The sequence below is a fragment of the Erwinia sp. PsM31 genome (assembly GCF_030433775.1).
GTDB classification, from domain to species: Bacteria; Pseudomonadota; Gammaproteobacteria; order Enterobacterales; family Enterobacteriaceae; genus Erwinia; species Erwinia aeris.
This window is the reverse complement of record NZ_JARUWZ010000017.1, coordinates 1-55,787: the sequence shown is the minus strand read 5'-3', so window position 1 is coordinate 55,787 and position 55,787 is coordinate 1. Positions and strand designations below refer to the sequence as shown.

The following is a 55,787-nucleotide window of genomic DNA, read 5'->3' as shown; positions in this document are numbered from 1 at the left end:
TTTGAAGATAACGGGCTTCTGTATGATCTGCTGGAAGAAAACGGACGCGGGCGCGTGCTGCTGGTAGACGGCGGCGGCTCTGTACGGCGCGCGCTGGTCGATGCGGCGCTGGCTCGCCTGGCGTTGCAAAACGAATGGGAAGGGTTGGTGATCTACGGCTCCGTGCGCCAGGTAGACGACCTGGAAGAGCTGGATATCGGCATTCAGGCGATTGCGGCTATCCCGGCTGGCGCCGCTGGCGAAGGCATTGGCGAAAGCGACGTGCGCGTCAATTTTGGCGGCGTGACCTTCTTTTCAGGCGACCATCTTTATGCCGACAATACCGGTATTATCCTTTCCGAAGATCCGCTGGATATCGAATAGCACACCTTATCCTTCCAGAAGATCCACCGGCTGGCATATAGCAAAAACGGGTGCTGACTGGCACCCGTTCTTTTACCGCCTGCCGTCAAACCTGACTCAGACTTCTTCCATTTTTCCCAACAGCGCACGCAGACGCTCCTGCCAGACATGCTGCTCCTCTTTCAGGTGCTGGTTTTCACGCACCAGGGATTCGCTGTTGCCCGCGGCCTGCTGAACCTGCTGATTCAGGTTGTTGTTCTGCTCTTTCAGCTCTTCAATTTCCATCTGCAGCAGCGTGATAGTATCAATCGCCTGCTGTACTTTTGCTTCCAGTTTCTCGAACACTTCAAATGACATCGTAAATGACCTCTCCTAATCGCAAGGCGTTGATGTTGCAGACGCGGCGCGATCGACACTGGCCGACCCGCTGCGGCTCACAACGATGTTCCGATTGTATGTAGAGCGGCCCGCCAAGTCCAGCAACGAACCTGCTACGGCGCAGAGAGCCGCGTTTTTCAGCGCAGACCTAGTGTTTGTAACATTTACCCGCGATCCCTGCGCGGGTATTGTTAACAAATTGCAACATGAAATGGAAAACGAAAGCCAAAAGCCGCAGGAAAATTCCGTTAAAAGACGCGAAAACGCTCATTTTTTTGAAGCAGCACACAACTTTTGATTTCGCTATTTCTCGTTTATGCTCGTTAACGATAAATTCACAACAACCCCACACAAGATTGGGGCGACTCAGGGAAAGAGAAAAAAAAGCCGTACACCATTTAACCTCGCCTTCAGGAACCAACATCATGAGCCAGACAACCACCACCCTTAAAGGGCAGTGCATCGCCGAGTTTCTCGGCGTCGGCACGATTATTTTCTTTGGTGCCGGCTGCGTCGCGGCGGCAAAGGTAGCAGGCGCGGTACTCGGCCTGTGGGAAATCAGCATCATCTGGGGGATCGCCGTTGCCATGGCGGTTTACCTGAGCGCGGCCATTTCCGGGGCGCATTTGAACCCGGCCGTGACCCTGGCGCTTTGCCTGTTTGGCAACTTCGAAGGCCGTAAAGTTATTCCTTATATTGTGGCGCAGGTGGCAGGCGCCTTCTGCTCCGCCGCGCTGGTTTATGCGCTCTACCATAACCTGTTTCTGGACTACGAGCAGACGCACCATATGGTGCGCGGCAGCGTCGAGAGCCTGGATTTGGCCGGTATTTTCTCTACCTACCCTAATCCGCATATCAGCGTTGGCCAGGCTTTCCTGGTTGAAGCCGTGATCACTGCCGTGATGATGGGGCTGATTATGGCGCTGACCGACGACGGCAACGGCCTGCCGCGCGGCCCGATGGCTCCGCTGCTGATCGGCCTGCTTATCGCGGTTATCGGCGGTGCAATGGGTCCGTTGACCGGCTTCGCCCTGAACCCGGCCCGTGATTTCGGACCCAAGATCTTTGCCTGGCTGGCCGGTTGGGGTAACGTTGCTTTCACCGGCGCCCGCGATATTCCTTATTTCCTCGTGCCAATTTTTGGCCCGATTGTTGGCGCCTGCGTGGGTGCATTCGGCTACCGCTCTCTGATCGCCCGTAACCTGCCTGGCGCAGCTGCGGTAAAGAAGCCAGAGACGATAGCGCGTGCTGAACAGCGTAAAGCGTAAGTGCTAACCCTTTACACATCAGGAAGGATTTATGACTACAGATAAAAAATATATCGTCGCGCTGGATCAGGGCACAACCAGCTCCCGCGCCGTGGTGCTGGATCACGACTCCAACATTGTTGCGGTTTCCCAGCGCGAATTTCAGCAAATTTATCCTAAGACCGGCTGGGTCGAACACGATCCGATGGACATCTGGGCGTCGCAAAGCTCCACGCTGGTGGAAGTGCTGGCCCACGCCGATATCCGTTCGGACGAGATAGCCGCCATTGGCATCACCAACCAGCGTGAAACCGCTATCGTCTGGGACAAAGAGACCGGCAAGCCGATCTATAACGCTATCGTCTGGCAGGATCCGCGCACCGCCGACTACTGCGCCCGACTGAAAAAAGAGGGGCTGGAAGAGTATATTCAGCACACTACCGGGCTGGTGATTAACCCTTACTTCTCCGGCACCAAGGTTAAATGGATCCTGGATCACGTTGAAGGCTCGCGCGAGCGGGCAAAGCGCGGCGAGCTGCTGTTCGGCACCGTCGATTCCTGGCTGGTATGGAAAATGACGCAGGGACGGGTGCACATCACCGATTACACCAACGCCTCGCGTACCATGATGTTCAACATCCACAAGCTGGAGTGGGATCAGCGCATGCTGGATATCCTGGATATCCCGCGTGAAATGCTGCCGGAAGTGAAGTCTTCTTCCGAAGTCTACGGCCAGACCAATATCGGCGGTAAAGGCGGCACGCGTATCCCTATCGCCGGTATCGCGGGCGACCAGCAGGCGGCGCTGTATGGCCAGCTTTGCGTTCAGCCGGGCATGGCGAAAAACACCTACGGTACCGGCTGCTTTATGCTGATGAACACGGGCACGGAAGCGGTCACCTCCACTAACGGCCTGCTGACCACTATCGCCTGCGGCCCGCGCGGCGAAGTCAACTATGCGCTGGAAGGCGCGGTATTTATCGGCGGCGCGTCTATCCAGTGGCTGCGTGACGAGATGAAGCTAATCGGTGACGCCACCGATTCCGAATACTTCGCCACCAAGGTGAAAGACAGCAACGGCGTGTATATGGTGCCGGCCTTTACCGGCCTGGGCGCGCCTTACTGGGACCCGTATGCGCGCGGCGCTATCTTCGGCCTGACGCGCGGCGCGAACGCGAACCATATTATTCGCGCCACGCTGGAATCTATCGCCTTCCAGACCCGCGACGTGCTGGAAGCCATGCAGAATGACTCCAACACCCGCCTGCAGTCTCTGCGTGTCGATGGCGGCGCGGTGGCCAACAACTTCCTGATGCAGTTCCAGTCCGATATCCTGGGCACCCGCGTCGAACGCCCGGAAGTATTGGAAGTAACCGCGCTGGGTTCCGCCTATCTGGCGGGGCTGGCGGTCGGCTTCTGGAAAGATTTGGATGAAGTCCGTGCCAAGGCCGTCATTGAACGCGAATTCCGTCCGAGCATCGAAACCACCGAGCGTAACTATCGTTATGCAGGCTGGAAGAAAGCCGTTTCCCGCGCTCAGGCATGGGAAGACCACGAAGAGTAACGTCTTCTCGCCCGCAGTCGCCACGGCTGCGGGCATCTGTTCCGCCCCTCCTCCCTGATGTTCAGAACCCGGCGATAAGAATGCTGGCGTTTTTCCTCCCCGCCATGCCAGACTTCCTGCTTCATTACTTTGCGTAAGGCCCATTATGAAACGAGAACTCGCTATTGAATTTTCACGCGTAACGGAAGCGGCAGCGCTGGCTGGCTATAAATGGCTGGGGCGCGGCGACAAGAACGCGGCCGACGGCGCTGCGGTGCACGCCATGCGTATCATGCTGAATAAAGTCGATATCGATGGGCAAATCGTCATCGGCGAAGGCGAGATCGACGAAGCACCGATGCTGTACATTGGCGAAAAAGTGGGTAGCGGCCAGGGCGATGCGGTGGATATCGCGGTCGATCCTATTGAAGGCACGCGCATGACCGCCATGGGCCAGGCCAACGCGCTGGCCGTGCTGGCCGTTGGCGATAAAGGCACCTTTCTGAACGCGCCCGATATGTATATGGAAAAGCTGGCGGTTGGCCCTGGCGCGAAAGGCGCTATCGATCTGGCGTTGCCGCTGGCGGAAAACCTGCGAAATATCGCGCGGGCGCTGCAAAAACCGCTGACGGAGCTGACCGTCACCGTTCTTGCCAAGCCGCGCCATGACGGCGTGATTGCCGAGATGCAGCAGCTGGGCGTGCGAATTTTTGCCTTTCCCGACGGCGACGTGGCCGCCTCTATCCTGACCTGTATGCCGGACAGCGAAGTGGACGTGCTGTACGGCATCGGCGGCGCGCCGGAAGGCGTGGTTTCGGCGGCGGTGATCCGCGCGCTGGATGGTGATATGCAGGGACGCCTGCTGCCGCGTCACGCGGTCAAAGGCGATACGCCGGAAAACCGCGCGCTGGGTGAACAGGAGCTGCAACGCTGTCGGGCAATGGGTATTGAAGCCGGAAAGGTGCTGGCGCTGGGCGACATGGCGCGCAACGATAACGTTATTTTCTCCGCAACCGGCATCACCAGCGGCGATCTGCTGAAAGGCATTACGCGCCAGGGCAACGTCGCCACCACCGAAACGCTGCTGGTGCGCGGCAAATCGCGCACTATCCGCCGCATCCAGTCCATTCACTATCTGGATCGTAAGGACGCGAGCCTGCATCAATATATTCTGTAGGATGTTTACGGGCCGTTTGGCCCGTTACTTCATACCGCGTGCATCTCCGGCCTTTTCGACAAGGGTAGCCAGCACAGCAGGATCAGCAGCGCCATGGCGAACATCAGCATTCCCAGGCTGAACTGGCCGTTCTGCGGCAGCAGCGCCGACAGCCAGGCCGCCAGGCCCGATCCCAGGTTTTGCAGGCCGCCCAACAGCGCGCCCGCCGTACCGGCCATATAGGGCCACGGCTCCATGGCGCCCGTGGTCGCCAGGGGAAACAGCATGCCCGCGCCGAAGAAAAACAGCGCGGCAGGCGCCACCAGCGTCCAGATGGTCATCACGCCGAACCAGGCCGGGATCCACATCAGCGCGCCAGCCAGCAGGCAGCTATTGACCGACCACCACATCAGCTGCTGAAAAGGCTTATTGTCGCGACCGGCAAACCACGCGCCGAAAAACGCCGCCGGGATCGGCAGAATAAACAGCAGGCTGACCGTGAGGCTGTTGAGTCCCAGCACGCCGCCCATCAGCACGCCGCAGCTGGCTTCAAACACGGCGATGCCGCCCAGCGCGCCCATCAGCATAATCAGATAGCGCACAAAGGTGCTGTCAGCCAGCAGCGGCTTATAGCGTGAAAAAAGCGCGCGTTTTTCCAACGGCGCGGGACGCGTTTCCGGCAGCCAACGCAGCATTGCCGTGCCCACACCCAGGCAGAGCAACAGCAGAAAAATAAAGCAGGCGTGCCAGCCAAACAGATGAGTCAGCAGCGCGCCAATCACCGGCGCAACCAGCGGACTGACCAGAATGCCCATATTCAGCAGGCTGTTGGCCTGCCGCAGCGCGCCGCCCGCATACAGATCGCGCGGCATGGTGCGAGCCATCACGCCCGCCACGCCCGTTCCCAGTCCCTGAATGGCGCTGCCCAGCACCAGCAGATCGAAGGTCGGCGCGCCGAGCGCGACCAGTGAACCGATCATAAAAATAGTTAATCCGCCCAGGATAACCGGACGCCGCCCGATATTATCCGACAGCGGGCCATACAGCAGCTGCGAGCCGCCGTAGGTCATCAGATACGCGGCCATCACGCGCTGCACCACGCCGTCGCGCACGCCAAAATCCTGCGCGATGGTCGCCATCGCCGGAACATAAATGGTTTGCGCCATCTGTCCGACGGCCACCAGCGCGATCAGCATCACCAGCAAATGCCCGTTTGCAATTTTCTTCATTTTATCAGCACAATTTATCGGCTAAATCGCCATTAAACAGGACGATTGGCCAGGAAGGGTTTTCGATAGCGAGGAAAATATCAGGAACGCATGACAAAGCGAGAGGGCAAGGAAAAATGGTCTTTAATTAAGTGTCAGCAAAAGCGTTCAGCGGCGTAAATGAAACTGTACGTCGGATGCCGGATTTGTCGATATGAGCTTTGCGCATCACGGAGGCTGGCAAAAAAGCCGTTCCGTAGCGAAGATAGGCTATTCAACCGTTTTGACTAAGGAGCGCACTATGGCCGAGTGGGTCAACGCCACAGTACAGCAGGTGCAGGACTGGACGGAGAGCCTGTTCAGCATTACCGTCACCGCGCCCATCGATCCCTTTATTGCCGGACAGTTCGCCAAGCTGGCGCTGGAAGTCGACGGCGAACGCGTGCAGCGCGCCTACTCTTTTGTGAACGCCCCCAGCAACGCCAACCTGGAGTTCTACCTGGTGACGGTGCCGGAAGGCAAATTAAGCCCGCGACTTCATGCATTGCAGCCGGGCCAGAAGCTGATGATCACCAAAGAATCCGCCGGTTTTTTTGTGATAGATGAAATCCCCGAGTGCAAAACGCTGTGGATGCTGGCGACCGGGACGGCTATCGGCCCCTATCTTTCTATCCTGCAGGAAGGCAAAGGGCTGGCGCGTTTTGAGCATATCGTTCTCGTCCATGCCGTCCGCTACGCGCAGGACCTGAGTTATCTGCCGCTGATGCAGGCGCTGGAGCAGCGCTCTCAGGGACAGCTACGTATTCAGACGGTGGTCAGCCGCGAAGCAGCTGAAGGCTCGCTGACCGGCCGCGTGCCCGCGCTGATAGAGCGTGGCGAGCTGGAAGCCGCCGTCGGGTTGCCCATGACGGCAGAAGAGAGCCATATCATGCTGTGCGGCAACCCGCAGATGGTCAGAGACACCCAGCAGCTGCTGAAAGAGACGCGCGACATGCGCAAGCACCTGAAACGTAAGCCTGGCCATATCACCAGCGAACACTACTGGTAATCGGGCGTCCGACGGCCAAAATAGTTCACCTGCAACGTCGTTTTGCCGAAGCGGTTGGCGCCTTTGCTGCCGCTGAAGACGCCCAGTTCCAGGCTCATGGTCACCAGGATCAGCGTGGGAATAAAGCGCCCCAGCGTCCACTGCCAGCTGGCGGGCAGCGCCGACCAGTTCCCTGCCAGCAGCATCCACGCCACGATCAGCAGCAAAGCCCAGGCGGCCGATTTGTTACGGTCGTGCAGACGTTTCACCACCACGGCGCTGGACGGCCACAGCAGGCTGACCACGCAGAAGGCGGCGGTCTGCGTGCTGATCCAGCCTCGCGCGGCCAGGGTAAACAGCACGGTCAGCAGCACCAGCCACAGCGTCAGCCAAATCCACAGATCGCGCCGCCCCAGCCTGCCACGCCAGGAAAAACACCACGCTTGTAAGGTCATTTTTTCTTCCTCAGAACAGCGTCAGGCTTTGACTTTGCCGGTCATTGTCCGTTTTAATCTTGCGTTAACTGCATTAGTTAGAGCGACAGATAATGAATAAAGCGTTGTTCACGGGTTTTACGTTACTGGTCTGGCTGAGTACCGCGCCCGTTCGGGCCGAAGCCGGTCCTCAGGAGCGTGCTGAACATATGCCTACAGCGCCCTATCTTCTGGCGGGTGCGCCGACCTTTGATATGACTATCGGCCAGTTTCGCGAAAAGTATAATGCTATCAATCCAAAGTTACAGATTGCTGAATACCGGGCGACGGACAGCCGCGGTGATAAAAGTAATTTGACCCGTGCCGCCAGCAAGATCAATGAAAATCTCTACTCTTCTACCGCGCTGGAACAGGGAACCGGAAAGATCAAAACGTTACAGATTACCTGGCTGCCGGTGCCCGGCCCGGAAGAGAAAGCCGCACGGGATAAAGCGCTGGCCTATATGATTGCGCTGACGCGGTTTTTTGAACCGACGCTGACTCAGGAACAGAGTCAGAAGCGGCTGGACGATCTGCTGAGTAAAGGGAAAGGCTCGCGCTACTATGCCCAGGCGGAAGGCGCGCTGCGCTACGTGGTGGCCGACAACGGCGAAAAAGGGCTGACCTTCGCCATCGAGCCGGTAAAACTCGCCCTGAACGGCAGCTAACCGGGTTTAAAAATGACGAAAAGCAAAGCTCTGAAGGGCTTTGATCTCTATACTGTCCGGCAGACAACGCTGCTGAGGCAGGGTAATTAAACCGTATCGCGCTAAGCGTGGAGGATAGAATGCGACATCCGTTAGTAATGGGTAACTGGAAACTGAACGGCAGCAAACACATGGTCAACGAGCTGATTGCCGGTCTGCGTAATGAGCTGAGCGCCGTCGATGGCTGCGGCGTAGCCATTGCCCCTCCAACGATTTATCTGGATCTGGCGAAGCACGCCAGCTCGGGTAGCCATATCGTGCTTGGCGCGCAGAACGTGGACGTTAACCTGTCTGGCGCGTTCACCGGCGAAGTATCCGCCGAGATGCTGAAAGACGTAGGCGCGAAATACATCATTATCGGCCACTCCGAGCGTCGCACTTATCATAAAGAGAGCGACGAGCTGATTGCCAAAAAATTCGCGGTGCTGAAAACGGCCGGTCTGATCCCGGTACTGTGCATTGGCGAAACCGAAGCGGAAAACGAAGCGGGTAAAACCGAAGAAGTTTGCGCACGCCAGATTGACGCCGTGCTGGAAACCCAGGGCGCTGACGCGTTCAACGGCGTGGTCATTGCCTATGAGCCAGTCTGGGCTATCGGCACCGGCAAATCCGCTACCCCTGCACAGGCCCAGGCCGTGCATAAATTTATCCGTGACCATATCGCCAAAAAAGATGCCGCTGTCGCAGAACAGGTCATTATCCAGTACGGCGGTTCCGTTAACGATAAGAATGCGGCCGAGCTGTTTGCCCAGCCGGATATCGATGGCGCGCTGGTTGGCGGCGCATCGCTGAAAGCGGATGCTTTCGCGGTGATCGTTAAGGCTGCCGCAGCGGCTAAAAAAGCCTGACGCTGCCGATAAAGCACAGTGCCTGTTCCGTCCGGCAGCATGCCGGACGTATCAATCTGTGACGCCTGTTCCGCCCGTGCGGAGCAGGCATTTTTTTGTCCGGCCTGCGCGGAGGTTTTTTTAATCGGCCTGTCCGCACGGAGATATCCACCCTCATTTTACCCGCCACGCGGCTGAATCGTCCGTCGGCCTTTCCCACTTAACAATCAATTAACATTTAATAACAACTAAATTCTCTGCGATCTCCCCTGCTCACGCCTGCTTTTCAGGCTTTACCTGCCTGCTTTTTGCACAACTCCATCCGAAGAAAACCAAATTATCCTTATGAAAATTAATAATAAATAACCGCTAACTCTCTTTGCCGTTTCGCTGAAGCAGCCTCTGGTATTACTTCCTCTAATTTTGTTTGATTATTCATTCTCATTTTTAATCTTTAAACAATTTTTTAATTGCTACGTAACAATGGTATATTTCCACAACGCTTAACGCGCGTTAATCATCCGTTTTTGTGATGGAAGCGCACTGTACTCAGCGAAGCGGCTACCACGGTCCGAAAGAGATCGCCGCCGTTTCACCTGCTCACCATGTTGATTTATCAACATACGGAGAAGTCGCCTCATGCCAAAATTAGCAGGACTTCTGGCCGCTATGGGCTCTGCGAAAGCCGCTACGGCAGATGAAGAAAAAGACGTATTACTGATCGGCGGAGGCGCGATGAGCGCTACGCTTGGCACCTGGTTGCAGGCTCTGGAACCCGAGTGGCGCATCAGTATGATCGAACGCCTGGACAGCGTGGCTGAAGAAAGCTCCAACGGCTGGAACAACGCCGGTACCGGGCATGCCGCGCTGGCCGAAATGAACTATACGCCGCAGAAAGAAGACGGCTCGGTCGATATCAAAAAAGCCGTCGAGATCAACGAAGCGTTTCAGATCTCGCGCCAGTTCTGGTCCCATCTGGTCCAGAAAGGCGTCCTGCGCAATCCACGCAGCTTTATCAACACCGTTCCCCATATGAGCTTTGTCTGGGGCGACGACAACGTGGCGTTCCTGAAGAAACGCTTTACGGCGCTGCAGAAAAGCTCGCTGTTTCGCGGTATGGAGTATTCAGAAGACCCGGAGCAAATCAGGGCGTGGGCACCGCTGCTGATGGAAGGACGTGACGACAAAGATCGCGTTGCCGCCACGCGCATCACCACCGGCACCGACGTGAACTTCGGCGAAATCACGCGCCAGATGGTGGCATCGCTACAGAAAAACCAGCATTTTTCGCTGGAAACTGGCCATGAGGTTCGCGGCTTTAAGCGCAACGGCGACGGCAGCTGGAACGTGACCGTGGCCGATTTGAAAAACAACGGCCGCCGGAAAACCATTCGCGCGAAATATATCTTTATCGGCGCGGGCGGCGCGGCGCTGACGCTGCTCCAGCAGACCGGTATTCCAGAAGCCAGAGAATATGCGGGCTTCCCGGTCGGCGGCGAGTTCCTGGTAAGCGAAAACCCGGAGATCGTGAAGCGCCATCTGGCCAAAGTGTACGGCAAAGCTTCCGTTGGCGCGCCGCCGATGTCCGTGCCGCATCTGGATACGCGGATGCTGGATGGCAAGCAGGTGCTGCTGTTCGGGCCGTTTGCCACCTTCTCGACGAAGTTCCTGAAGCAAGGCTCGCTGTGGGATATGTTCGGCTCCATGACCTCGTCGAACTTTAAGCCAATGGTGCACGTCGGGCTGGATAACTTTAACCTGGTGAAATACCTGATTGGCCAGGTCATGCTGACCGATGACGATCGCTGCCAGGCGCTGCGGGATTATTTCCCGGAGGCGAGAAAAGAGGACTGGCGTCGCGTTAAGGCGGGCCAGCGCGTACAGATTATCAAGAAAGACGCGCAGAAAGGCGGCGTGCTGAAGCTGGGCACAGAGGTCGTCACGTCGCAGGACGGCACCATCTCCGCGCTGCTGGGCGCCTCGCCGGGTGCTTCCACGGCCGCGCCTATCATGATCGATCTGATGAGCAAAGTGTTCGCTGAGCAGATGGCGACGTCGGCATGGCAGGCAAAGCTGAAAGCAATAGTGCCCTCTTACGGCCAGAAGCTGAACGGCAACGTGGCGGCAACCGAGCACCAGCTGGCGGAAACCAGCCGCGTTTTGCAGCTCGACTACACGCCGTTTACCGCGGCCAATGACGAAGCGGCGGTGGCCGCAGCCGTAATCGGTAAATAGTAAAGCCTGAAGGCGGGATCTCCCGCCTTTTTTACGCGCGCATTTTGCCGCTTCCTGCACAACTCCCCCAGGCGTCTATGCTTTTAGCTGACTCATTTAAAAGGAGCAGCTGATGGACACCTCTTCACCCCATTCCGCTACCGAGACTGAATTAGCGCTGCTTGACCGTTACTGGCGCGCCGCTAACTATCTTTCGGTCGGGCAGATTTACCTGATGGCTAATCCTCTGCTGCGCGAGCCGCTGCAGCCTGAACATATCAAGCCTCGTCTGCTGGGGCACTGGGGAACCACGCCGGGCCTGAACTTTATCTATGCGCACCTGAACCGCATTATTCGCCAGCGCGATCTCAACCTGCTTTATATCTGCGGCCCCGGCCACGGCGGGCCAGGCATGGTCGCCAATACCTGGCTGGAAGGCACCTACAGCGAAATCTACCCAAAAGTCAGCGCGGACGCGCAGGGCATGCAGCATCTTTTCCGCCAGTTTTCGTTTCCTGGCGGCATTCCCAGCCACGCGGCGCCGGAAACGCCCGGCTCCATCCATGAAGGCGGCGAGCTGGGCTATTCGCTGGTGCACGCCTTTGGCGCGGCTTTCGATCATCCGGATCTTATCGTGCCCTGCGTGATCGGCGATGGCGAAGCGGAAACCGGCCCGCTGGCGGCCAGCTGGCACGGCACTAAGTTTTTAAACGCCGCGCGGGACGGCGCCGTGCTGCCGATCCTGCATCTGAACGGCTACAAAATTGCCAATCCTACGCTGCTTGGCCGCAGCAGCGATGAAGATCTGCGGCAGCTGTTCGCTGGTTACGGCTATGAACCGCTGTTTGTCAGCGGCGACGACCCGCAAAAAATGCACCGTCTGATGGCCGACACGCTGGATCGTGCTTTCGATCGCATCCGTGACTTCCAGCAGCAGGCGCGTCAGGGCCACACCGGCGACAGCGTACCGGCATGGCCGATGATTATTCTGCGCAGCCCGAAAGGCTGGACCGGCCCAAAAACGGTGGACGGCAAAAAGGTGGAAGGATTCTGGCGCGCGCATCAGGTGCCGGTTTCCGAATGTCGGGAAAACGACGAGCATCGCCAGCTGTTACAAAACTGGCTGCAAAGCTACCGGCCTGACGATCTGTTTGATGAACAAGGCAGGCTTAAACCCGAATTGCAGGCGCTGGCGCCACAGGGCGAAAAGCGCATGGGCGCGACGCCTTACGCCAACGGCGGCCGGCTGCGCAAACCGTTAAAAACGCGGGATATTCGGGAATTTGCGGTAAAAATCGATAAGCCTGGCGACACGCAGGAGCAGTCTACCGCCGTGCTGGCGAGCTATCTGAGCGCTATCTTCCGCGATAACCCTGATAACTTCCGTCTGTTCGGCCCGGACGAAACCGCCTCTAACCGGCTGAGCAAGGTTTTTGACGTCACTAATCGCACCTGGATGGAGGCGATCCGCGATTACGACGAGCAGCTGGCGCCGGATGGGCGGGTAATGGAAATCCTCAGCGAGCATCAGTGTCAGGGCTGGCTGGAAGGCTATCTGTTAACCGGTCGCCACGGCCTGTTCAACTGCTACGAAGCCTTTATTCATATTATCGATTCGATGTTCAACCAGCACGCCAAGTGGCTGAAGGTGTCCCGCAAGCTGCCGTGGCGCGAGCCGATCGCCTCGCTTAACTATCTGCTTTCCTCGCACGTCTGGCGACAGGATCACAACGGCTACAGCCATCAGGATCCCGGTTTTATCGATCACGTTATCAACAAGAAAGCCGATATTGTTCGCGTTTATCTGCCGCCGGATGCCAATACTCTGCTGTGGGTCGGCGATCACTGCCTGAAAACCTGGGACCGCATTAACGTGATCATCGCCGGCAAGCAGCCGGAGCCGCAGTGGCTGAGCATGGATGAGGCTATCGCGCACTGTGAAAAAGGCATGGGGATCTGGCCTTGGGCAGGCAACGAGAAGCCAGGCAAACAGCCGGACGTGGTAATGGCCTGCGCGGGCGACGTGCCGACGATGGAAACGCTGGCGGCCGTCGATCTGCTGCGGCAATATCTGCCCGATCTGTCGGTTCGCGTCGTTAACGTGGTGGATTTAATGGCTTTGCAAACCCGCGACCAGCATCCGCACGGGCTGGAAGAGCAGGATTTCGATGCGATCTTTACGCGCGACAGGCCGGTGGTGTTCGCCTTCCACGGCTATCCGGCGCTGATCCATCGCCTGGCCTACCAGCGCAATAATCATCCGAATTTCCACGTCAGAGGCTTTAACGAAGAAGGCACCACCACCACGCCTTTCGATATGACGGTGCTGAACGAGCTGGATCGTTACCACCTGGCGCAGGAAGCGATCCTGCGCGTGCCGGGATTACAGGAGAAAGCCGCCGACGTGCTCGATAAGCTTCAGGAGAAGCTGGCGGCTCATCACGCCTGGGTGCGTGAATACGGCGAGGATATCCCGGAAGTCCGGGACTGGAAGTGGCCGTCGCAGCAAGGCGGCGGCGAAGTCGGCGACTAAAACAGAAGGCGGCTTTCGGGCCGCCCTTTTTTATGGCTTTAACACCTCTGCCAGCATCCAGCCGATGGTGGCCACCAGCGACAGCGCCATCACGCTGTTAAAGGCCCGCAGCTTCCACGCCACCTGCAAATGCCTGCCCAATCTGTCGCCCATCATCGCCCAGACCAAAATGCAGGGCAGATTCAGCGCGGCGAAACCGCTCATGATCGGCAGGATGCCGCTGCTGGCGGAATAGATCAGCGCTACGTTGGTGGCCATCAGCCAGGCCTTTGGATTGACCACCTGAAACAGCGCGCTGCCCGGCAGCGTCAGCGGCCTCGCTTTTTCCCGCAGTTCCGGCGCGCCCGCGCGGAAAATCTTCCACGACAGCCACAGCAGATAGGCACAGCCCAGCAGCGTTAAAGGCAGGCGAATGGCGCTCATCCACAGCAGCAGGCTGTCCAGCAGCAGCGCGGCGATCGCTATCTGCAAGGCGCAGCCCAGCGTGATGCCGAACATCATCGGCACGGTGCGGCGCATCCCGAAGTTAACGCCGGAAGTGGCAAGCATCAGATTGTTCGGCCCAGGCGTGATCGACATAACGGTAACGTAGCTGAAAAAAGAGGGATCGAGCATGGCCGCTCTCCTGCAAGTGAATGAGAAGAACATGGTAAGGCGTCTGCGATGATGGTAACAGATTCAGAAATCCACTATTGTTATGAGCACAATCCTTGTTATCGATTAACTGTACCCATTAGCCGGAGACGTGACTGTGTCCATTATCGATCCGCAAGAGCAGACGCTGTATCACCAGCTGGCCGAAACGCTGGCGGAAGCTATTCACAACGGCACCTGGCTGCCGGGTAGCCGCCTTCCCGCCGTGCGCCGCTGCGCCGCTATCCATCAGGTCAGCGTTAACACCGTGCTGACGGCCTATCGGCTACTGGAAGATCGCGGACTGATCGAAGCGCGTCCCCAGTCCGGCTACTATGTCCGGGGCGTGCTGCCTTCGTTAAGGGCGCGCAACGGCCACCAGTCACAGGTGCGCACGCCCGGCAGCGAGAAGCTCGATTTGATCGATACCGTCTTTGCGGCGCAAAACCATCCGGACTATATCAACCTTTCGCTGGCCTGCCCGCAAAACAGCGATTTCTTTCCGACGGCGAAAATCAGCCGCATTATGGCTTCGCTGCTGCGGCGCGAACCTGGGCTGATCGGCCGCTACGCGCTGCCGCCGGGAAGCCAGCGTCTGCGTCGTGAAATCGCCCGGCGCGTAGCGGATTTGGGCATGATGCTCACCGCCGAAGATATTACGCTGACGCACGGCTGTATGGAGGCGCTACAGCTGGCTCTGCGCGCCGTCACCAAGCCCGGCGACTGCATCGGGCTGGAAACGCCCACCTATTTCTACCTCTTCCCTCTGGTGGCGAGCCTGGGCCTGAAGGTGCTGGAGCTGCCTACCGATCCGCAGCACGGTCTGTCGCTGGACGCGCTGGAGCTGGTGCTGCGTGAGCAGCGCATTCAGGCGCTGGTAGCCATGCCGACGGTACAAAATCCGCTGGGCTGCACCATGCGGCTGGAGGATAAAAAGCGGCTGGCGAAGCTGGTTAACCATTATCAGGTGCCGCTGATCGAGGATGGGCTTTATGACGAGCTGCAATTCTGCTGGCCGCTGTCGCCAGCGGTAAAGGCTTTCGATACGGATGGCTGGGTGCTGCACTGCGCCAGCTTCACTAAAACGGTGGCGCCCGATTTTCACGTTGGCTGGATAGCGGCGGGACGTTTTTCCCAGGCGCTGGCGCGGCTTAAGTCGGTTTCTTCCCTGACGGAATCAAAATTGCTGAGCGAAACGCTTGGGCTGTTTCTGGAATCTGGCGGCTACGATCGTCATCTTCGCACCATGCGTCGCCGCTATGCCACGTTAATGGATGAGGCGCGCGGCCTGATCGCCCGGCATTTCCCGCAGGGCACCAGAGCGACGCTGCCCAGCGGCGGCTTTATCTTTTGGGTCGAGCTGCCGGGCCAGATCGACTGCATCGATCTGTTCCACCGCCTGCTGCAGGAGAAAATCTGCCTGACGCCGGGCGCGCTCTATACGCTGAGCGACCGCTGCAACAGCGCGATCCGGCTGACCTGCTGCTACCACTTTGACGAACGCTATACCTGGGCACTGAAGCGCACCGGCGAGCTGGCCTGCGAGATGAGCGGCATCCCGCCCGGCATAGCCTGAGCCGTTACGGCATCCCGTTGCGTCCCCAGTGCGCGTAGCCCTTACGCTTCGTCAGGCGCTCGTAGTAGGCGCGCACCGCCGCCAGCTCGGGATGCTCCATCGGCGTTTCATACCAGCGGTTCACCGACAGCCCAATCGGGATATCGGCCAGCGAGAACGCGTCGCCCGCGACAAAAGCGCCGGTTTTTTCCAGCTGCTGATTAAGAATAGCCATTGTGTAGTTCCAGCCTTTACAGGCGGCGGCCAGCAGGCGCGGATCCTGATGGGCGGGGGAATGCCGCACCAGCGACATAAACGCATAGCGCCAGGAAGTATTCAGTTCGGTGGCCTGCCAGTCAATCCACTGATCGACCCGTCCACGCGCGCGCGGTTCCTGTGGGTAGAGCCAGCCGCCTTCATAAGCGTTCGCCAGATAGCGAATGATGGCGTTGGACTCCCATAATATAAAATCGCCTTCCTGAATAACCGGCATTAATGCGTTGGGATTAAGCGCCCTGAATTCGGCCTCCTGAGGCGATCTGGCGCCTTCGCCCCACTCTTCGCGTGCAGAGGCGATACCCAGTTCCTCACAGGCCCACAGGACTTTACGGACGTTGATAGACGATGCACGCCCCAGTATTTTCAGCATATTTCCGTCACTTTTTTGTTCGGGTTTAGGCTACCTGTTACAGCGTGAACTGATAACGGCGCTCCTTAACCTGAAAATAGCACCTCTTCAGCACCCCGACCGGGAAAATTCCTGATATTGTCAAAGAAAATTAATGGAAAGGAGAGACAGATGACGCAGCTACGCGCTTTTAAACAGGTTGATGTTTTTACCTCTTCGCCTTTAAACGGCAACCCGCTGGCGGTGATCATGGCGGCCGAGGATCTCAGCACAGAGCAGATGCAGGCCGTGGCCCGCTGGACGCATTTATCGGAAACCACCTTTGTTCTGCCGGCAACCAACGAGGCCGCCGATTACCGGGTGCGTATCTTTACGCCGGACGGCGAACTGCCGTTCGCTGGCCACCCAACGCTCGGTACGGCCCATGCGCTGCTGGAATCCGGTATTAGCCTGAAGAAGCCGGGCCAGATTGTGCAGCAGTGCGAGCTGGGGCTGGTAAAGGTTAAGATTGCCGACGACGGCGCGCTGGCTTTTGCCGCCCCGGAGGCGACGCTGACGGAATTTAACGAGGCGCCGCTGGGCAGCGCGTTAAACACCGATGCGATAGAAACCCGTCTGCCGGTAATGATTGCGGATATGGGCATTCGTTTTCTGCTGGTACCAATGGTTTCCGCCGAAGCGGTGCTGGCGATCAAACCCAACGTTACGGAATTTGAACGGCTGCTGAAAAAAGCCCGCGTGACCGGCGTGATGCCGTTTGGCCCTTTGCAGGGCGCAGCGGAACAGTATGAGGTGCGCGGCCTGCTGATGGAGCACGGCTCGCTGTGCGAAGATCCCGTGACCGGCAGCGCCAACGCCTGTCTCGCCCGCTACCTGCAGGCGCAGGGCGTGGAGCTGGATTACCGCGTGCGTCAGGGCACGGCTTTACAGCGCGCCGGTCGCCTGAGCGTAAGCTGGGCGTCGGGCACAGCCTGGATTGGCGGCCAGACGGTCACGGTCATAGACGGCACGATCCGTCTTTGAGGCTAAAGCCGGGAGGCGCGACGCTTCCCGGCCTGAAACGCCTCAGAGAAACATGCCGCCGGACGCCTCGATGCGCTGTCCGGTGATCCAGGCGCTTTCGTCACTGAACAACATGGCGATCGCCTTGCCGATATCGTCCGGCAGCCCCACGCGACCCAGCGCCGTGACGGAAGAGATAAACGCATTAATTTGCGGATTGTCGCGTACTCGCCCATCGCTGAAGTCCGTTGCGATAGCGCCGGGTGCCAGGATATTGACGCGAATGCCCCGCGCCGCCAGCTCTTTCGCCTGATAGCGCGTTAACACTTCCATCGCACCTTTTACCGCCGCATACGCTCCGGAGCCAGGCTGGCTGAAACGCGTCAGGCCGCTGGAGACATTAAGGATATGCCCACCGTCGGCTATCAGCGGTAGCAGCTGCTGCGTCAGAAAAAACGGCCCTTTAAAATGGACGTTAACCAAAGCCTCGAGCTGCGCTTCCGTGGTCGACGCAAAAGGCTCATGCAGCGCCGTGCCTGCGTTGTTTAATAAATAATCAAAGCTGTCACGCTGCCAGATCGCTTTTAGCTGTTTTTGCACTTCGCTGACAAAGCCGGGAAAGGCCTGACTGTCGCCGACGTCCAGCTGTAGCGCGACGCCACGGGCGCCCAGCGCTTCAATTTCCTTAACGACCGCCTGCGCCTCCTGTTCTTTACTGCGCCAGGTAAAAATCACGTCAATGCCCTTTTCAGCCAGTTTCAGCGCGCCGTTTCTGCCTAAACCCCGGCTGCCGCCGGTAATAACCGCAATTTTATGGCTCATTTCTCGCTCCGTAGGTTCCGCTGTGGATAAAAAACAGGATATTGCCCGCAAAGCGATCTATAAATGGTCCTGGCTACGCATCACTGTTTCGTTATAAGCAACAATGGGCGGATAAATGGATAAAATTCACGCAATGCAGGTTTTCGTCAGGGTCGCTGAACTTCAGAGCTTCACCCGCGCTGCCGACAGCATGGGATTGCCTAAAGGCAGCCTGTCGCGGCAGCTGCAATCGCTGGAAAACGCGATGGGCGTACGGCTGCTGCACCGTACTACGCGGCGCGTCCAGCTGACGCAGGACGGCATGATCTATTACGAACGCTGCCGCGACGTGCTGGCGACGCTGGATGAAATGGATTCGCTGTTCCAGCACGATCCCGCCACGCTAAGCGGCAAGCTGCGGGTGGATATGCCCATCAGCATGGCGTGCGACTATATCCTGCCGCTGCTGCCGGATTTTATGCAGCACTATCCCGGCATCGAACTGGAGCTGAGCAGCAGCGACAGACGCGTGGACGTGGTGCGGGAAGGCTTTGACTGCGTGGTGCGCGTCGGCGTGCTGGAAAGTTCCGGCCTGATCGCCAGGCCTTTGGGTAAGCTGACGCTGATTAACTGCGCCAGCCCTGACTATCTGGCGCGTTTTGGTACGCCGACCACGCCGGACGATCTCGTCTCGCACGCGATGGTGCACTACAGCCAGCAGATTGGCGTGCAGCCGACGGGCTTTGAATACTTTGACGGTAAAAATAGCCGCTATATTCAAACCGGTGGAACGGTAACCGTTAACAGCACGGAAACCTATCGCGCCGCCTGTCTGGCCGGCCTGGGCATTATTCAGGTGCCGGAACGCGGCGTAAAACAGGCGCTGACCGAGCGAAAGCTGGTCGAGATCCTGCCGCATTTTCGCGCCGAACCGATGCCCGTTTCGCTGATTTATCCCCATCGCCGCAACCTGACGCGTCGGGTTCAGGTCTTTATGGAATGGCTGACCCAGGCAATGAAAAACTACGTTGCCTGAGCGTCCGGCTATAATTTGTTTTACGCCATGCACTTGAAGGATATGAAGAAGGATCCATGAAGGAAAATAAACCCGAAGAGAAAAAAGCGGAAAAGCCGCTGATTAATATCAAAACCGGCAATCAAACCGTTGATAAGTCGATTACGCGCGTTTCCCGTCTGGTAAGCTGGTTTCAGGCTATTCCGGCGGTGGCGCATTTTATCCGCGCCGGGGAGCGCTTTACCGACCGCATGGGCAGCCAGTTTGGCGCGGCGATCACCTATTTTTCTTTTCTTTCGCTGATCCCCATTCTGATGGTGTCGTTTGCGGGTGTGGGTTTCGTACTCGCTTCCAATCAGGATCTGCTGACGGATTTGATCGACAGAATGGTTAACAGCATCAGCGATCCTACGCTGGCCACTACGCTGAAAAACAGCGTGAAAACGGCCGTCGAGCAGCGCACTACCGTGGGGATCACCGGCCTGCTGGTGGCGCTCTATTCCGGCATCAGCTGGATGGGCAACCTGCGCGAAGCCGTCCGCGCGCAGTCGCGCGACGTCTGGGAACGTAACCAGCAGGATAAAGAAAAGATTTACTTCAAATACACCCGCGATTTTATCTCGCTGATAGGCCTGGTGCTGGCGCTGTTTATTACCATCATGCTGACTTCGGTCGCTGGCGCGGCGCAGGACGCCATCGTGCGGGCGCTGGGGCTGGACGGTATCGAATGGCTGCGCCCGGCGATGACCACCATTGCCCTGACCATCTCTATCCTGGCGAACTATTTGCTGTTTCTGTGGATTTTCTGGCGCCTGCCGCGCCACCAGCCGCGTAAAAAGGCGCTGTTCCGCGGGACGCTGCTCGCCGCTATCGGCTTTGAGGTGATTAAAGCCATTATGACCATGACGTTGCCGAAGCTGGCTTCTTCACCTTCCGGCGCGGCGTTCGGCTCCGTGCTTGGCCTGATGGCTTTCTTCTACTTTTTCGCGCGTCTGACGCTGTTCTGCGCCGCCTGGATAGCCACGGCGGAATATGCGGATGATGAGCCGGAGCAGGCTAATACTCCGGTCTGATAACAATCAGGATGACGGCTGCAAAATAGCGCAGCTGTGATCCTGAAGCTCTTCCGCCGAACCCCGGTTCAGCAGCAGCAGATTGCGCTTAATCACCATCAGCACCCGCCGCCCGCCCGGCATTGCCGCCACCGCGATACCGTATTTCCCCATCTCCTCACGCGCGCCCGGCAGCTCGTTTGCAATGCGGACAAACGGACTGGTTTTTTTCAGTTCGTCACGGCTCACTATCCTGATCTGATACTCATGCTTACCCAACTGCGCCGACTGCCATTTCTCGCTTAGCGAGCTGTTCAGGCTGTCCAGCCGCCGCCGGATATCCGGACGCAGGCAGGAGATATGAATATGCAGCTGATTTTGCGTTCTGCCGCGCTGCGAGTTAATGCTTAACGCTACCGCGCTGTCGTCTACCGGCGAGCCGCGACGCTCTTCCATATAGTGACGCGCGTGCCAGGCCTCGGCAAAATAGTTAGGAGCAAAAGGATTAAGCAGCTCCGGACTTTCGATACCGGCAAGCTTTTTCACGGGCATTAACAGGAACTGTAGCGGCCCTTCCCGATCTTTCATCACCACGTAGCCGTTGCGCAAATCTACAATGCGGCAGGGCGCCGGATCGTTGTTTTGTTGCTGATTGGGTACGCACTGCTGGCTGACGATATTCCATAATGCATTGGCATTGTGTTTAAAACTGAGCGCCTTGCAGCCTGCAATAACAGCCACGGACGCCACGATGCCCATAATCAGGACACGCGTTCCTCCCTGCATGACAACAACCTCTGCGCGTTAAATTGCGCATAATGTAAACGAATCGTTGCTAAAGGTCATGCTAAATAATCAACACGCGTGACTATTTGGCGGAAGCTTTTTGGAATCAGCAGGATATAACGAAGAAAACAAAAGCCAGTCGGATGACTGGCTTCTGACTGATGACAAACTCACCCTCTGTCAGCATTCTGAAGATATTAACGCTGCATGGCTTTGTCGTAGGTGCCGCCATCCGCAAAATGCGTTTTCTGCGCTTTGGCCCAGCCGCCGAACTTAGGATCGTCGATGGTAAACAGCTTCACCGGCGCGAATTTGTCGGCATATTTTTTCGCCACTGCCGGATCGCGCGGACGATAATAGTTTTGCGCCGCGATATCCTGACCTTCCGGCGAATAAAGGTATTTCAGGTAGGCATCGGCCACTTTACGGGTATCGCGCTCGTCGACCACTTTATCCACAACGGATACCGTCGGCTCGGCCAGAATCGACTCGCTCGGCGTCACAATCTCAAACTGGTCTTTGCCAAGCTTGTTGACGGCCAGGTAAGCTTCGTTTTCCCACGCGATCAGCACGTCGCCGATGCCGCGTTCAACAAAAGTATTGGTTGCGCCGCGTGCGCCGGAATCCTGTACTTCAACATTCTTAAACAGCGCCTTGATATAGGCCAGCGCCTTGTCGTTGTCGCCGTTGTTTTTGTCCAGCGCCCAGCCCCAGGCAGCCAGATAGTTCCAGCGCGCGCCGCCAGAGGTTTTTGGGTTTGGCGTGATCACGGAAACGCCAGGCTTCGTCAAATCCTGCCAGTCGTGGATCTGTTTTGGGTTGCCCTTGCGGACCAGGAACACAATGGTGGAAGTATAAGGGGCGGAGTTTTCCGGCAAACGCTTGATCCAGTTTTTGTCGATGCGTCCGCGCTCGGCAATAGCGTCCACGTCGGAAGCCAGCGCCAGCGTCACCACATCGGCGCGAATGCCGTTAATCACGGAGGTCGCCTGCTTGCCGGAGCCGCCATGCGACTGACGGATCACCACGTTATCGCCTGTTTCCTGCTTATAGTGCGCGCTGAAAGCTTTGTTGTACTGCTCGTAAAGCTCACGGGTAGGATCGTAAGAGACGTTTAACAGCTGGATATCTTTTGCCAGAACACTGGTTGAAGCCAGCAGCAGGGTTAATCCGATGCTCCACTTTTTCATTATGCGCGCTCCCAAAGGTTTTTTCTGGCAGAGAGCGTGACACAAAGTGACTGCTGACTTAAAGAATTAAAAGATAGCTGTAATAACTGAATGGAATATCACTTTGCATAATAAAGGCGCTGACGGGCAGCGCCTGAAAAGTCATTACGATTTAATAAAGACGTTTAGCCGTATCCAGCCAGTCGCCTTTAAATGGACGCTTCATATTCTCAATGGCGTCAATAATATCGTGATGCACCATCTTCTCATTCTGAATACCGACGCAGCGGCCGCCGTAGCCCTGAAGCAGCAGCTCGATAGAGTAGGCGCCCATCCGTGAAGCCAGAATGCGGTCATAGGCTACCGGCGCGCCGCCGCGCTGAATGTGGCCCAGCACCGTCGAGCGGGTTTCGCGTTTGGTTTCGGATTCGATATATTTCGCCAGCTCGTCGATATCGCAAATGTGCTCGGTAATCGCCACAATCGCGTGCTTTTTACCTTTAGCGATGCCCGCTTTGATTTCCTGCACCAGCTCTTCGCGAGTAAACGGAATTTCCGGCAGGACGATAAATTCGCAGCCGCCCGCGATCGCTGCCGCCAGCGTCAGATCGCCGCAGTAGCGGCCCATCACTTCGACAATAGAGATACGCTGATGGGAAGAAGAGGTATCGCGCAGGCGGTCAATGGCCTCTACCACCGTTTCCAGCGCGGTAAAGTAGCCGATAGTGTAATCCGTACCGGCTACGTCGTTATCGATGGTGCCCGGCAGGCCGATGCAGGGAAAGCCCATCTCCGTCAGCCTTTTGGCGCCCATATAGGAGCCATCGCCGCCAATGACCACCAGCGCATCAATCCCGCGCTTTTTCATGTTCTCAATGGCCACGGCACGAACGGACTCTTCGCGGAACTCCGGGAAACGCGCCGACCCCAGGAAAGTACCGCCGCGGTTGATCATATCGGAAACGCTGTAGCGATCCAGATTTACCATGCGGTCTTCATATAATCCCAGGTAGCCGTCATAAATACCAAAAACTTCAAGATTTTCACTCAGCGCCGCACGAACGACACCCCGAATAGCTGCATTCATGCCAGGCGCGTCACCGCCGCTTGTCAGTACACCGATTTTTTTGATCATGACAACCTCTGAACTTGTTAATGCAAATTTTAAATTCTGAACGCCTTGGGGGATCGGCGTACGCGAGCGATCGACTAATGTTGGCAATAGTATATCAAAGCCTTTTAGCTGAATTGATTCAGGTCAGAGATCATTCTGCTATTTTTCCATCGCAAAATAACTCTTTCAGGCAATTTTCGGGTAACTCTTTTAACTCTCTGAAAATCATAGCCCATTCAGCTCCTTTTCAGGTACTACCGAGCAGGGATCCTGGTGAATAGTAATATCAGAACCGGGAAAAGCTTTCAGCAACGCTCGTTCAACTTCTTCCGCAATCAGGTGCGCCTGAAACAGCGTCAGATGGTCTTTTAGTTCCAGATGCAGCTGAATAAAACGCGTCGGGCCGGAAAGACGCGTGCGGATATCGTGTACGCCTTCCACACCGGGCCACTGGCCGGCAATGGTCGCAATTTCTGCCTTCTCTGACTCCGGCAGCGCCCTGTCCAACAGCAGCTGTACTGCTTCGTACCCCATCCGCAGCGCGTTATAGAGGATCCAGACGCCGATACCCAACGCAAACAGCGCATCGGCGCGTTTAAAGCCATACCAGCTCAATCCCAGCGCTATCAGGATGGCGCCGTTCATAATAACGTCAGATTGATAGTGAAGCATATCGGCGCGAATGGCGAGACTGTGGGTTTTGCGCACCACCCAGCGCTGAAAAGCGACCAGAAGTAGCGTAGAAAAGAGCGCAATAAGCGTGACGATAACCCCAACCAACGGCGCACGCATCCCGGCAGGCGTCGACAGATGTTGTAATCCCGTCAGGAAGAGGAAAAGCGCGGAGCCGGAGATAAACATGCTTTGCGCGAGCGCGGCCAGCGATTCGGCCTTGCCGTGTCCGAAGGTATGTTCCTCATCGGCAGGTTGCAGAGAGTAGCGCACCACAAAGAGGTTAGTCAGCGAGGCAGCAATATCCACCAGAGAATCCACCAGCGCCGCCAGCAGGCTGACCGAGCCGGTATACCACCAGGCGAAAATCTTCACCAGAAGTAACAGAGAAGCCAGAGCCGTAGCCGCCAGAGCGGCAGAGTTAACCAGGCGCGCATAATGCTGTGCCATATCGCACTCCGTTCAGGACAGTGGCTTAAGTATACCGGATTTCGGGCAAAAAAAGCCCCGTTATCATGAGGGGAAAGACAGGGGTGGTGATCTAAATATCATCATAAATAAATGAAAAAAAAGGATTTGTTTCTAACAATGTCCACAGATTGACCACATCAAAAAATTAGCCTGCCAGCGGGGCGGGCTAGCGTTAGCGTTCACCGCGCAGCAATGCAAGGCCCAAGGTGACCAGATAACCGAGTATCAAAAATCCTATAGCGCCGATTAATTTCATTATGCCGCTATCAAACATGAACAACGAAAGAAGTGATGCCAACGAGGCGAAACCAATCACTGTAGCTGCCAGCGCATGAGATACACTAACTCCCACATACCTGGCGAACTTTGCCAGGCAATATTTTACAGAGTTCATTTTCGATCGTCCTGCACATTGCCGGATGGCTGTTGATAAATTTAATATAAGGTTCGAGCTGACCCTCTACTAAAAAATAAATCATATCAAGGACTTGTATCGACACCTTGTAATATGTCTGCGGATAGTCTCGCCGCAAACGGCGAGAGGCCTCTGCGGCTTCCTCAATGAGTCCCTGCCACATCAGAACATTGAGCGGCACCGAAACGCCAAATCGAGCGAACTCACGATATACGGGTGCCGATGTCACATGGCGTAACATTATTGAGCCAGCTGTATATGCCAGTGCAAATTGCGCTGCAGTCTTTCCAGCAAAATGCCCTACACCATAATTTATCTTACTGTTTATGGCTGCCCGTCCTGAGTCGTTCATTTTTTGATAAAATTCAACCATGACTAACTCAATCAGGCGACGCAACGGCTCCTCCTTGTCTCCCAGCGATTTAACCAACCTGATAAACCGTTCTGTTTCTCGCTGATTTCTGTCCCTAAGGCCATCACCTGCTGCGCCGCTACCCTGCCAGGTTCTGACTAGTCCACGTCCCATCAATCCGGGTATACTGGAAATGCCATCAGCTATCCCACGTGCTACCATTTTTGCATCCATACAATTATCTCCTGATAAAAATCACACTGACGGTATCGCTAGTTGTGCATTGATTCAATAACCCTGACGCAATGATTTGCAAGGTTGTTACAATGCTATGACTGATGTCTATCCTGCGCCAGGCCTGACCCGAACGCCTCTGACAGCAATTATCATGCGTCATACACGATCCTAATTTGATCCTCGCGCAATCGGATAGATTCTTTTAAAAAACATTAAGTTATACGAAAGGCTACCAGCACGCGGCGCGCCTGTTTTTGCAAAAACCTGCGAAACGTTGCGCAGATTGCAAAACCCCGCGTACCGCCGCCGCCCAGCACTGGCGCGGGCTGGCAGTGCCTTAATCACACAGGCGGGGCAGTGGGTATGCGGTGCCCCGGCCATGTCCACAAAGTGTCCTCAGTGTCCACATAACGTCCACATTCAGGACATTTAGAAACCGTTCCAGACCGTTCCAACATTTCTACAGGGGGTTGTTTTGAAAGGAAATTACAGCTAAGTCGTTGATAAAAAAAACCCCCACATCATGTGGGGGAAGACAGGGATGGTGTCTATGGCAAGGAAAAAAGGGATATTCTGCTACTGGTTACTGCCTGTGCTACTTACAGCCTGCAGCGGTGTAACGTGCTGCGCTTCCGTCAGGCGGCGCATTTCGTTTATGCGCTGCTGATGCTTCTGATTCAGAACGGCTTGCTGCGTCGGCGTCAGCAGGTGATACATCTGGTAGCGCACTCGCGCCATCTCTACCTGCCGTGCTACTTCAGCCTGAGCAATTTTGTCGACGCGGGCTTTATAGGCCGCCTCATCAAATTTATCTGCAATAATCATTGCGTGCAGCTGTTCTAAATCGTTAATACTTATGGGAGAACGCTCATGACGAGCCTGCTGCATCAGATCCCGTAACTGCTGGCGCTGCTGTTCGGTAAGATCGATGCCATCAAACATGTGGTTTTGCGGAACTTGCGCCATACTGCCTGGCACTGCGCTACCCCGATGCATCTCGTCAAACGTCGTCACATCTGTAGCCCATGCGGCGGAGAAGCTGAGTATCAGCGCCGGAACCACAACGACGGCGGTAACTTTGCGCATCGTTAACTCCCAGGTTGGTTTCCATATTTCGATTCAACGAAAATCAGTCTACGGGTGCAGCTGCAAACATGCGTCAGGGGGTGTAAAACTACGTAAAGTCATGGATTGCGGGCATTCGTTCACGGTATTTTGCCTGTGGAGGGCGATAAAAAATGAATAAAATCCTGTTGGTTGACGACGATCGCGAATTGACTTCGCTATTGAAAGAATTGCTTGAAATGGAAGGGTTCGACGTACTGGTAGCCGGCGACGGCGAACAGGCACTGGCCCTGTTGGATAGTTCTGTCGATCTGTTACTTCTCGACGTTATGATGCCCAAAAAGAACGGTATTGATACCCTGAAAGAGCTGCGTCAGCAGCATCAAACGCCGGTTATCATGCTGACCGCGCGCGGTAGCGAGCTGGATCGCGTTCTGGGGCTGGAACTGGGTGCGGATGACTATCTGCCTAAGCCCTTCAACGATCGCGAACTGGTGGCCCGCATACGCGCAATTTTACGCCGCTCCAACTGGAGTGAACAGCAGCAACAGCACGACAGCGGTTCCCCAACGCTGGAGGTTGACCATCTGCGCCTGAATCCGGGGCGTCAGGAGGCCAGCTTTGACGACGTCACGCTGGATTTAACCGGTACCGAGTTTACGCTGCTCTATCTGCTCGCGCAGCATCTGGGCCAGGTCGTCTCTCGCGAACACCTGAGCCAGGAAGTGTTAGGCAAACGCTTAACGCCGTTTGACCGCGCCATCGATATGCATATTTCCAATCTGCGCCGCAAGCTGCCGGACCGCAAGGATGGACATCCCTGGTTTAAAACGCTGCGCGGTCGGGGCTATCTGATGGTCTCCGCTACATGATATCGAGCCTGACTACCCGCATCTTTGCCATTTTTTGGCTGACCCTGGCGCTGGTGCTGATGCTGGTGCTGATGGTGCCCAAACTGGATACCCGTCAGATGACGCCGCTGCTTGATAATGAGCAGCGGCAGGGCACCATGATAGAACAACACGTCGAGGCGGAGCTGATGCAGGATCCGCCCAACGATTTAATGTGGTGGCGCAGGCTGTTTCGCGCCATCGACAAGTGGGCACCGCCGGGTCAGCGCCTGCTGCTGGTGACGAGCGAAGGCCGTGTCATCGGCGCGCAGCATAACGAGATGCAGGTTATCCGTAACTTTATCGGCCAGTCCGATAACGCCGATCACCCGCAGAAAAAGAAATATGGCCGCACAGAGATGCTCGGGCCGTTTTCCGTGCGCGATGGCGAAGACAGCTATCAGCTCTATCTGATCAGGCCTGCCGGCAGTTCGCAGCTGGATTTTATCAACCTGCTGTTTGACCGCCCGCTGCTGCTGCTGATAGTCACCATGCTGATCAGCTCGCCGCTGCTGCTCTGGCTGGCGTGGAGCCTGGCGAAACCGGCGCGCAAACTGAAACACGCGGCCGATGACGTGGCCGCCGGCAATCTGCGGCAACGCCCTGAGCTCGAATCTGGCCCGCAGGAGTTTCTCGCCGCCGGTTCCAGCTTCAACCAGATGGTGAGCGCGCTGGAGCGAATGATGACCGCGCAGCAGCGTCTGTTGTCCGATATCTCGCACGAGCTGCGCACGCCGCTGACGCGATTACAGCTGGCTACCGCGCTGATGCGTCGTCGCCAGGGTGAAGGTAAAGAGCTACAGCGCATTGAGATGGAGGCGCAAAGGCTGGACGGCATGATCAACGATCTGCTGGTGCTGTCACGCACCCAGCACAAGAACGCGCTGGTCAGCGAAGCCATGAAGGCCAATCATCTCTGGTCAGGCGTGCTGGACGACGCCCGGTTTGAAGCGGAGCAGATGGGCAAAACGCTGGAAGTCCCCTATCCGCCAGGGCCGTGGCCGCTTTACGGCAACCCGAGCGCGCTGGATAGTGCGCTGGAAAATATCGTTCGTAACGCGCTGCGCTATTCTCATAGCCGTATCGTAGTCAGCTTTTCCGTGGATAAACAGGGTATTACCATCCATGTGGATGATGATGGCCCGGGCGTCAGCGCGGAAGATCGCGAGCAGATTTTCCGGCCGTTTTACCGTACCGACGAGGCGCGCGACCGTGAATCTGGCGGCACCGGCCTGGGGCTGGCGATTGTGGAAACCGCCATTCAGCAACATCGCGGCTGGGTGAAAGCAGATGACAGCCCGCTTGGCGGACTGCGACTGACGCTCTGGCTGCCGCTCTATACCAGCAACAGCTGAATTTGCTATGCTGCGGCCCTTGTGAACGAGGGCCGCTGCTGATGCTGAATATCGTACTTTTTGAACCTGAAATCCCCCCAAACACGGGCAATATTATTCGTCTGTGTGCCAATACAGGCTTTCGCCTGCATCTGATTGAGCCGCTGGGTTTTACCTGGGATGATAAGCGTCTGCGCCGGGCTGGTCTGGATTACCATGAATTCACCGCCATCCAGCGTCACGCCGACTATGCGGCTTTTCTGGCAGCCGAACAGCCGCAGCGCCTGTTTGCGTTGACCACCAAGGGCACGCCCGCGCACAGCGCCGTAAGCTATCAGAAAGGGGATTATTTGCTATTCGGCCCGGAAACGCGCGGCCTGCCCAAAGAGATCCTGGACGCGCTGCCTGCGGCGCAGAAAATTCGTATTCCAATGCAGCCGGACAGCCGCAGCATGAACCTGTCGAATGCGGTTTCCGTGGTGGTTTATGAAGCGTGGCGCCAGCTGGATTATGCGGGCGCGCTGATTAAAAGCTAAATACCGTCGCCGAACTCAAAGCCCGGCACCATACCGTTGAAGTGCTGATCCATCTCCATTGACGGCTTGTCGCTGCTGGGTTTGCCGACGATGCGCGCCGGTACGCCGGCCGCCGTGGTATGCGGCGGCACGGGCTGTAGCACCACGGAACCGGCGCCGATTTTGGCACCGCGTCCCACTTCAATATTGCCCAGCACTTTCGCGCCTGCGCCAATCATCACGCCTTCACGGATTTTAGGATGACGGTCGCCGCTGGTCTTGCCCGTCCCGCCCAGCGTCACCGATTGCAGGATAGAAACATCATCTTCAATCACGGCGGTTTCGCCCACGACAATGCCTGTGGCGTGGTCGAGCATGATGCCGCGCCCGATCTTCGCGGCCGGATGAATATCCACGGCAAAAGAGACAGAGATTTCGTTTTGCAGATAGATGGCCAGCGCACGGCGGCCTTCATTCCACAGCCAGTGGCCGATGCGGTAAGCCTGTAGAGCATGAAACCCTTTCAGGTAGAGCAGGGGCGTAGAGTATTTATCAATGGCGGGATCGCGCTGGCGTACGGCCTGAATGTCGCAGGCGGCTGACTGGATCATAGAGGCGTCCTGCTTATAGGCCTCCTGGACGATCTCGCGGATGGCGATAGCGGGCATGATTGGGTTAGCCAGCTTGTTAGCCAGCATATAGCTCAGCGCGCTCCCCAGATCATCGTGCTTTAACAAGGTAGCGTGGTAAAAACTGGCCAGCATCGGCTCGCCTTCCGCCAGCGCCCGCGCTTCCTCTTTGATATAATCCCAGACCACCCCGGGCTCTACACACGGCATTACTCTACTCCCCATCAAATAACAGAATACTGCGGCGCTTCCCTGTCTCAGCTGATGCTGTTTTCGTCTTTCCGTGTACGCCCAAGCAGGCTTAATGCTGCCTCCCGCGCGTTCTTTTCGCAATACAATACCTGATAAATTTGCTCGGTTATCGGCATCTCCACGCCGCAGCGTGCGGCCAGCGCCCTCACCTCTTTGGTATTTCGGAATCCTTCCACTACCTGCCCGATAGTATTTTGCGCCGCCGTCACGTCCATTCCCTGCCCCAGCATCATGCCGAAGCGGCGGTTGCGCGACTGATTATCGGTACAGGTCAGCACCAGATCGCCCAGTCCCGCCATGCCCATAAAGGTGGCGGGATCGGCCCCCAGCGCTACGCCCAGCCGGGTCATCTCCGCCAGGCCCCGGGTAATCAGCGCCGTTCTGGCGTTGGCGCCAAAGCCGATACCGTCAGAAATACCCGCGCCGATGGCGATAACGTTTTTTACCGCGCCGCCAAGCTGCACGCCGGTGAAATCTGGGTTGTTATAAATGCGAAAGCTTTTGCCGCAGTGGAGCAGCTGCTGTAAATCGTCGGCAAATTCGGCATCCGTCGCGGCCAGCGCGATCGCCGTCGGCATGCCCGCCGCCAGCTCTTTGGCAAAGGTCGGGCCGGACACAATCGCCAGCGGCAGATCGTCACCCAGGATTTCGCGCGCCACGTCCTGCAGCAGCCGCCCGGTCTCTTTTTCAAGCCCTTTGGTGGCCCAGACAATGCGGGAGTCGCTGCGCAGGTGCGGTTTAATTTGTTGTAACAGATCGCCGAACACATGGCTGGGCACAACCACCAGCAGATCGCGGCTGGCAGCAATAGCCGTCGCCAGGTCGCTCTCAAGGCTCAGCGAATCGGGAAAAGGAACATCGGGCAGAAAAGCCGCATTGCAGCGGTCAACCTGGAGCTGCGCCAGATGCTGTGGGTTATGGCCCCACATCACCACGTCGTGTCCGTTACGGGCCAGCGTGATAGCCAGGGCGGTGCCGTACGAGCCGGCACCGAGTACACTCATTGAGGCAGGCATTATGCATCCTGTTGCGGAGCGGCGCCTTCACCTGACTGCTGCTGCAGATAGTTCATAAACAGCGCGTCAAAGTTAACCGGCGCCAGGTTAAGCTGCGGGAAGGTCCCACGGGAAACCAGGCTGGTAATGCATTCGCGCGCATAAGGGAACAGGATGTTCGGGCAGTATGCGCCCAGGCAATGCGCCATCTGGTTGCCGTCAATGCCGGCCACGGAGAAGATGCCCGCCTGCTGCACTTCGCACAGGAAAGCCGTATCTTCGCCCACGGTGGCGGTCACGGTTACGCGCAGAACCACTTCGTATACGTCATCAGCCAGCAGAGTGGATGCCGTATCCAGATCCAGTTTCACTTCTGGTTCCCACTCTTTCTGGAAAACCTGCGGCGCATTTGGTGCTTCAAAAGAGACGTCTTTAGTATAGATACGCTGGATCTGGAAAGACATCTCGGTGTTATTTTGTTCTGACATTTTAAAATCCTATGGGTTAATAATCCGTTATTGCGCCACTTGCCCGCGTTACTGCAGCAGCGGGTCGAGGCCCTGGCGGCCCTCGAGGGCATAGAGGTCGTCACAGCCGCCAATATGCTGTGCATCGATGAAAATCTGCGGAACGGTGGTACGGCCGCTGCGTTTGATCATCTCTTCGCGCTTCTCAGCGTCGCCGTCGATAGCGATTTCCTGGAACGCTACGCCTTTCTGAGCCAGCAGCGCTTTGGCGCGATGACAGAAAGGACAGGTTGCTTTGGTGTAGATCTCAACGTTTGCCATACCTTCGTCTCCAGAAATTATTTGCCACGCACCAGCGGAAGGTTTTCACCGCTCCAGCCAGCCACGCCGTCTTTCAGAATGAAAACCTGTTCAAAACCGGCGGCGTTCAGCTGCGCAGCAGGATCGGCTGCAGAAACGCCGTTAGCGCACACCACGATAACCGGCTTCGTTTTGTGTTTTTCCAGTTCGCCAAAGCTGCCCTTTTTGATATCGGCAGCCAGCACGTTGATCGCGTTAGAAATATGGCCTTTACGGAAGTCATCGCGCCCGCGCACGTCCACTACCACGGCTTCTTCTTTATTAATCAGACGCGTTGCTTCGCCGCGACTGATGGTTTTTACCTTGGAGAACATGCCCTTAACAGTGGTCACGATCACCAAAACCAGCAGGACGACCCATGCCAGACTAAGAAGGGTATGATTGCCTGCGAACTGCATAATATCTTGCATGAGGGGTAACAACTCCCGAAAGGGTTAATAAGCGAAAACAAGGCTTCTGAGTATACCTGCCAGGCGTTTCATGTACAGACGCGATGCCGTCAGAGTTGCTTTTTCTGCGGCAAATTTCCCAAAAAAATTGGCTTATGTCATAAACGTTCGATCCGAAGGTTAACGCAGCAATCCTGACTGGCGATTAATTGCGCAGCGACCCTCTTTGCGTCTGCGCTTTCCGGCCAGCCGCCTCGCTTTGTCACCGATGGAAACGCAAAACCCGCCGGCGAGGCTGGTAAGGCGCTGTTCATCGTGGAATAATCCTCCTCCTATGAGGGAAAAAGCGACAGTTTCATATCAACGAACCCCAGCTAACGGATTGGCCTCTGCACCCCCGTTACGATCGGGCATGTTCACGCTGTCAGCCAGCCTGTTTTGCGCTGGCCTGCTTCTGCTGCCCGCTATCGGCCACGCAGACGACACGAAATCCGCGCTCTCCAGCCTGCGTGCCGATATCGCCGCCAAAGAAAAAAGCGTTCAGCAGCAAAAACAGCAGCGCAGCAAGCTGCTCGACCAGCTGCAAAGCCAGGAAAAAATCATTGCCCAGGCCAGCCGACAGCTGCGTGAAACCCAGCGTACGCTTGGCGCGCTCAATGGCGAGATCGCGGCGCTTACCGCCTCGATCGGCAAACTGCAAACCCAGCAGGCGAAGCAGGAAAAAATGCTGGCCGAGCAGCTGGACGCCGCCTTTCGCCAGGGCCAGCACAACGGTTTACAGCTGCTGCTGAGCAGCGAAGAGAGCCAGCGTAGCGAACGTATCCTGGCCTACTTTGGCTACCTGAACGATGCGCGCCAGAAATCGATCGACGATCTGAAAAAAACGCGCAGCGATCTCTCTTCCCAGAAAACCTCGCTGGTCGACAAGCAGGCGAAGCAGAAAGCGATGCTTTCGCAGCAGGAAGTCCAGCAGCAGAAGCTGGAAAGCGCTCGTGCGGCGCGCCAGAAAACGCTGACCACGCTGGAATCCTCGCTGGAGAAAGACCAGGCGCAGCTGGAAGAGATGCGGGCGAACGAGAGCCGCCTGCGCGATAAGATCGCCAAAGCGGAGCGGGAAGCCCGCGCCAGAGCCGAAAAAGAGGCCAAAGAAGCGCAGCGCGTGCGCGAACGTGAGGCGCAGGCTAAAAGCAAAGGCACCACCTATAAACCTACCGAGGGCGAGCGCTCGCTGATGGCGAGAACCGGCGGTCTGGGCAGGCCCGGCGGCCAGCTGCTGTGGCCAGTGCGCGGCACCCTTGAGCACCGTTTCGGCGAGCAGTTGCAGGGTGAACTGCGCTGGAAAGGACTGGTGATCGACGCGCCGGAAGGCCGGGAAGTCAAAGCCGTTGCCGACGGTCGCGTGCTGATGGCGGACTGGCTACAGGGCTATGGTCTGGTGGTGGTGGTGGAACATGGCAAAGGCGATATGAGCCTGTACGGCTACAATCAGAGCGCGCTGGTCAGCGTGGGCGCTCAGGTCAGGGCAGGCCAGCCGATTGCGCTGGTCGGCACCAGCGGCGGGCGCGGCACGCCTTCGCTCTATTTTGAAATCCGCCGCCAGGGACAGGCCGTTAATCCACTTCCGTGGTTGGGAAAATAACTTTTGTCTTATCTTTATAAATTCAGCGGCGCGCTGACGGGTCTGCTGATGGCCTGTTCGGCGCACGCGGGTAAACTCGCTATCGTCATTGACGATTTTGGCTATCGTCCGGCGCAGGAAAACCAGGTATTACAAATGCCGGCAGCCATTTCCGTGGCGGTATTGCCGGACGCTACCCATGCTCATGAAATGGCAACGAAAGCCCACCAGCGGGGACATGAGGTGCTGATCCATCTGCCGATGGCGCCGCTCAGCAAACAGCCGCTGGAAAAAAACACGCTGCGCCCGGACATGTCCAGCGAAGAGGTAGAGCGGATTATCCGGGAGGCCGTGGCTAAAGTTCCCTACGCCGTGGGGCTGAACAACCATATGGGCAGCGCGATGACTTCCAGCCTGCCGGGCATGCAGAAAGTGATGCAGGTGCTGAACCACTACAACTTTTATTTTCTCGACAGCATGACCATCGGCAACAGTCAGTCGACCCGTGCCGCAGCGGGCACCAGCGTTAAAGTGATTAAGCGCCGCGTCTTTCTGGACGATACGCAAAACGAAGCCGATATTCGCAAACAGTTTTTGCGCGCGGTGCATCTGGCCCAGCGCGACGGCTCCGCGATTGCTATTGGACACCCACACCCGACTACGGTGAAAGTACTGCAACAGATGCTGCCGACGCTGCCAGCCGATATCACGCTGGTCAGTCCGGGTCAGCTGCTGAACGAGCCACAAAACGCAGGCCGTCAGGCGCCGCCGACCGTCGCGAAACCGACGCCGCCGCGTAATCCGTTCAAGGGCGTGAAAGCCTGCCCGGGCAAGCCTGAATTTGTGCCGGCCAGCCGCGCGCTGAACGCCATAACGGAAAGCCTCGCCGACAGCGCGGGCGTCCGCTATATCAATACTTACTTTTCCGGCCTGAAGCTGGAACTGGGCAACGATTAATCTTCATGCCGCATCACGTCGGCTAAACGAGTCTGGAAGCGGCATGATGGCGCCACAGCGTAAAAAAATTCTGTTACTGGATACCGGCAATGAATGGGGCGGCGGCACCAACAGTATGCTGGAGCTGCTGAAGCGTATCGATCGCAGCCAGTTCGATATCCGCTGCTGCTTTTACCATAACTACCGGCGCGGCAGCGGGGATTCCATTGAGCAGGTGCTGGCTTCGCTGGCTATCCCCGTTACATTTATTGCCCAGCGCAAACAGCCGCGCTGGGCGAAACTGCTTAAAGAGCTGCTGCGTTCGCTGGTGTTTTTCCATCGCGGCCTGCGGCTGAAAGCCACACGTTTTGTCGATAAGCTATGGCGCATCCGGCCCAACGCCCGCGCTATTCGCCAGCTGCTTATTCAGCAACAGAGCGATATGTTGTATATGAATAATCAGCCCGGCTCCAACGCCGAAGGCTATCTGGCTGCCCGCGATCTGCCCGTCAGCGTGGTGCAGCACTGCCGTATTGAGCCGGTGCTGGATCGCGAGCTGGTTGCGATGGTCAACCGGCGCGCCGATGCGGTTATCGCCGTCTCCAACGGCGTACGCGAAGTGTTGCTGGCCAACGGCGTAGCGGCGGAAAAATGCCTTACCGTTTTTAACGCCATCGATATTTATCAACCGTTACCGGAACGGGCCGCCATGCGCCGGCAGCTGCCGGACGTAACCGACGATACCTTTGTTTTCGGCAGTATCGGCTCGCTGATTGCCAGAAAATCCAATCACCATACCTTGCAGGCGCTGGCGAAGTTTGCCGCTGCTTTTCCCAAAGCCGACTGGCGTATGGTGATATTGGGCGAAGGGCCGGAGCTGGCGGCACTGCAGCAGCAGGCGGCGCAGGCCGGGATTCAGGATCGCGTGATTTTTACCGGTTTTCGCAGCAACCCGCTGGATTATCTGGCTGCTTTCGACGTTTTTATTCTGGCGTCGAAAAGCGAAGGCCTGCCGCGCGTGGTGTTGGAAGCGATGCTGCTCAACACCGCTGTAATCGGTTCAAAAGTCACCGGCACGGCGGAGCTTATTGAGCATAACAAAACCGGCCTGCTGTTTGATTATGGCGATACGCAGGGCCTGTTCAAACAGATGGAAACGCTGTGGCTTGATGCTGAAAAGCGCCAGCAGCTTCTGCGCCAGGCAAACCAGCACGTCAAAGAACACTATGCCATTGAGCACTACGTCTCTGGCGTGGAAACCATTTTGAAAACTGCGGCTTATGGAAACTCATCGCATGTTTGAATTTTTGAACCCCCGATTTCGGCATATTCGCGCACGGCATAATATTTCGTATCAACAGCCAGAAGTTCAGGGCGCTGTTCCGGTGACCTCTGTTGTTATTCCTTGTACGGGCGCGGATTTTGTTGAAGAGGCCAGGCTGAGCGCGCTGTTCGCCTCGCGCTTCGCGCCTGCGGCACAGGAAATCGTCATCGTCAGCGACCAGCCTGTCGAAGCTTTCGGCCAGCTGCCGGAGAAAACGCGCGTGGTGACGCTGGATGTGCCCGTGCGGGAAGAGAGCTATCGTTATAAGCAAATTTACCGCAGTCGCCTGATCAAAATACAAGCGCCTTTGTATGCCGAGACGGACGGCATTTTGATGATCGATTCCGATCTCAATTTACTGAAAATGCCGGAAATCAACGTGCGGGACAACCATCTCTATTCCAGCTTCCGTCAGGGGAAAATGGCCGCCAAGCTGATGAGCGCGCCGGAAGAAAAACGCCCGGCGTACTATCGGCACACCATCCGACCTTTTTTGCAGGATCATGCCAACAGCGCCTTTCTCGTTGCTACCCGGTCGACCTGGAAACGCCTCTGTCCGTTGTGGCTGGCGATGTTTAAAGATACCTGGGAAATTCTGGATGATTCGCAGCCGCCGACCGATCAGCTGCCGCTGGCCGCGCTTCTGGATCTGCTGGATTTCAAAACGGTTAATTTAGGTGACTGGGTAAACTGGCCGGTTTCTAAAAAAATCGGCGGCACTACAGCAGCCATTCCCAAAGAAGTAGTGGGCGCGCACGGCGGGTTCCCGCTGGACGAATGGCAAAAATATTTGCAATCCCCTGATACGCCGCTGACGTTCAAGGGCCAGGATTATACCCGCAAAGTACGCTATCTGACCGACGCGGAAAAGCTGAAGTAGTTTGCCGCCTCCGGCCGGAATTTACCTTCTCTTACGGAGTCATCCGGCTGTTTGAGGCGGGCTGAGATGTTATGATATCAGGCATTAGCGCGTGAACTTTGTGTTTCACCCACATTCTTAAAGGTTAAAACTCATGATTATCGTCACTGGCGGCGCGGGATTTATCGGTAGTAACATCATCAAAGCGCTGAATGACAAAGGCCACACCGATATTCTGGTGGTCGACAACCTGAAAGACGGCACCAAATTCGCCAACCTGGCGGATCTGAATATTGCCGATTATATGGATAAAGAAGATTTCCTGATCGCCATTCTGGCCGATGAAGACTTTGGCGACGTCGAGGCGGTTTTCCACGAAGGCGCCTGCTCTTCCACCACCGAGTGGGACGGCAAATACATGATGGATAACAACTATCAGTACTCCAAAGAGCTGCTGCACTACTGTCTTGAGCGTCAGATCCCTTTCCTGTACGCCTCTTCCGCCGCGACTTACGGCGGCCGCAACGATAACTTTATCGAAGAGCGTCAGTATGAGCAGCCGCTGAACGTCTACGGCTATTCCAAAATGCTGTTTGACCACTATGTACGTGAGATCTTGCCGGAAGCGCAGTCGCAGATTTGCGGCTTCCGCTACTTCAACGTGTATGGCCCGCGCGAAGGGCATAAAGGCAGCATGGCGAGCGTGGCTTTCCATCTGAACACCCAGCTGAACAACGGCGAAAATCCAAAACTGTTTGAAGGCAGCGATAACTTTAAGCGCGACTTTATCTATGTGGAAGACGTCGCCGCCGTCAATCTGTGGTTCTGGGAAAACGGCGTTTCCGGCATTTTTAACTGCGGAACCGGCCGTGCCGAATCTTTCCAGGAAGTGGCCGACGCCGCGCTGAATTTCCATCAGAAAGGCCAGATCGAATACATTCCTTTCCCGGAAAAACTGAAAGGACGTTACCAGGCCTATACGCTGGCGGACCTGACCAAACTGCGCGCGGCGGGCTACGATAAGCCGTTTAAAACCGTGGCAGAAGGCGTGGCCGAGTATATGGCCTGGCTGAATCGTAACGCGTAACGGGACGGATCCGGCAATGAAAATTTTGGTGATCGGGCCATCCTGGGTCGGCGATATGATGATGTCGCAAAGCCTTTATCGCACGCTGAAACAGCGCTGGCCTGAAGCCACAATTGACGTGATGGCCCCCGCGTGGTGCCGTCCGCTGCTGTCGCGGATGCCGGAAGTCAACGAGGCGCTGGCGATGCCGCTGGGCCACGGCGCGTTGGCGCTGGGCGAGCGCCGCCGTCTGGGCCGCTCGCTGCGCGATAAGGGTTACGATCGCGCTTACGTCCTGCCCAACTCCTTTAAATCCGCGCTGGTGCCTTTCTTTGCCGATATCCAGACCCGTACAGGCTGGCGCGGCGAGATGCGCTACGGCCTGCTGAACGATATCCGCGTGCTGGATAAAGCCGCGTTTCCGTTGATGGTTGAGCGCTACGTCGCGCTGGCTTACGACAAAGCGCAGATCGCGAGCGCCAGCGATCTGCCGCAGCCGCTGCTCTGGCCGAAGCTGCTCGTCAACGAGCAGGAAAAGCAGGAAACCGCCGCCGCCTTCAGGCTGAGCGCGGAACGGCCGCTTATCGGCTTCTGTCCCGGCGCGGAATTCGGGCCGGCCAAGCGCTGGCCGCACTATCACTATGCCGCGCTGGCGCAGCAGCTGATCGACAGCGGCTATCAGATCGCGCTGTTTGGCTCGGCTAAAGATAAAGAGACCGGCGAGCAAATCCTGCAAAGCCTGGAAGAAAGCTCGCGCCAGCACTGCCATAATCTGGCTGGCGAAACCAAACTGGAGCAGGCGGTCATTCTGCTGGCGCACTGCCAGGCCGTGGTCAGCAACGACTCCGGCCTGATGCATATCGCCGCCGCGCTGGATCGCCCGCTCGTTGCGCTTTACGGCCCAAGCAGCCCGGACTTTACGCCGCCGCTGTCGCATAAAGCGCGCGTTATCCGGCTGATCACCGGCTATCACAAGGTCCGTAAAGGCGATGCGGAAGAAGGCTATCACCAGAGCCTGATAGATATTAAGCCGCAGCGCGTGGCGGAAGAGCTGTCGGCGCTGCTGGGTCAGCCTCTGGAGGCTGTATGCACGTCCTGATTGTAAAAACCTCCTCAATGGGCGATGTCCTGCACACGCTGCCCGCCCTCACCGACGCCATGCGGGCTATCCCCGGCATCCGTTTCGACTGGGTTGTAGAAGAAGGTTTCGCACAAATCCCCTCCTGGCATCCGGCGGTTGATCGGGTTATCCCCGTGGCAATCCGCCGCTGGCGCAAGCACTGGTTCGGCAGCGAAGTGCGCGAAGAACGCTTTCTGTTCAAGCGCGAAGTACAGTCGCGCCAGTATGACATGGTGATTGACGCGCAGGGCCTGATCAAAAGCGCCGCGCTGGTGACGCGCATCGCTAAAGGCGTCAAGCATGGTCAGGACAGCCGCAGCGCGCGCGAACCTTTCGCCAGCTGGTGGTATGACCAACGCCATGAAATCAATAAGCAGCAGCATGCCGTGCAGCGCACGCGCGAGCTGTTTGCCAAAAGCCTGAATTATCCGCTGCCGGAGACGCCTGGCGATTACGCTATCGCGCAACATTTTATGCGTGAGCCTTCGCCGGATGACGGCCGCTATCTGGTCTTCCTGCACGCCACCACGCGCGATGAAAAGCACTGGCCGGAAGCGCAGTGGCGTGAGCTGATTACGCTGCTGAACGGCAGCGGCCTGCGAATCAAATTGCCGTGGGGCGCGGAACATGAGCACCAGCGCGCGCAGCGGCTGGCGGCTGGCTTCGACTATGTGGAAGTGCTGCCCAAACTTACGCTGGAGCAGGTGGCGCGCACGTTAGCGGGCGCCGCCGCGGTAGTGTCGGTAGATACGGGGCTTAGCCATTTAACGGCGGCGCTGGATCGCCCTAATATCACGCTGTACGGCCCCACCGATCCCGGCCTGATCGGCGGCTATGGCAAAAACCAGTTTGTACTGAAACCCGCACAGGGCAATCGCATGGCGGATATTTCTGCCGAAAACGTGATGGCGCAGCTGATGCCGCTGCTGGGTTCCTCGCCGGAAGAAAAGTCATGAACAGCCCTGCGCTGAGCGTACTGATTGCCGCCCATAACTGCGGCGAGACGCTGGCCGATACGCTGGAAAGCGTCGTCGCTTCGCTGGGCGCGGCAATCGATCGCGCAGAGATAGTCGTGGTTAACGACGCTTCCACGGATGCGACGCAGAGCATTATTGAGCGCTACGCGGCGCGGCTGCCGCAGCTTCGCAGCAGCCATACCGACTATCGCAACGTTGGCAAAGTGCGTAACCACGCGGTAGGCCTGGCGCGCGGCGATTATGTCTTAATGGTGGACGGCGACGATATGCTGCTGCCCGACGCGCTGGCGCACCGGCTGACGACGCTGCGCCAGACCTCGCCGGATATTCTGCTCAGTAAAATTATCGAAGTGCGGCACGCCTCGCCCACGGTGCAGTGGCAGCCTGCCGAGCCTGAGGAGCTGACCACGCATGATGCCGTAGAGCGCTTCCTGATCCATCGTGATTATCAGGCGCATTTTATCGGCCAGTTTTTCTCCCGCGCGCTTATTCAGCAGCACGCTTTTCCGGACTTTATCTGCTACGAAGATAGCTGGCTGTTTCCGCAGCTGCTGATGCAGAGCAAAAAAACGCTGTTTACCTCCGCCGGTTTTTATCTCTACCGTAAGCATGAGCAGAGCCTGTCGTCCGCTATTGATGCCGACAAAATTGCCTGCCTGATCGCCGCAACGGCGCATATGGACGAGGTTTTACCGCCGCGCTATGAGCATTTGATCACCTGCCACTGGCTGGATATCGCCAATCGCTACCATGCCGATCTGCGAGGAACCTCGCAGGGCGACAAAGTGAGAGCGCGGATCGCGCAGGTCGGCCTGGGGCGTTTTTTGCTGAACGGCAAAATCAGGACAAGTTATAAAAGGAAAATGCTGACGGTGAGAAAACGGGGCCTTTAACGGCCCCGTTTCTGTTCAGGTGCCGGCTTTCGCGGCAGCATACTCCGCCAGCGTCATGCCATGAGTGCGGCTTTGCAGCCAGCTGAACAGCTGCGCCAGATCGTCATAGAGCCGGTCAATATCGGCCGCCGTTTTAAAGGTCGGGCTGCCATCGGGCATAAACTCGCTGGAGTGCAGCATAAACTCTACGTAGTCAGCGCCTTCCGCCAGCGTTTTTTCCGTCAGGTCGATCATCTGCTGCGCGTTGCCGCCAGTCGGGCGCAGCCAGTAAACGGAAGGGCTGCGGCGCTTGCCGCGCAGGCGATCGTAGCCCTGTTTAACCGCATTCATCAGCCCGGAGTGCTTATAACGGATGGTCATCGGCACTTCCAGCAGTGGTGAATTGCCGGGCCGAGAAATATCTGCGCTATCGGGATGGTAAGCCGAGCGGGGAAAGTGCGTATAGTCCGTGCCGCCGTTGCCCTGCGGCGCGCCCGGGGAAAACCGCCAGTTAACGCCCGGCGTCACCGAGCAGTCAACCCGGTAGCCGTGTTCGACCAGCAGCTGAGCGTAATACTCGTTGAACGCCCAGCGTCCCGCACGGTGGCTGAGCATTTTGACGTTAAACGTCTCTTCCAGCAGCTCAGTCATAAAAGCGACTTTTTTGCGTATCTCTTCACGAGGGTATTCAATCAGATAGGGCTGATGCTGCCAGTCGTTGTCGGTTAATTCATAGGCTGGCGGGCTGTTCCAGGCGTGCAGATGCATGCCTACTTCGCCCTGGCCGCGAGCGATAACATCGCGGGCAAAATCGATATAAACCGGATCGACGGCCATTTCATAGTTCGTCAACCAGGTCGGTTTAAAGGTATATTTCTCGCAAAGCTGCTGAAAGCGGGCAAGCCAGGCGGCATTTTCGGTGGTCACCTGACCAGAGCGATTACGCCAGAGATTATCACCTTCCGTATCGATGGTGATTAAGAAAGCAGGTTTTTTCATGTCGATGCGGCGCTCCGCGTTAACCTCGTGTTAACTCTGCCGGTATGGTAACAGCGGCATGACGGGACGCAACAGTAATTGCAGCGCAACGGCGCGAAAGCGATTGGCTATGGCGCTATCTTTTTTATTTTTCTAAGATAAACAGATAAAACTGGCTCAGCCTGACAGGATCGGCAGGACAGCTTTACCGGGCTACGGCAAGGGACTTGCCCGACTAGATAAAAAAATGCTTTTTTTCGTGCGGTTAGTGGCCTGGAATCGGTCGGCACCGCATGATTTTCTCTGCTAAGGGTACAAAATTGTCCAAGCGCGTATTAATGATCATTGATGGTCTGCCCGGCGGGGGCGCGGAGAAAGTTGTTCTGACGCTTTCCAAAGGGCTGATAGAGCGCGGTCATCGGGTTTCGCTGTTTTCGCTGCGTGCCGTCTGCGATTACGCCATTCCTGCCGGGCTGGATTATCAGGTCATTCAGGATACCTGCCATATGCCCTGGCGGAAACTTACGGAGCTGAGCCGGCGCGCAGCCTGCCTGGATCGGGCGATAATGCAGGCCGAAAAAGAGCAGGGCCGTTTCGACCTGGTGGTATCGCACCTGCACAAAACCGACCGTATCGTCAGCCGCTGTCGCCATCTCGACAAGGACAAGACCTGGTTTTGCCTGCACGGCGTCTTTTCCGCCTCTTATCTGGCCCACCGGCAGGGCTTTTCCCTGTGGCAGAAGAAACTGAAAACGCGCCGCGTATATCAAAACCGGAATATCATCGGCGTCTCTCAGTACGTGGTCAGCGATTTGAAACGCTCCTTTGCGATACAGCCAAAGCACGAGCGGATCATTTTCAACCCTTTCGATTTTGATACCGTTCGTACCGCGGCTATGCAGCCCTGCGAGATGGCGGGCGAACCCTATCTGATCCACGTCGGCCGCTTTCACCAGACCAAGCGCCACGACAGGCTGCTGCGCGCCTATGCCAAAACGGGGATAAGCGCGCCGCTGGTTTTAATCGGCCAGGGCACGGATGAAGCAGTAGGAAAAATTAAGAAACTGGCGCTAACGCTGGGCATTCAGGATCGGGTAATTTTTAAAGGTTTTACCAGCAACCCCTATCCCTGGATCCGCAACGCGAAGCTGCTGGTGGTCAGCTCGGACAGCGAAGGCTTCGGCAACGTGCTGGTAGAAGCGCTGATTTGCCAGGTGCCCGTAGTCAGTACGCGCTGTCCCGGCGGCCCCGTGTCGATCATGACCGGCGAACTGGCTCGCGGCCTGGCGAACCTGGATGTGGATTCGCTGGCGGACACTATCGCGGACGTCTGGTCAAACCCGCCTGATGTTTCACAGCTTGATTTGGAGGCTTACAGCATCGAAGCAATCTGCAAACAGTATCTTGCGCTGATCGCTTCTTAGGCCCACGCAACGTTTGCGGATCGGAGATGTCTGAGAGGGTCAGACATTATTCTGGCGCGCTCCCTGGCCTGGCCGGACGCGCATTTTTATCTTTTAAGGTTTCAGTATGAATACGCTCATAACCGAAAACGGCTATCAGAGCACGGTGAAAACGTTACAAACGTCATCTGTGGCAGCTGAATACCGGCACTTTTCGCTCAGGGAGAACAGAGCGTGAATTATGTGTTGCTGTTTTTACTTTTACTGCCTTTTAAGCTGTTGATGAAACTCAGCCATAAAAAAGAGGCCCGTAATCTGGTGATCCAGACGGCGAAAATCGGCGATTTTGTCAATATCACCCCCCTGCTGGCGCATCTTGAAAAGAGCGACGCGCTGCTGAGCCGTACCGTTGCACCGCTGGCGGAGCACGACAGCACGCTGGCGGACATTTTTTATATTGAAGAGCATAAAAGCAGCACGTACAGCAAGCTGAAGCTGGCCCTGAAGCTGATGAATCGCTATGAAAACGTCTATCTGCTGCATCCCAATAATACCAATCTGTTTTATGCCGCCTGCTGTAACGCGAGCAACAAGCAGTTTCTGTCGATGTACCGCCGCAAATGGTATCAGGGGATCTTTTATCTGACCGCGACCGGCACCGTGGAACATGATAAGTATTCGCTAACCCTGGAAAACTACCTCAGGCTGGCCGATCGTTCGCTGACCAAAGAAAGCTATCCCAAGCACGCCACGCTGCCGCTGCTGAAGCCGGACACTACGCCGGAAGAAGTGTTCAGAACGGACAAGATCAAAATCGGCATCAGTATTTCGGCCGGCAACCAGGCGAAAACCATTCCGCCGACGATCTGGAAAGCCCTGTTCGACAGGCTGAGCGGGCTGCCCTGCCTGTTTTATGTTTTTGGCGCGCCAAATGAACTTACTCGCCTGCACGAGCTCAATAAAGTGGTGGGTGAAAGCGATAACATCGTTAACATGATCGGTAAGGTTTCGCTGGAAGGCCTGCCCTACGCCATCAGCCAGATGGATTTTTACATCGCCTCCGACTCGGGCAACATCTACATCGCTGACTCGCAAAATGTGCCAGTGATCCTGATCTACGGGCCTTGCTGCGTTGAAGAGCAGCGTCCGCTGGGCGACGTGCTGTTAATCGGGCCGAATCATATCGCGCCGTCGTCGTTTGTTTTTCACGCCCTGTATAAGTTTAATCATCCCGTCGAGCAGCTTTACGAGCTGGATAATCGCAAGCTCGACGATATTTATGATTTTATCTGCGCGCGCAAGCGGCCATTACAAGAAAAGAAGACGTCATCCTGAGCATGAAACCGCAAGATACCTCCTCAGCGCCTTTGCTGAGCGCGATCGTCCCGATGTATAACGCCGGAACCAGCTTTCAGGCTTTTATCGACTCTATGCTGGCGCAAACGCTGGCCTCGCTGGAAATCATCATCGTCAATGACGGCTCGACGGATGCTTCGGCGCAGCTGGCGCACCGCTACGCCAGCGAATATGACCATATCACCGTGATCGACCAGGCTAACGGCGGCGTTTCCCGCGCCCGCAACGCCGGGCTGGCGATAGCGCGCGGCAAATATGTCACTTTCCCCGACGCCGACGATACGCTTTCGCCAGAGATGTACAGCACGCTGATCGCCATGGCGGAACAGGACGATCTGGATGTGGCGCAGTGTAACGCCGAGCGCGTTTTTTGGGGATCGGGCCGGGCAAAAACGCTTATCCCTGCCGACCGTCTACAGGCTACGCCGGTGCTGAGCGGCGCAGAATGGCTGAACAAGGCGCTGGCGTCCAACCGCTATCTGCACGTCGTGTGGCTGGGTATCTATCGCCGTTCGCTAATCGACCAGCTGCACCTACAGTTTGAACCCGGCCTGCACCATCAGGATATCCCGTGGACGACCGAACTCATGCTGAACGCTCGCCGCGTTCGCTACACCGATAAGGTTTTGTACCGGTATTACGTTCACGACCAGTCCATCAGCAACCGCAAACGCAGCGGTATGGCAAACGTCGAGTATCAACGGCATTATCTGAAAATCGCCCGGATGCTGGATGAGATCAACCTGCGCTATCGCGATAAAGTTAAAATTGGTCCGGCAATTTATCGTCAGGTAACCAAAGAGGCGCTGACCGTTTGCCACGCTTTACGGCGTGAACCTGATGCTGAAGCACGGCAGGCGATGATAGCGGATCTGCTCGCCAGCAAAACGCCGGGACGGATGCTGCGCAACGCGCGCGGCGTTAAACAGTGGTATCAGCTGTTGCTCTGGCTGAGCCGGATTTACCGCTGGCGTCGTTCGTAATGCGCGGCGCCTTTTTCCTGCACGAGCTTTCCCTTACAATCGGTCCACTTTATTTTGAGATCCCATGAGTATGGCCACTTCTTCGTCGATTCCCGCCTCCTTTGCGCCGCGAAAGATTTTGCTGATCAAGCTGCGTCACCATGGCGATATGCTGCTTACCACGCCGGTTATTGAGGCGCTGCGCCAGCGCTATCCGCAGGCCGCCGTCGACGTGCTGCTCTATAAAGAGACGCTGCCGATGCTGCAGGCGCATCCGCATATTCGTCAGCTGCGCTTTATCGATCGCAAATGGAAAAACGAGGGAACGCTGGCGCATTTGCGCCATGAAGCCGCGCTGCTTAAGGCGATCCGCCAGGAAGGCTACGATCTGGTCATCAACCTGGCCGATCAGTGGCGCAGCGCGATTATCACCGCCCTTTCCGGCGCGCCGGTTCGGATTGGATTCGCTTACAACAAGCGTCGCAACGCCTTCTGGCAACGGGCGCATACGCACCTCGTGTCCACCAGCAACCACAGCCAGCTGCATACCGTTGAGCAAAACCTGGCCGCGCTACAGCCGCTGAATATTCCCTTTTCCGGTTTCCCGGCAGCGATGCACTACAGCGAAAGCGACTGGTCACATACGCAAACCGTGCTGGCGCAAAGCAAGGTTACGCGTCCCTATATCGTTATCCAGCCTACCTCGCGCTGGATTTTTAAATGCTGGGAAGATGACAAAGTGGCCGGGCTGATCGCCGCGCTGGCCTCTGAGCAGATCGATATCGTGCTGACCGCCGCGCCGGACAAAAAAGAGCTGGCGATGATCGACCATATTCTCTCGCTGTGTCCCGGCAAAGCGATTTCGCTGGCCGGAAAGCTGTCGCTGCCGCAGCTGGCTTCGCTGATCGATCATGCCCGCCTGTTTATCGGCGTCGATTCCGCGCCGATGCATATGGCCGCCGCGCTGGATACGCCGTGCATCGCGCTGTTTGGCCCGACCAAGCTTAAGCAGTGGCGTCCCTGGGGCGACAATAATCAGGTGATCTGGGCCGGCGACTATGCGCCTCTCCCTTCGCCGGACAGCATTAATACCAGGACCGAGACCCGTTATCTTTCTGCCATCCCACTTGATGACGTGGTCAAAGCCGCAAGGAACTATCTGGATGAGTAAAGTACGACTGGCTATAGTGCGGCAAAAATATCGCCCGGACGGCGGCGCGGAGCGGTTTATTTCGCGGGCGCTGGAGGCGCTGGACGATGACAGTCTGGATCTGAACATCATCACCCGCAGCTGGCAGGGCGAGCCGAAACCGGAATGGCACCTGCATATCTGTAACCCGAAAAAATGGGGACGCATCTCGCGCGAGCGCGGCTTTGCGCTGGCGGCGCGTGCATGCTGGCAGCGAGAGAAGTTTGATATCGTACAAAGCCACGAGCGCATTGCGGGCTGTGATATTTTTCGCGCCGGCGACGGCGTACATCGCGTCTGGCTGGCACAAAGAGCGCGCATCGTTTCGCCCGTGCAAAAGCTGCTGGCCGATTTAAGCCCTTATCATCGCTATGTGATGGCGGCGGAAGAAGAGATGTTCCGCTCACCTGCGCTGAAAAAAATCATCTGTAATTCGCTGATGGTAAAAAATGACATCATGCGCTGCTTTCAGGTGCCGGAAGAGAAGTTCGCGGTGATCTACAACGCGATTGACGCGCAGCGCTTTCAGCCTGCCACGCCGGCCGAGCGCCAGCAGTCGCGCGCGTCGTTGCGTCTGCCTGACGAAGCCAAAGTGTTTATTTACGTCGGTTCCGGTTTCGAGCGCAAAGGATTAAGGGCCTCCATCAGCGCCCTGGCCGCTACCGAAGCGCACCTGCTGGTGGTGGGTCAGGATAAACAGCAGGCCCGCTATCTTAGCCACGCTCGCGCGCTGGGCTGCGAAAAACGCGTCCACTTTGTCGGCGTGCAGCACAACGTGATCCCTTATTACCATGCGGCCGACGCGCTGATCCTGCCCACGCTTTACGATCCTTTCCCTAACGTGATCCTGGAAGCGATGGCCTGCGGTCTGCCGGTCATCACCAGCGACACCTGCGGCGGCGCAGAGTTTATCGTTAACGGCGAACAGGGCTACGTTTGCGACGCGCTGGATATTGTGGCACTGAGCGCCGCCGCGCAGGCCATCCCGCTCAGAAGCGTTGATGCGCGCATGGGCGATGCGGCCCGGGAGCGCGTTCTCCCCTGCTCGCCGCAGCGCCTGGCAGGGCAGCTTCATGCGCTATATCAACAAGTGTTGCGACAGGCCTGAGAAGAAGGTGTGAGCATGCGCGACTTATCTGCTAACATGCGGTAATGTTTCTCTTTTCCGGCACTTTCTGACGCGAGTCACTCCGTAATTCGTAAACACTGTGATGACAACAATTTATTCCGTCCTGCTCTATCTTATTCAGCCGCTGATTTGGCTCCGGCTCTGGTTACGCGGCAGAAAAGCGCCCGCCTACCGGAAGCGCTGGGCCGAACGCTACGGCTACTGTAAAGGCAAGGTCAAGCCGGACGGTATACTGCTGCACTCCGTTTCTGTCGGCGAGACGCTGGCCGCCGTGCCGCTGGTCAGGGCGCTGCGCCACCGTTATCCCACGATGCCGATTACCGTAACGACCATGACGCCGACCGGTTCGGAACGGGCGGCTTCCGCCTTCGGTAAAGATGTTCATCACGTCTATCTGCCTTACGATCTGCCCGGCTCGATGAACCGTTTTCTGGATAATGTCAGCCCGCGGCTGGTGATCATTATGGAAACCGAGCTGTGGCCGAATATGATCGCGCAGCTTCACGCCCGGAAAATCCCGCTGGTCATCGCGAACGCCCGTCTGTCGGAGCGTTCGGCGAAAGGGTACGGCAAGCTCGGTAAATTTATGCAGCGTCTGCTGCAAAAGATCACGCTGATCGCGGCGCAGAACGAGGAAGACGGCGAACGCTTTGTGGCGCTTGGCCTGAAGCGTTCCCAGCTGGCGGTGACCGGCAGCCTGAAGTTCGATATTTCCGTAACGCCCGAGCTGGCCGCCCGCGCGGTCACGCTGCGTCGGCAGTGGGCGCCGCGTCGTCCGGTATGGATAGCCACCAGCACGCACGAAGGCGAGGAAAGCATTATTCTGGAAGCGCACCGCAAGCTCCTGGCGCGTTTTCCTTCTTTGCTGCTCATCCTGGTACCGCGCCATCCGGAACGTTTCGACACGGCTCGCGACATGACGCAAAAGGCCGGCTTCAGCTACACGCTACGCAGCAGCGGCGAGATCCCTTCCAGCGGCACCCAGGTGGTGATTGGCGATACGATGGGCGAACTGATGCTGCTCTACGGCATTGCCGATCTGGCTTTCGTCGGCGGCAGCCTGGTGGAGCGCGGCGGACATAATCCGCTGGAGGCAGCTGCGCATGCTATCCCCGTGCTGATGGGGCCGCATACGTTTAACTTCAAAGATATCTGTGCAAAACTTCAGCAGGCGGACGGCCTGATCGCCGTAACCGATGCCGACTCGCTGGATAAAGAGATCGGCACGCTGCTGACCGACGAAGACTATCGTCTTTACTACGGCCGCCATGCGGTAGAGGTACTGCACCAGAATCAGGGCGCGCTACAGCGTCTGCTACAGTTACTTGAACCCTATCTGCCACAGCGGAATCACTAAATGCCTTCACGTCAGCTTCTGTCGGTCGTGCTGATCGCTAAAGACGCAGCCGAACTGCTGCCGGAATGTCTGGAGTCCGTGAACTGGGCCGACGAGATTGTGCTGCTGGATTCCGGCAGCAGCGACGGCACGCCGCAAATCGCCGCCCGCCACGGCGCCAAAGTGTTTCACTCCCGCGAATGGCACGGCTACGGCAAACAGCGCCAGCTGGCGCAAAGCTATGCCACGCATCCGATGATTTTGATGATCGACAGCGACGAGCGCGTGACGCCGCAGCTGCGCGCCGCTATCGAATCCGTGCTGCAACAGCCTGCCGCGCCCGCCACGGTTTATAGCCTGGGCCGCCGCAATCTGTTTCTGGGGCGTTTTATGCGCCACAGCGGCTGGTATCCTGACCGCGTGACTCGTCTCTATCCACGTGAATACGGCTATAACGATCATCAGGTGCATGAATCGCTGGAAGCCAGAGGGGCGCAGGTGGTGGCGCTGAAGGGCGATCTGCTGCATCTGACCTGCCGCGATTTCTCTGCGTTTCAGTGGAAACAGTTCGCCTATGCCGAAGCCTGGGCGAAGCAGCGTCACCACCAGGGGAAAAAGTGCGGCCTGTTTTCAATTTTCGCCCATACGCTGGGCGCCTTCCTGAAAACGCTGGTGCTGCGCGCCGGTTTTCTGGATGGCAAACAGGGCTGGCTGCTTGCCGTGGTTAACGCGCAGTACACCTTCAATAAATACACGGCGCTCTGGGCGCTGAACCACTCTTCCCACGCTTCCGGCAAAGGCGGCCTATGAGCACAAAAGCGATCTATCCCGGCACTTTCGATCCCATGACCAACGGTCATCTGGATATCGTCACGCGCGCCGCGTTAATGTTTGACCATATCGTCCTGGCTATTGCCGCCAGCCCCAGTAAAAAGCCGATGTTCTCGCTGGATGAACGCGTGGCGCTGGCGCAACAGGTGGTCGCACACTTGCCGAATGTGGAAGTGGTAGGATTCAGCGATCTGATGGCGAACTTCGCGCGGGATCAGCAGGCCAACGTCCTGGTGCGCGGCCTGCGGGCGGTGTCCGATTTTGAATACGAAATGCAGCTGGCGCATATGAATCGGCACCTGCTGGCGGAGCTGGAAAGCGTGTTTCTGATGCCTTCAGAAAAATATTCGTTTATCTCTTCCACGCTGGTCAAAGAGGTGGCGCGCCATCACGGCGACGTCAGCGCTTTCCTGCCGCCGTCGGTGCACAGCGCGCTGCTGGCAAAGCTCTCCGCCTGATTATTTCTGACAGGTCGGGCAATAGAAGGTGCTGCGCTGCGCGTGTTTGGCGCCTACGATCGGCGTAGCGCAAACGCGGCAGGGTTCGCCAGCACGGCCATAGACCTGTAGCTGCTGCGCGAAATAGCCCGGTTTGCCGTCCGACTGCAGGAAATCACGCAGCGTGGTGCCGCCCTGCTCAATCGATCGCAGCAGCACGGCCTTGATCGTTTCCGTCAGCAGAACCACTTCTTCTCTGGTCAACGCCATTGCCGGTCGATCGGGATGGATCCCGGCGGCAAACAGCGATTCGCTGGCGTAAATGTTGCCAACGCCCACCACCAGCTTGTTGTCCATCAGCCAGGGCTTGACCGGCGTACGCCTGCTGCGCGACTTCTCAAACAGGTAATCCGCGTTAAAAGCTTCACTCAGCGGCTCCGGGCCAAGATGGGCCAGTACGTTACTGGCGGCCAGATCGCTGCTCCACAGCCAGGCGCCAAAGCGGCGAGGATCGGTATAGCGCAGCACTTTGCCGTTGCTCATCACCAAATCCACATGGTCATGCTTCGCCGGCGGTGCTTCTTCTGACAACACGCGTAGACTGCCGGACATGCCAAGATGGATGATGATCCAGCCTTCAGGCAGCTCCAACAGCAGATATTTGGCGCGGCGCTGTACGCTGAGTACCGGCTGGTCGCTGAGGCTGTGGATTTCATGCGAGACCGGCCAGCGCAACCGGCCGTTGCGCACCACGGCGTGCAGAATGGTGGCGCCGACAAGGTGCGGTTCGATACCGCGTCGGCTGGTTTCAACCTCTGGTAATTCCGGCATACAAACCTCCCGCAGATGTTTTCAGGCGTACAGATGTTTTCAGACGTGCAAATGTTTTCAGGCGCACAAAAGAAAAAACCCCGCCGAGGCAGGGTTTTTCAGTCGCTAAAGTCAATTACTTGATTTTAGCTTCTTTGTAGATCACGTGCTGGCGGACAACAGGATCGAATTTCTTCAGTTCCAGTTTTTCCGGCTTAGTACGCTTGTTCTTCGTGGTGGTATAGAAGTGACCTGTACCAGCAGAAGAAACCAGCTTGATCTTCTCACGAATACCTTTAGCCATGTTTCAGTTCCTTACCTTAGTACTTCTCACCGCGGGTACGCAGATCGGCCAGAACCGTCTCAATACCCTTTTTATCAATTACGCGCATGCCTTTGGCAGATACGCGCAGTGTAACGAAGCGCTTTTCGCTCTCAACCCAGAAACGGTGAGAGTGCAGGTTCGGCAGGAAACGGCGTTTCGTCGCGTTCATTGCGTGGGAACGGTTGTTACCCGTCACCGGACGCTTTCCAGTTACCTGGCAGACTCGTGACATGTCAATTCTCCAAAAATCAAATAAGCTCGAGCTTTAAAAATAAGGTCTTGGCCGCCTCGTCAGGCTCTTAGCCCATCCAGGCGAGTTCTATGTGAACCCGCTGAGCAGGCCCAAATGCCAAACCCGAGATTCTCAAAGGTGGCGTAGTATACGCCCTGCAACGCTGGTGCTCAAGTCCCGAACAGATAAAGATCCCTTTGGATCGCGCAAAATTGCCGCATTTGAACGGAAAAAGCACCGCCGCTACGTGGGAAAAAACACGGTTTGCCGCTTTTTTCCGCATTACAGCCAGCCTTTTTCCGCAAAGGAAACATATTCGCCCTGACCGATAACAATATGGTCAAGCACGCGGATGTTAAACAGCTTGCAGCAGTCGTTAACCTGTTGAGTCACATCGCGATCTGCCATGCTGGGCGCCGAAATGCCCGAGGGATGGTTATGCGCCAGGATAATCGCCGCCGCGTTTTGCTTCAGCGCTTCACGCACGATTTCACGCGGATGCACCTCTACGCTGGCTATCGTGCCCGCAAACATTTCACTGGTGTGAATGACCCGATGCTGATTATCAAAAAAAACCACCATAAATATTTCCCGTTCACGATGCGCCAGCTTGCTGTGCAGGAAATTCACCATATCGCCCGGGCTTTGCATGGCCTGTTTTACCGAATCCGCACAGGTGAAAAAACGCCTGCCCAGTTCGGCAATGGCATTCAGCTGGGCATACTTCGCCACGCCTACGCCTTTCACCCGTAAAAACGCGTCTTTGTCCGCCGTCATCAGCCGGTGCAGCGAACCGAACTCCTCCAGCAGCTGTTGCGCCAGCGTCATTACGTGGACACCGCGCGCGCCGGTACGTAAAAAAATCGCCAGCAGTTCCGTATCCGTTAACGTGCCGGCCCCGCCTGCCACCAGCTTTTCGCGCGGTGGCATTTTTTTCCATGGCTTCTTCATCCGCTTTCTCCTTCCGTAGCTGGCTAAATCATGGCATTATATACAGTAGTTTTCCATGCATTTTTCCGTCTGCCGGGCTGCTTTACAGTACGGTCGTTGTGCTAAAAGTCAGCAGGCAGGGATTATGATAAAATGGCGGAATTCCGGCGCGCGGGCGCCCTGCTGGCTCAATGGAGCAGAAACTATGACATTAACCGGTAAACGTATTGTGCTGGGCGTAAGCGGCGGTATCGCTGCCTACAAGGCGCCTGAGCTGGTAAGACGCCTGCGCGATCGCGGGGCGGAAGTGCGCGTCGTGCTGACTGCCGCAGCCAAAGCATTTATCACGCCGCTGAGTCTACAGGCCGTATCGGGTCATCCGGTCAGCGACGACCTGCTCGATCCGGCGGCGGAAGCGGCGATGGGGCATATCGAACTGGGAAAATGGGCTGACCTGGTGATCCTGGCACCCGCCACGGCCGATCTTATCGCTCGCGTCGCCGCAGGCATGGCTAACGATTTGGTTACCACGATTTGCCTGGCGACGGCGGCGCCTGTTGCCGTCGTTCCCGCCATGAACCAGCAGATGTATCGTGCCGCCGCCACGCAGCATAATCTTCAGGTTTTGCAGGCGCGCGGCCTGATGATTTGGGGGCCGGACAGCGGCAGCCAGGCCTGCGGCGACGTCGGGCCGGGCCGAATGTTAGATCCGCTGACTATTGTGGACGAAGCCGTCCGCTGGGCGACGCCGCAGCACGATTTAACGCACCTTAATGTGATGGTAACCGCTGGCCCAACCCGCGAATCGCTTGATCCAGTCCGGTTCATTAGCAACCACAGCTCGGGTAAAATGGGCTTCGCCGTGGCTGCCGCCGCCGCAAAACGGGGCGCTAACGTGACGCTGGTCGCCGGGCCGGTCGCCTTAGCCACGCCGCCGGGCGTCAAACGTATCGACGTGATAAGCGCGCTGGAAATGCAGCAGGCGGTGATGGCCAGCGCCGCCGAACAGCAGATTTTTATCGCGGCCGCTGCCGTCGGCGACTACCGCGCTGCGGAAGTCTCCAGCGAGAAAATCAAAAAGCAGGGCGACGAAATCCTGCTGAAGATGATTAAGAATCCGGATATCGTCGCGGGCGTCGCGGCCATGCAGCAAAATCGCCCGTACGTGGTGGGGTTTGCAGCGGAAACCCGGAATGTGGAAGAATACGCCCGGCAAAAAAGGATTCGGAAGAATCTGGATCTGATTTGCGCCAACGATGTTTCAAAAGCCGGGCACGGTTTCAACAGCGATACCAATGCCCTGCATCTTTTCTGGCAGGAAGAGAATAAAGCCTTACCGCTCGGCGATAAGCAGCTCCTGGGCCAACAATTACTGGACGAGATAGTCAGCCGTTATGAAGAAAAAAATCGACGTTAAGATTTTAGACCCGCGCGTGGGCACCACTTTCCCTCTGCCCGCCTATGCCACTTCCGGCTCCGCTGGTCTCGATCTGCGCGCCTGCCTGGACGAGGCGGTACAGCTGGCGCCGGGCGCGACCACGCTGGTACCGACCGGCCTGGCTATCCATATTGGCGACCCGCAGCTGGCGGCCGTTATCCTGCCGCGCTCCGGCCTCGGCCATAAGCATGGCGTGGTGCTGGGCAACCTGGTCGGGCTAATCGACTCCGATTATCAGGGACAGCTGATGGTTTCCGTCTGGAACCGCAGCCAGGAGACGTTCAGCATTGAGCCAGGCGAGCGTATCGCGCAAATGGTGTTTGTACCGGTCGTTCAGGCTGAATTCAATCTGGTTAATGACTTCGACGCCAGCGTGCGCGGCGAAGGCGGCTTCGGCCACTCGGGTCGTCAGTAACGACCGACCAGAGTACCCGTCCTTATTTCCACCGTGAGCGTGATGGCTCACGGATGTTGCGTGGGCGCTTGCCCGTACATGGTGATATTTCAGGGGTCTTTCAGGACATGGCAGAGAAAAAAAGTGCGAAAAGGAATCGTCGCGAAGAAATACTGCAGGCGCTGGCGCAAATGCTGGAATCCAGCGATGGTAGCCAGCGGATCACTACCGCCAAACTGGCGGCAAGCGTGGGGGTTTCTGAAGCTGCGCTTTACCGGCACTTTCCCAGCAAAACCCGCATGTTTGACAGCCTGATTGAGTTTATTGAAGACAGCCTGATTACGCGCATCAATCTAATCTTGCAGGATGAAAAAGAGACGCTGCCGCGTTTACGGCTGATTATCCAGCTGATCCTGGGCTTTGGTGAGCGTAATCCGGGCTTATCACGTATTCTGACCGGCCATGCGTTGATGTTCGAGCAGGACCGCCTGCAAAGCAGAATTAACCAGCTGTTCGAACGGATTGAGGTGCAGCTGAAGCAGGTGCTGCGCGAGCAGAAAATGCGTACCGGCGAAGGATTCCAGACGGAGGAGGCGCTGCTGGCCTCGCAGCTGCTGGCTTTCTGTGAGGGTTTGCTGTCGCGCTTTGTGCGTTCCGACTTCCGCTATCGCCCGACGGTGGAATTTGAAACGCGCTGGCCGCTGCTGGCCTGTCAGCTGGTCTGAATCGGGAAGGCCGCAGTTGGCCTGTCAGCCGGTCTGAATCGGGAAGGCCACAGTTGGCCTGCCAGCTGATCTGAATCGGGAAGGCCG

Annotated in this window: 56 protein-coding genes and 1 pseudogene (1 of these 57 running past the window's edge); 35 read left to right on the top strand and 22 right to left on the bottom strand. The window is 57.0% G+C overall.

Annotated features, from left to right (window positions below; all coding sequences use genetic code 11):
* Positions 1-363: the 3' portion of a ribonuclease E activity regulator RraA gene (gene rraA / locus QCD69_RS14230; RefSeq protein WP_125290574.1), read on the top strand. It extends 123 nt beyond the left edge of the window; only the last 363 of its 486 coding nucleotides appear in the window; its start codon lies off the left edge, out of view; it ends in the stop codon at positions 361-363.
* A 96-nt stretch (positions 364-459) separates the two neighbouring features.
* Here rraA and zapB read toward each other — a convergent pair whose 3' ends face one another.
* Positions 460-699, bottom strand: coding sequence for a cell division protein ZapB (gene zapB / locus QCD69_RS14225; protein WP_125290575.1), 240 nt, complete (start codon positions 697-699; stop codon positions 460-462).
* Positions 700-1,145: 446 nt separating this feature from the next.
* Between zapB and QCD69_RS14220 the strand changes: the two genes are divergently transcribed.
* The 3 genes from QCD69_RS14220 to glpX all read left to right on the top strand — a co-directional run bounded on the left by QCD69_RS14220 (position 1,146) and on the right by glpX (position 4,687).
* The gene (locus tag QCD69_RS14220; RefSeq protein ID WP_301252485.1) at positions 1,146-1,988 is read left to right on the top strand and encodes an MIP/aquaporin family protein; all 843 of its coding nucleotides are present in this window, start codon (positions 1,146-1,148) and stop codon (positions 1,986-1,988) included.
* A gap of 31 nt (positions 1,989-2,019) precedes the next feature.
* Positions 2,020-3,531, top strand: a complete 1,512-nt coding sequence (gene glpK, locus QCD69_RS14215) for a glycerol kinase GlpK (RefSeq protein WP_253457085.1) — start codon at positions 2,020-2,022, stop codon at positions 3,529-3,531.
* 145 nt (positions 3,532-3,676) lie between these two features.
* Positions 3,677-4,687, top strand: a complete 1,011-nt coding sequence (gene glpX / locus QCD69_RS14210; RefSeq protein WP_301252484.1) for a class II fructose-bisphosphatase — start codon at positions 3,677-3,679, stop codon at positions 4,685-4,687.
* Positions 4,688-4,716: 29 nt separating this feature from the next.
* Here glpX and emrD read toward each other — a convergent pair whose 3' ends face one another.
* On the bottom strand, positions 4,717-5,895 hold the full coding sequence (emrD, locus tag QCD69_RS14205) for a multidrug efflux MFS transporter EmrD (protein WP_253457079.1): 1,179 nt from the start codon (positions 5,893-5,895) through the stop codon (positions 4,717-4,719).
* 280 nt (positions 5,896-6,175) lie between these two features.
* Between emrD and fpr the strand changes: the two genes are divergently transcribed.
* Positions 6,176-6,922, top strand: coding sequence for a ferredoxin--NADP(+) reductase (gene fpr, locus QCD69_RS14200; RefSeq protein ID WP_301252483.1), 747 nt, complete (start codon positions 6,176-6,178; stop codon positions 6,920-6,922).
* Here the strand turns inward: fpr and QCD69_RS14195 are convergent.
* Positions 6,913-7,356 carry a DUF805 domain-containing protein gene (locus tag QCD69_RS14195; protein WP_253457073.1) on the bottom strand — a complete coding sequence of 148 codons (444 nt, stop codon included), beginning with the start codon at positions 7,354-7,356 and terminating at the stop codon, positions 6,913-6,915. The genes fpr and QCD69_RS14195 overlap by 10 nt on opposite strands.
* 92 nt (positions 7,357-7,448) lie before the next feature.
* Between QCD69_RS14195 and QCD69_RS14190 the strand changes: the two genes are divergently transcribed.
* The 4 genes and pseudogenes from QCD69_RS14190 (at position 7,449) to QCD69_RS14175 (ending at position 13,655) form a co-directional block, all read left to right on the top strand.
* Positions 7,449-8,042 (top strand): YiiQ family protein, encoded by a 594-nt coding sequence (locus QCD69_RS14190; RefSeq protein WP_301252481.1) that lies wholly within the window; start codon positions 7,449-7,451, stop codon positions 8,040-8,042.
* Positions 8,043-8,161: 119 nt separating this feature from the next.
* Positions 8,162-8,929, top strand: coding sequence for a triose-phosphate isomerase (tpiA, locus tag QCD69_RS14185; RefSeq protein ID WP_253457069.1), 768 nt, complete (start codon positions 8,162-8,164; stop codon positions 8,927-8,929).
* Between the two features lie 618 nt (positions 8,930-9,547).
* Positions 9,548-11,104 (top strand): annotated as a pseudogene (mqo, locus tag QCD69_RS14180) (malate dehydrogenase (quinone)); the annotation flags it as partial.
* Between the two features lie 151 nt (positions 11,105-11,255).
* Positions 11,256-13,655, top strand: a complete 2,400-nt coding sequence (locus tag QCD69_RS14175; protein ID WP_301252478.1) for a phosphoketolase family protein — start codon at positions 11,256-11,258, stop codon at positions 13,653-13,655.
* Between the two features lie 30 nt (positions 13,656-13,685).
* Here the strand turns inward: QCD69_RS14175 and QCD69_RS14170 are convergent, their stop codons facing one another.
* Positions 13,686-14,270, bottom strand: coding sequence for a LysE family translocator (locus QCD69_RS14170; RefSeq protein WP_301252477.1), 585 nt, complete (start codon positions 14,268-14,270; stop codon positions 13,686-13,688).
* 136 nt (positions 14,271-14,406) lie between these two features.
* Here QCD69_RS14170 and QCD69_RS14165 point away from each other — a divergent pair, with 136 nt between their 5' ends.
* The gene (locus tag QCD69_RS14165; protein WP_253457060.1) at positions 14,407-15,864 is read left to right on the top strand and encodes an aminotransferase-like domain-containing protein; all 1,458 of its coding nucleotides are present in this window, start codon (positions 14,407-14,409) and stop codon (positions 15,862-15,864) included.
* A gap of 4 nt (positions 15,865-15,868) precedes the next feature.
* On the opposite strand, the gene QCD69_RS14160 is transcribed toward QCD69_RS14165, so the two are convergent.
* Complete coding sequence (locus tag QCD69_RS14160; protein WP_253457057.1) at positions 15,869-16,492, bottom strand: glutathione S-transferase family protein; 624 nt, start codon at positions 16,490-16,492, stop codon at positions 15,869-15,871.
* Between the two features lie 150 nt (positions 16,493-16,642).
* On the opposite strand from QCD69_RS14160, the gene QCD69_RS14155 reads away from it, so the two are divergent.
* Positions 16,643-17,494 (top strand): PhzF family phenazine biosynthesis protein, encoded by an 852-nt coding sequence (locus tag QCD69_RS14155; RefSeq protein WP_301252475.1) that lies wholly within the window; start codon positions 16,643-16,645, stop codon positions 17,492-17,494.
* Between the two features lie 42 nt (positions 17,495-17,536).
* Here the strand turns inward: QCD69_RS14155 and QCD69_RS14150 are convergent, their stop codons facing one another.
* Complete coding sequence (locus QCD69_RS14150; protein WP_301252473.1) at positions 17,537-18,295, bottom strand: SDR family NAD(P)-dependent oxidoreductase; 759 nt, start codon at positions 18,293-18,295, stop codon at positions 17,537-17,539.
* 115 nt (positions 18,296-18,410) lie between these two features.
* On the opposite strand from QCD69_RS14150, the gene QCD69_RS14145 reads away from it, so the two are divergent.
* Positions 18,411-19,310: a LysR family transcriptional regulator gene (locus tag QCD69_RS14145; RefSeq protein WP_301252472.1), complete on the top strand. Its 900-nt coding sequence runs from the start codon at positions 18,411-18,413 to the stop codon at positions 19,308-19,310.
* Between the two features lie 56 nt (positions 19,311-19,366).
* Complete coding sequence (gene yhjD / locus QCD69_RS14140; RefSeq protein WP_253457045.1) at positions 19,367-20,362, top strand: inner membrane protein YhjD; 996 nt, start codon at positions 19,367-19,369, stop codon at positions 20,360-20,362.
* A gap of 6 nt (positions 20,363-20,368) precedes the next feature.
* On the opposite strand, the gene QCD69_RS14135 is transcribed toward yhjD, so the two are convergent.
* The 6 genes from QCD69_RS14135 to cpxP form a co-directional block, all read right to left on the bottom strand.
* Positions 20,369-21,127, bottom strand: a complete 759-nt coding sequence (locus QCD69_RS14135) for a CDP-diacylglycerol diphosphatase (protein WP_253457043.1) — start codon at positions 21,125-21,127, stop codon at positions 20,369-20,371.
* A gap of 197 nt (positions 21,128-21,324) precedes the next feature.
* On the bottom strand, positions 21,325-22,317 hold the full coding sequence (locus QCD69_RS14130; protein ID WP_301252471.1) for a sulfate ABC transporter substrate-binding protein: 993 nt from the start codon (positions 22,315-22,317) through the stop codon (positions 21,325-21,327).
* 151 nt (positions 22,318-22,468) lie between these two features.
* Positions 22,469-23,431, bottom strand: a complete 963-nt coding sequence (gene pfkA, locus QCD69_RS14125) for a 6-phosphofructokinase (RefSeq protein WP_125290594.1) — start codon at positions 23,429-23,431, stop codon at positions 22,469-22,471.
* A gap of 204 nt (positions 23,432-23,635) precedes the next feature.
* Positions 23,636-24,532, bottom strand: a complete 897-nt coding sequence (fieF, locus tag QCD69_RS14120; protein ID WP_253457039.1) for a CDF family cation-efflux transporter FieF — start codon at positions 24,530-24,532, stop codon at positions 23,636-23,638.
* A gap of 362 nt (positions 24,533-24,894) precedes the next feature.
* Positions 24,895-25,554 carry a hypothetical protein gene (locus QCD69_RS14115; RefSeq protein ID WP_301252470.1) on the bottom strand — a complete coding sequence of 220 codons (660 nt, stop codon included), beginning with the start codon at positions 25,552-25,554 and terminating at the stop codon, positions 24,895-24,897.
* 579 nt (positions 25,555-26,133) lie between these two features.
* Positions 26,134-26,643: a cell-envelope stress modulator CpxP gene (gene cpxP, locus QCD69_RS14110; protein WP_253457037.1), complete on the bottom strand. Its 510-nt coding sequence runs from the start codon at positions 26,641-26,643 to the stop codon at positions 26,134-26,136.
* A 152-nt stretch (positions 26,644-26,795) separates the two neighbouring features.
* Here cpxP and cpxR point away from each other — a divergent pair, with 152 nt between their 5' ends.
* The 3 genes from cpxR to trmL are packed head-to-tail and all read left to right on the top strand — an operon-like array spanning position 26,796 to position 29,382.
* On the top strand, positions 26,796-27,494 hold the full coding sequence (gene cpxR, locus QCD69_RS14105; RefSeq protein WP_125290597.1) for an envelope stress response regulator transcription factor CpxR: 699 nt from the start codon (positions 26,796-26,798) through the stop codon (positions 27,492-27,494).
* Positions 27,491-28,867 (top strand): envelope stress sensor histidine kinase CpxA, encoded by a 1,377-nt coding sequence (cpxA, locus tag QCD69_RS14100; protein WP_125290598.1) that lies wholly within the window; start codon positions 27,491-27,493, stop codon positions 28,865-28,867. The genes cpxR and cpxA overlap by 4 nt, the downstream gene beginning before the upstream one ends.
* 41 nt (positions 28,868-28,908) lie before the next feature.
* Positions 28,909-29,382 carry a tRNA (uridine(34)/cytosine(34)/5-carboxymethylaminomethyluridine(34)-2'-O)-methyltransferase TrmL gene (gene trmL, locus QCD69_RS14095; protein WP_125290599.1) on the top strand — a complete coding sequence of 158 codons (474 nt, stop codon included), beginning with the start codon at positions 28,909-28,911 and terminating at the stop codon, positions 29,380-29,382.
* Here trmL and cysE read toward each other — a convergent pair.
* Genes cysE through QCD69_RS14070 form a run of 5 tightly spaced genes read right to left on the bottom strand, consistent with a single transcriptional unit; the run spans position 29,379 to position 32,474 of the window.
* A complete protein-coding gene (gene cysE / locus QCD69_RS14090) occupies positions 29,379-30,200 on the bottom strand; it encodes a serine O-acetyltransferase (RefSeq protein ID WP_253457035.1) in 822 nt (273 codons plus the stop codon). The two genes, trmL and cysE, sit on opposite strands and share 4 nt — an antisense overlap.
* Before the next feature lie 47 nt (positions 30,201-30,247).
* A complete protein-coding gene (gene gpsA, locus QCD69_RS14085) occupies positions 30,248-31,258 on the bottom strand; it encodes an NAD(P)H-dependent glycerol-3-phosphate dehydrogenase (RefSeq protein ID WP_301252467.1) in 1,011 nt (336 codons plus the stop codon).
* Positions 31,258-31,725 (bottom strand): protein-export chaperone SecB, encoded by a 468-nt coding sequence (gene secB, locus QCD69_RS14080; RefSeq protein ID WP_125290602.1) that lies wholly within the window; start codon positions 31,723-31,725, stop codon positions 31,258-31,260. Before secB ends, gpsA begins: the two co-directional genes overlap by 1 nt.
* A gap of 48 nt (positions 31,726-31,773) precedes the next feature.
* Positions 31,774-32,025 (bottom strand): glutaredoxin 3, encoded by a 252-nt coding sequence (gene grxC, locus QCD69_RS14075; RefSeq protein WP_125290603.1) that lies wholly within the window; start codon positions 32,023-32,025, stop codon positions 31,774-31,776.
* A 17-nt stretch (positions 32,026-32,042) separates the two neighbouring features.
* Positions 32,043-32,474 (bottom strand): rhodanese-like domain-containing protein, encoded by a 432-nt coding sequence (locus tag QCD69_RS14070; RefSeq protein ID WP_253457030.1) that lies wholly within the window; start codon positions 32,472-32,474, stop codon positions 32,043-32,045.
* A gap of 313 nt (positions 32,475-32,787) precedes the next feature.
* Between QCD69_RS14070 and envC the strand changes: the two genes are divergently transcribed.
* From envC to QCD69_RS14030, 8 genes are all read left to right on the top strand, one after another.
* Positions 32,788-34,092: a murein hydrolase activator EnvC gene (gene envC / locus QCD69_RS14065; RefSeq protein ID WP_253457027.1), complete on the top strand. Its 1,305-nt coding sequence runs from the start codon at positions 32,788-32,790 to the stop codon at positions 34,090-34,092.
* A gap of 48 nt (positions 34,093-34,140) precedes the next feature.
* The gene (locus QCD69_RS14060; protein ID WP_301252505.1) at positions 34,141-35,028 is read left to right on the top strand and encodes a divergent polysaccharide deacetylase family protein; all 888 of its coding nucleotides are present in this window, start codon (positions 34,141-34,143) and stop codon (positions 35,026-35,028) included.
* 46 nt (positions 35,029-35,074) lie between these two features.
* Positions 35,075-36,310, top strand: coding sequence for a glycosyltransferase (locus QCD69_RS14055; RefSeq protein ID WP_301252503.1), 1,236 nt, complete (start codon positions 35,075-35,077; stop codon positions 36,308-36,310).
* Positions 36,303-37,211, top strand: coding sequence for a hypothetical protein (locus QCD69_RS14050; RefSeq protein WP_253457024.1), 909 nt, complete (start codon positions 36,303-36,305; stop codon positions 37,209-37,211). Before QCD69_RS14055 ends, QCD69_RS14050 begins: the two co-directional genes overlap by 8 nt.
* Positions 37,212-37,344: 133 nt before the next feature.
* On the top strand, positions 37,345-38,277 hold the full coding sequence (rfaD, locus tag QCD69_RS14045; protein WP_125290606.1) for an ADP-glyceromanno-heptose 6-epimerase: 933 nt from the start codon (positions 37,345-37,347) through the stop codon (positions 38,275-38,277).
* A gap of 16 nt (positions 38,278-38,293) precedes the next feature.
* Positions 38,294-39,355, top strand: a complete 1,062-nt coding sequence (gene rfaF, locus QCD69_RS14040) for an ADP-heptose--LPS heptosyltransferase RfaF (protein WP_253457021.1) — start codon at positions 38,294-38,296, stop codon at positions 39,353-39,355.
* Positions 39,343-40,332, top strand: a complete 990-nt coding sequence (gene rfaC, locus QCD69_RS14035; protein WP_253457018.1) for a lipopolysaccharide heptosyltransferase RfaC — start codon at positions 39,343-39,345, stop codon at positions 40,330-40,332. Before rfaF ends, rfaC begins: the two co-directional genes overlap by 13 nt.
* Positions 40,329-41,246, top strand: coding sequence for a glycosyltransferase family 2 protein (locus tag QCD69_RS14030; RefSeq protein ID WP_253457015.1), 918 nt, complete (start codon positions 40,329-40,331; stop codon positions 41,244-41,246). The genes rfaC and QCD69_RS14030 overlap by 4 nt, the downstream gene beginning before the upstream one ends.
* 15 nt (positions 41,247-41,261) lie before the next feature.
* On the opposite strand, the gene QCD69_RS14025 is transcribed toward QCD69_RS14030, so the two are convergent.
* Positions 41,262-42,224 carry a deacetylase gene (locus QCD69_RS14025; protein ID WP_301252465.1) on the bottom strand — a complete coding sequence of 321 codons (963 nt, stop codon included), beginning with the start codon at positions 42,222-42,224 and terminating at the stop codon, positions 41,262-41,264.
* Positions 42,225-42,541: 317 nt separating this feature from the next.
* On the opposite strand from QCD69_RS14025, the gene QCD69_RS14020 reads away from it, so the two are divergent.
* The 8 genes from QCD69_RS14020 to coaD all read left to right on the top strand — a co-directional run bounded on the left by QCD69_RS14020 (position 42,542) and on the right by coaD (position 50,867).
* Entirely contained in the window at positions 42,542-43,627 is a 1,086-nt protein-coding gene (locus QCD69_RS14020; protein WP_253461183.1) for a glycosyltransferase, read from the top strand.
* 213 nt (positions 43,628-43,840) lie between these two features.
* Positions 43,841-44,941: a glycosyltransferase family 9 protein gene (locus QCD69_RS14015; protein WP_301252463.1), complete on the top strand. Its 1,101-nt coding sequence runs from the start codon at positions 43,841-43,843 to the stop codon at positions 44,939-44,941.
* 2 nt (positions 44,942-44,943) lie between these two features.
* A complete protein-coding gene (locus QCD69_RS14010; protein ID WP_301252461.1) occupies positions 44,944-45,945 on the top strand; it encodes a glycosyltransferase in 1,002 nt (333 codons plus the stop codon).
* Between the two features lie 70 nt (positions 45,946-46,015).
* Complete coding sequence (gene rfaQ / locus QCD69_RS14005) at positions 46,016-47,095, top strand: putative lipopolysaccharide heptosyltransferase III (RefSeq protein ID WP_253461179.1); 1,080 nt, start codon at positions 46,016-46,018, stop codon at positions 47,093-47,095.
* Positions 47,088-48,221, top strand: a complete 1,134-nt coding sequence (locus QCD69_RS14000; RefSeq protein WP_301252460.1) for a glycosyltransferase family 4 protein — start codon at positions 47,088-47,090, stop codon at positions 48,219-48,221. Before rfaQ ends, QCD69_RS14000 begins: the two co-directional genes overlap by 8 nt.
* Before the next feature lie 103 nt (positions 48,222-48,324).
* Positions 48,325-49,599: a lipid IV(A) 3-deoxy-D-manno-octulosonic acid transferase gene (gene waaA / locus QCD69_RS13995; RefSeq protein ID WP_253457007.1), complete on the top strand. Its 1,275-nt coding sequence runs from the start codon at positions 48,325-48,327 to the stop codon at positions 49,597-49,599.
* Positions 49,600-50,388, top strand: a complete 789-nt coding sequence (locus QCD69_RS13990; protein ID WP_253457005.1) for a glycosyltransferase family 2 protein — start codon at positions 49,600-49,602, stop codon at positions 50,386-50,388.
* Positions 50,385-50,867 (top strand): pantetheine-phosphate adenylyltransferase, encoded by a 483-nt coding sequence (gene coaD / locus QCD69_RS13985; RefSeq protein ID WP_125290616.1) that lies wholly within the window; start codon positions 50,385-50,387, stop codon positions 50,865-50,867. Before QCD69_RS13990 ends, coaD begins: the two co-directional genes overlap by 4 nt.
* On the opposite strand, the gene mutM is transcribed toward coaD, so the two are convergent.
* From mutM to radC, 4 genes are all read right to left on the bottom strand, one after another.
* Positions 50,868-51,677 (bottom strand): bifunctional DNA-formamidopyrimidine glycosylase/DNA-(apurinic or apyrimidinic site) lyase, encoded by an 810-nt coding sequence (mutM, locus tag QCD69_RS13980; protein WP_253457002.1) that lies wholly within the window; start codon positions 51,675-51,677, stop codon positions 50,868-50,870. It lies immediately after the preceding gene.
* 115 nt (positions 51,678-51,792) lie between these two features.
* On the bottom strand, positions 51,793-51,960 hold the full coding sequence (rpmG, locus tag QCD69_RS13975; RefSeq protein ID WP_001051798.1) for a 50S ribosomal protein L33: 168 nt from the start codon (positions 51,958-51,960) through the stop codon (positions 51,793-51,795).
* A gap of 16 nt (positions 51,961-51,976) precedes the next feature.
* A complete protein-coding gene (rpmB, locus tag QCD69_RS13970; RefSeq protein ID WP_004154798.1) occupies positions 51,977-52,213 on the bottom strand; it encodes a 50S ribosomal protein L28 in 237 nt (78 codons plus the stop codon).
* 282 nt (positions 52,214-52,495) lie between these two features.
* Positions 52,496-53,164 carry a RadC family protein gene (gene radC / locus QCD69_RS13965; protein WP_253456999.1) on the bottom strand — a complete coding sequence of 223 codons (669 nt, stop codon included), beginning with the start codon at positions 53,162-53,164 and terminating at the stop codon, positions 52,496-52,498.
* Between the two features lie 184 nt (positions 53,165-53,348).
* Here radC and coaBC point away from each other — a divergent pair, with 184 nt between their 5' ends.
* The 3 genes from coaBC to slmA all read left to right on the top strand — a co-directional run bounded on the left by coaBC (position 53,349) and on the right by slmA (position 55,700).
* Entirely contained in the window at positions 53,349-54,560 is a 1,212-nt protein-coding gene (gene coaBC, locus QCD69_RS13960) for a bifunctional phosphopantothenoylcysteine decarboxylase/phosphopantothenate--cysteine ligase CoaBC (RefSeq protein WP_301252457.1), read from the top strand.
* Positions 54,538-54,996 (top strand): dUTP diphosphatase, encoded by a 459-nt coding sequence (gene dut / locus QCD69_RS13955; RefSeq protein WP_253456994.1) that lies wholly within the window; start codon positions 54,538-54,540, stop codon positions 54,994-54,996. Before coaBC ends, dut begins: the two co-directional genes overlap by 23 nt.
* 107 nt (positions 54,997-55,103) lie before the next feature.
* Complete coding sequence (slmA, locus tag QCD69_RS13950) at positions 55,104-55,700, top strand: nucleoid occlusion factor SlmA (protein WP_253456991.1); 597 nt, start codon at positions 55,104-55,106, stop codon at positions 55,698-55,700.
* Positions 55,701-55,787 lie beyond the last annotated feature (87 nt).

Coding starts and splice junctions, on each gene's coding strand:
- QCD69_RS13990 (WP_253457005.1), top strand. CDS start 49,600: ATGCCTTCACGTCAGCTTCTGTCGGTCGTGCTGATCGCTAAAGACGCA.
- QCD69_RS14025 (WP_301252465.1), bottom strand. CDS start 42,224: ATGAAAAAACCTGCTTTCTTAATCACCATCGATACGGAAGGTGATAAT.
- mutM (WP_253457002.1), bottom strand. CDS start 51,677: ATGCCGGAATTACCAGAGGTTGAAACCAGCCGACGCGGTATCGAACCG.
- trmL (WP_125290599.1), top strand. CDS start 28,909: ATGCTGAATATCGTACTTTTTGAACCTGAAATCCCCCCAAACACGGGC.
- radC (WP_253456999.1), bottom strand. CDS start 53,164: ATGAAGAAGCCATGGAAAAAAATGCCACCGCGCGAAAAGCTGGTGGCA.
- QCD69_RS14070 (WP_253457030.1), bottom strand. CDS start 32,474: ATGCAAGATATTATGCAGTTCGCAGGCAATCATACCCTTCTTAGTCTG.
- QCD69_RS14160 (WP_253457057.1), bottom strand. CDS start 16,492: ATGCTGAAAATACTGGGGCGTGCATCGTCTATCAACGTCCGTAAAGTC.
- cpxA (WP_125290598.1), top strand. CDS start 27,491: ATGATATCGAGCCTGACTACCCGCATCTTTGCCATTTTTTGGCTGACC.
- glpK (WP_253457085.1), top strand. CDS start 2,020: ATGACTACAGATAAAAAATATATCGTCGCGCTGGATCAGGGCACAACC.
- QCD69_RS14010 (WP_301252461.1), top strand. CDS start 44,944: ATGAAACCGCAAGATACCTCCTCAGCGCCTTTGCTGAGCGCGATCGTC.
- emrD (WP_253457079.1), bottom strand. CDS start 5,895: ATGAAGAAAATTGCAAACGGGCATTTGCTGGTGATGCTGATCGCGCTG.
- envC (WP_253457027.1), top strand. CDS start 32,788: ATGAGGGAAAAAGCGACAGTTTCATATCAACGAACCCCAGCTAACGGA.
- QCD69_RS14170 (WP_301252477.1), bottom strand. CDS start 14,270: ATGCTCGATCCCTCTTTTTTCAGCTACGTTACCGTTATGTCGATCACG.
- fpr (WP_301252483.1), top strand. CDS start 6,176: ATGGCCGAGTGGGTCAACGCCACAGTACAGCAGGTGCAGGACTGGACG.
- coaD (WP_125290616.1), top strand. CDS start 50,385: ATGAGCACAAAAGCGATCTATCCCGGCACTTTCGATCCCATGACCAAC.
- slmA (WP_253456991.1), top strand. CDS start 55,104: ATGGCAGAGAAAAAAAGTGCGAAAAGGAATCGTCGCGAAGAAATACTG.
- QCD69_RS14060 (WP_301252505.1), top strand. CDS start 34,141: ATGGCCTGTTCGGCGCACGCGGGTAAACTCGCTATCGTCATTGACGAT.
- QCD69_RS14150 (WP_301252473.1), bottom strand. CDS start 18,295: ATGAGCCATAAAATTGCGGTTATTACCGGCGGCAGCCGGGGTTTAGGC.
- QCD69_RS14050 (WP_253457024.1), top strand. CDS start 36,303: ATGTTTGAATTTTTGAACCCCCGATTTCGGCATATTCGCGCACGGCAT.
- rpmG (WP_001051798.1), bottom strand. CDS start 51,960: ATGGCTAAAGGTATTCGTGAGAAGATCAAGCTGGTTTCTTCTGCTGGT.
- pfkA (WP_125290594.1), bottom strand. CDS start 23,431: ATGATCAAAAAAATCGGTGTACTGACAAGCGGCGGTGACGCGCCTGGC.
- rfaQ (WP_253461179.1), top strand. CDS start 46,016: ATGGCCACTTCTTCGTCGATTCCCGCCTCCTTTGCGCCGCGAAAGATT.
- tpiA (WP_253457069.1), top strand. CDS start 8,162: ATGCGACATCCGTTAGTAATGGGTAACTGGAAACTGAACGGCAGCAAA.
- yhjD (WP_253457045.1), top strand. CDS start 19,367: ATGAAGGAAAATAAACCCGAAGAGAAAAAAGCGGAAAAGCCGCTGATT.
- QCD69_RS14220 (WP_301252485.1), top strand. CDS start 1,146: ATGAGCCAGACAACCACCACCCTTAAAGGGCAGTGCATCGCCGAGTTT.
- cpxP (WP_253457037.1), bottom strand. CDS start 26,643: ATGCGCAAAGTTACCGCCGTCGTTGTGGTTCCGGCGCTGATACTCAGC.
- zapB (WP_125290575.1), bottom strand. CDS start 699: ATGTCATTTGAAGTGTTCGAGAAACTGGAAGCAAAAGTACAGCAGGCG.
- waaA (WP_253457007.1), top strand. CDS start 48,325: ATGACAACAATTTATTCCGTCCTGCTCTATCTTATTCAGCCGCTGATT.
- QCD69_RS14000 (WP_301252460.1), top strand. CDS start 47,088: ATGAGTAAAGTACGACTGGCTATAGTGCGGCAAAAATATCGCCCGGAC.
- QCD69_RS14145 (WP_301252472.1), top strand. CDS start 18,411: ATGGATAAAATTCACGCAATGCAGGTTTTCGTCAGGGTCGCTGAACTT.
- QCD69_RS14195 (WP_253457073.1), bottom strand. CDS start 7,356: ATGACCTTACAAGCGTGGTGTTTTTCCTGGCGTGGCAGGCTGGGGCGG.
- QCD69_RS14020 (WP_253461183.1), top strand. CDS start 42,542: ATGATCATTGATGGTCTGCCCGGCGGGGGCGCGGAGAAAGTTGTTCTG.
- QCD69_RS14055 (WP_301252503.1), top strand. CDS start 35,075: ATGGCGCCACAGCGTAAAAAAATTCTGTTACTGGATACCGGCAATGAA.
- secB (WP_125290602.1), bottom strand. CDS start 31,725: ATGTCAGAACAAAATAACACCGAGATGTCTTTCCAGATCCAGCGTATC.
- rpmB (WP_004154798.1), bottom strand. CDS start 52,213: ATGTCACGAGTCTGCCAGGTAACTGGAAAGCGTCCGGTGACGGGTAAC.
- QCD69_RS14030 (WP_253457015.1), top strand. CDS start 40,329: ATGAACAGCCCTGCGCTGAGCGTACTGATTGCCGCCCATAACTGCGGC.
- rfaD (WP_125290606.1), top strand. CDS start 37,345: ATGATTATCGTCACTGGCGGCGCGGGATTTATCGGTAGTAACATCATC.
- rfaC (WP_253457018.1), top strand. CDS start 39,343: ATGCACGTCCTGATTGTAAAAACCTCCTCAATGGGCGATGTCCTGCAC.
- QCD69_RS14155 (WP_301252475.1), top strand. CDS start 16,643: ATGACGCAGCTACGCGCTTTTAAACAGGTTGATGTTTTTACCTCTTCG.
- dut (WP_253456994.1), top strand. CDS start 54,538: ATGAAGAAAAAAATCGACGTTAAGATTTTAGACCCGCGCGTGGGCACC.
- glpX (WP_301252484.1), top strand. CDS start 3,677: ATGAAACGAGAACTCGCTATTGAATTTTCACGCGTAACGGAAGCGGCA.
- rfaF (WP_253457021.1), top strand. CDS start 38,294: ATGAAAATTTTGGTGATCGGGCCATCCTGGGTCGGCGATATGATGATG.
- QCD69_RS14175 (WP_301252478.1), top strand. CDS start 11,256: ATGGACACCTCTTCACCCCATTCCGCTACCGAGACTGAATTAGCGCTG.
- QCD69_RS14130 (WP_301252471.1), bottom strand. CDS start 22,317: ATGAAAAAGTGGAGCATCGGATTAACCCTGCTGCTGGCTTCAACCAGT.
- QCD69_RS14190 (WP_301252481.1), top strand. CDS start 7,449: ATGAATAAAGCGTTGTTCACGGGTTTTACGTTACTGGTCTGGCTGAGT.
- cysE (WP_253457035.1), bottom strand. CDS start 30,200: ATGCCGTGTGTAGAGCCCGGGGTGGTCTGGGATTATATCAAAGAGGAA.
- coaBC (WP_301252457.1), top strand. CDS start 53,349: ATGACATTAACCGGTAAACGTATTGTGCTGGGCGTAAGCGGCGGTATC.
- gpsA (WP_301252467.1), bottom strand. CDS start 31,258: ATGCCTGCCTCAATGAGTGTACTCGGTGCCGGCTCGTACGGCACCGCC.
- grxC (WP_125290603.1), bottom strand. CDS start 32,025: ATGGCAAACGTTGAGATCTACACCAAAGCAACCTGTCCTTTCTGTCAT.
- cpxR (WP_125290597.1), top strand. CDS start 26,796: ATGAATAAAATCCTGTTGGTTGACGACGATCGCGAATTGACTTCGCTA.
- QCD69_RS14115 (WP_301252470.1), bottom strand. CDS start 25,554: ATGGATGCAAAAATGGTAGCACGTGGGATAGCTGATGGCATTTCCAGT.
- QCD69_RS14135 (WP_253457043.1), bottom strand. CDS start 21,127: ATGCAGGGAGGAACGCGTGTCCTGATTATGGGCATCGTGGCGTCCGTG.
- fieF (WP_253457039.1), bottom strand. CDS start 24,532: ATGGCACAGCATTATGCGCGCCTGGTTAACTCTGCCGCTCTGGCGGCT.